Genomic DNA, 57,671 nt, shown 5'->3' on the forward strand with positions numbered 1-57,671 from the left:
CCCCCTCTTTGGTCTTGCGACGTTATGCGGTATTAGCTACCGTTTCCAGTAGTTATCCCCCTCCATCAGGCAGTTTCCCAGACATTACTCACCCGTCCGCCACTCGTCAGCAAATCAGCAAGCTGATTCCTGTTACCGTTCGACTTGCATGTGTTAGGCCTGCCGCCAGCGTTCAATCTGAGCCATGATCAAACTCTTCAATTTAAAAGTTTGATGCTCAAAGAATTAAACTTCGTAATGAATTACGTGTTCACTCTTGAGACTTGGTATTCATTTTTCGTCTTGCGACGTTAAGAATCCGTATCTTCGAGTGCCCACACAGATTGTCTGATAAATTTTTAAAGAGCAGTGCCGCTTCGCTTTTTCTCAGCGGCGCGGGGTGTGCATAATACGCCTTCCCGCTACAGAGTCAAGCATTTTTTTGCTTTTCTCTGTTGAGATTCTCAGGAGAACCCCGCTGACCCGGCGACGTGTTTGCCGTTGTTCCGTGTCAGTGGTGGCGCATTATAGGGAGTTATTCCGGCCTGACAAGCGAAAAATATAAAAACTTTATCGTTCGCTCATTTTTCAGGCAAAACATCTTAAATATAGTCTTTTCCGTCTAACTTATAGACAAAAACGAGCCCCGAAGGGCTCGTTTTATCATTTACTGGACGGCGACAATCCGGTCTTCATTAACTTCCAGGCGAATCACTTTACCCGGAACCAATTCACCAGACAGTATTTGCTGTGCCAGCGGGTTTTCAATCTGCTGCTGAATTGCACGTTTCAGAGGACGTGCGCCATAGACCGGATCGTAACCGTTCTCGCTCAGCAGTTTCAGCGCCTCGTCAGAAATGTGGATTTCATAACCACGTTCTTCCAGACGTTTATACAGACGTTTCAACTGAATCTGCGCAATCGACGCAATGTGCTGTTCACCCAGCGGATGGAAGACCACCACTTCATCGATACGGTTAATGAATTCCGGACGGAAGTTATGGCTAACCACACCGAGCACCAGCTCTTTCATGTGCGCATAATCCAGTTCACCGAAGCGTTCCTGAATCAGATCGGAACCGAGGTTAGAGGTCATAATGACGACCGTATTACGGAAGTCGACCGTTCTCCCCTGCCCGTCAGTCAGACGCCCATCATCCAGTACCTGCAACAGAATGTTGAAGACATCCGGATGCGCTTTTTCCACTTCATCCAGCAGGATAACGGAATACGGACGACGACGCACAGCTTCGGTCAGGTAGCCACCTTCTTCATAACCAACATATCCCGGAGGCGCACCAACCAGACGAGACACCGAATGTTTCTCCATAAACTCGGACATATCGATACGGACCATCGCCTCGTCGCTATCAAACATAAAGTTCGCCAGCGCCTTACAAAGCTCAGTTTTCCCCACACCCGTTGGGCCGAGGAACAGGAATGAACCAATCGGGCGATTTGGATCCGCCAGCCCCGCACGGCTACGACGAATAGCGTTAGATACCGCATCAACCGCTTCGTTCTGACCAATAACGCGATGGTGCAGCTCTTGCTCCATACGCAGCAGTTTTTCGCGCTCGCTTTCCATCATGCGAGAAACCGGAATCCCCGTCCAACGCGCCAGCACTTCAGCAATTTCGGCGTCGGTCACTTTATTACGCAACAGACGCATAGTTTTGCCTTCGAGCTGCGTTGCGGCTTCCAGTTGCTTTTCCAGTTCCGGGATTTTGCCGTATTGCAGTTCAGACATCCGCGCCAGGTCACCCACACGGCGAGCCTGTTCAATAGCGATTTTCGCCTGTTCCAGTTCCGCTTTAATGGTCTGTGTACCAGAAAGCGATGCTTTCTCTGCTTTCCACTCTTCTTCTAACTCGGAGTACTGACGTTCTTTGTCGCTCAGTTCTTCGTTGAGCATATCCAGGCGTTTTTTACTGGCTTCATCAGACTCTTTCATTAACGCCTGTTGTTCCAGTTTGAGCTGGATAATACGACGATCGAGTCGGTCGAGTTCTTCTGGTTTTGAGTCAATCTGCATACGAATGCTGGATGCTGCTTCATCGATCAGGTCGATGGCTTTATCCGGCAGCTGACGGTCAGCAATGTAGCGATGAGACAACGTCGCCGCTGCAACAATTGCCGGGTCAGTAATTTGCACATGGTGGTGCAGTTCGTAACGTTCTTTTAAGCCACGCAGAATAGCAATGGTGTCTTCAACAGAAGGCTCGGCAACAAACACTTTCTGGAAACGACGTTCCAGCGCAGCATCTTTTTCGATGTACTGGCGATATTCGTCAAGCGTCGTGGCACCTACGCAGTGCAATTCACCACGCGCCAGCGCCGGTTTCAGCATGTTTCCGGCGTCCATTGCGCCATCGGCTTTACCCGCGCCGACCATGGTATGTAATTCGTCGATAAACAGGATGACGTTGCCTTCCTGTTTGGCAAGATCGTTAAGCACGCCTTTTAAACGTTCTTCAAACTCACCGCGATATTTCGCCCCAGCCACCAGCGCGCCCATATCCAGCGCCAGTACGCGGCGGCCTTTCAACCCTTCCGGCACTTCGCCGTTGATAATACGCTGCGCCAGACCTTCAACGATGGCAGTTTTACCGACGCCGGGTTCACCAATCAGTACTGGGTTATTTTTAGTACGACGTTGCAGCACCTGAATGGTACGGCGAATTTCTTCATCACGACCAATCACCGGATCGAGTTTGCCCTGTTCGGCTCGTTCGGTAAGGTCGATGGTATATTTTTTCAAAGCCTGACGTTGGTCTTCAGCACCTTGATCGTTCACGCTTTCACCTCCACGCATTTGTTCAATCGCTTGAGTAATGTTGGCGGTGGTCGCCCCTGCTGCTTTCAGGATGTCGGCCAGCGTGCCGCGAGACTCAAGTGCCGCCAGAACGAACAGTTCTGACGAGATAAAGTTATCACCACGTTTTTGCGCCAGCTTGTCGCAAAGATTAAGAACGCGCACCAGATCCTGTGATGGCTGGACATCACCACCAGTACCTTCAACCTGCGGTAAACGATTTAATGCCTGATTGATATCTGTGCGCAACTGGCCAGCATTTATGCCAGCGGATGTTAATAAAGGACTAACCGAACCCCCTTCCTGATTCAGCAGGGCGCTCATTAAATGAAGTGGTTCGATAAATTGGTTGTCGTGCCCGAGTGCAAGTGATTGGGCATCGGCAAGAGCAAGCTGGAATTTATTAGTAAGACGATCCAGACGCATAACTCCTCCCATAACGGATCAAAGTTGCTACTGGAGATTAAATGAGGTCATCCCTCAATTATTCAAGGTTATTGACCAGATTAATGTGAAAAGAAAATCACGCGTACCGGATCGTCTTGATTCTTTAGGTTATATCAGCCAAATGAAACTTGCCATACGACCAGTGGTCTTGTCGCGACGATAAGAGAAGAAAGTCTCATTTTCCGTATATGTACAACGGTTGCCGCCGAAAATTTGTTCGACACCGACGTTCGCCAGACGCTGCCGGGCAAGGAGATAAATATCCGCCAGATACTTATCACCATGCTGAATGAAAGCTGTACTCGCTTTGGCGTCTACTGCCATAAACGCCTCGCGAACCTCCGCCCCCACTTCAAACGCGCGTGGACCAATTGCCGGCCCTAACCAGGCGAGAATATTTTCCGGATTATCAGCAAAACAGGAAACCGTCTCTTCCAGCACGCCTGCGCACAGTCCACGCCAGCCAGCATGAGCGGCGGCGACTTCCGTTCCCGCTCGATTGCAAAACAGCACGGGGAGGCAGTCGGCAGTCATCACTGCGCAAACCGTGCCCGGCGTGTTGCTATAAGAGGCATCTGCTCGTTTTGAGGCATAAGGTTCGCCAGTAAGCTTAAGCACATCTTTGCCGTGTACCTGCTCAAGCCAGACCGGTTTTGAAGGCAAATGGCCCGCAGCAAAAAGTCGCTTGCGATTCTCCTCAACGTGATCCGGGTTATCGCCACAATGGGCACCGAGGTTGAGCGAGTCATACGGGGGCAAGCTCACGCCGCCGATACGAGTGGAGCTACAGGCCGCAACACCTTTTGGCAGCGGCCACTGCGGGACAATCAGCTTACTCATAACCAGTCCACTTCATCCTTATGCTCTTCGAAATCGGCGCGCATCACCTCAATCAGCTCCACCATATCTTGTGGAATAGGCGCATGCCATTCCATTTCGATGCCGGAGATCGGGTGATAAAGACGCAGCATGGTTGCATGAAGCGCCTGGCGGTCAAACTTACGCAGCGTGGAGATAAACGCTTCCGAAGCACCTTTTGGCGGACGCGGACGGCCACCATAAACCGGATCGCCCACCAGCGGATGAGTGATATGGGCCATATGCACGCGGATCTGGTGCGTACGTCCGGTTTCCAGACGCAACCGCAGACGCGTGTGCACACGGAAGTGTTCCATGATGCGATAGTGAGTGACCGCCGGTTTACCCATCGGATGCACCGCCATGTGAGTACGTTTGGTCGGGTGGCGGCTGATTGGTTCATCTACTGTACCGCCAGCGGTCATATGACCAATTGCCACCGCTTCATACTCACGAGTAATTTCACGCCGTTGCAAAGATTCGACTAAACGCGTCTGAGCCGGAACGGTTTTTGCCACAACCATCAGGCCGGTGGTGTCTTTATCCAGACGATGGACGATGCCCGCACGCGGTACATCGGCAATGGGCGGATAGTAATGAAGCAACGCATTCAATACCGTACCATCCGGGTTACCCGCGCCAGGATGTACCACCAGGTCGCGTGGTTTATTAATGACGATGATATCTTCATCTTCATAGACGATATCCAGCGGGATATCCTGCGGTTCAAAACGCGCTTCTTCTTCAATCTCAGCGTTGATGGCCACCTGCTCGCCACCCAATACTTTTTCTTTCGGCTTATCACAAACTTTGCCGTTAACCAGCACGCGCTGGTCGAGGATCCATTCTTTTATTCGCGAACGTGAATAATCCGGGAACATTTCGGCCAAAGCCTGATCTAAGCGTTGACCGAGTTGGTTTTCGGACACCGTTGCAGTGAGCTGTACTCGTTGTGCCATATATACTGCTTCTTCGTTTATCGTTGGGGTTTTACGGCTTTGCCGTTTAATATAGTGTGCTATTGTAGCTGGTCTTAACCGGGAGCAGGAACAGAGAATCTCCCGTATTACATTTTGAGGAAAGTCAAAACGTCATGACGCGCATGAAATATCTGGTGGCAGCCGCCACACTAAGCCTGTTTTTGGCGGGTTGCTCGGGGTCAAAGGAAGAAGTACCTGATAATCCGCCAAATGAAATTTACGCGACTGCACAACAAAAGCTGCAGGACGGTAACTGGAGACAGGCAATAACGCAACTGGAAGCGTTAGATAATCGCTATCCGTTTGGTCCATATTCGCAGCAGGTGCAGCTGGATCTCATCTACGCCTACTATAAAAACGCCGATTTGCCGTTAGCGCAGGCTGCCATCGATCGTTTTATTCGCCTTAACCCGACCCATCCGAATATCGATTATGTCATGTACATGCGTGGCCTGACCAATATGGCGCTGGATGACAGTGCGCTGCAAGGGTTCTTTGGCGTTGACCGTAGCGATCGCGATCCTCAACATGCTCGAGCTGCGTTTAGTGACTTTTCCAAACTGGTGCGCGGCTATCCGAACAGTCAGTACACCACCGATGCCACCAAACGTCTGGTATTCCTGAAAGATCGTCTGGCGAAATATGAATACTCCGTGGCCAAGTACTATACAGAACGTGGCGCATGGGTTGCCGTCGTTAACCGCGTAGAAGGCATGTTGCGCGACTACCCGGATACCCAGGCTACGCGTGATGCGCTGCCGCTAATGGAAAATGCATACCGTCAGATGCAGATGAATGCGCAAGCTGAAAAAGTAGCGAAAATCATCGCCGCAAACAGCAGCAATACATAACAGAAATCTGAAACACAAAACGGCAGCCCTTGAGCTGCCGTTTTTTTATTCTGTTAGTTGTGAAACTGAAGCGATTTAGTCACTATCGATCTCATCAAATATGGCTCGCTTTGAGATATTCCTCAAGTAAAAAAACACCTCTTCCTGCGATTTCTCACAAAAAAACTTCGTTGACAAAAAGTGACAAAATTATGAGATTTCCATCACACATTTTGACATCAGGAACGGTATGCTGAATTCACCAAGACGGGAAGACAAGAGGTAAAATTTATGACAATGAACATTACCAGCAAACAAATGGAAATTACTCCGGCCATCCGCCAACATGTCGCAGACCGTCTCGCCAAACTGGAAAAATGGCAAACACATCTGATTAATCCACATATCATTCTGTCCAAAGAGCCACAAGGGTTTGTTGCTGACGCCACAATCAATACACCTAACGGCGTTCTGGTTGCCAGTGGTAAACATGAAGATATGTACACCGCAATTAACGAATTGATCAACAAGCTGGAACGGCAGCTCAATAAACTGCAGCACAAAGGCGAAGCACGTCGTGCCGCAACATCGGTGAAAGACGCCAACTTCGTCGAAGAAGTTGAAGAAGAGTAGTCCTTTATATTGAGTGTATCGCCAACGCGCCTTCGGGCGCGTTTTTTGTTGACAGCGTGAAAACAGTACGGGTACTGTACTGAAGTCACTTAAGGAAACAAACATGAAACACACACCGTTTTTCTTCGCATTCTTTTTTACCTTCCCCTGAATGGGAGGCGTTTCGTCGTGTGAAACAGAATGCGAAGACGAACAATAAGGCCTCCCAAATCGGGGGGCCTTTTTTATTGATAACAAAAAGGCAACACTATGACATCGGAAAATCCATTACTGGCGCTGCGAGAGAAAATCAGCGCGCTGGATGAAAAATTATTAGCATTACTGGCAGAGCGGCGCGAACTGGCCGTCGAGGTGGGAAAAGCCAAACTGCTCTCGCATCGCCAGGTACGTGATATTGATCGTGAACGCGATTTACTGGAAAGATTAATTACGCTCGGTAAAGCGCACCATCTGGACGCCCATTACATTACTCGCCTGTTCCAGCTCATCATTGAAGATTCCGTATTAACTCAGCAGGCTTTGCTCCAGCAACATCTCAATAAAATTAATCCGCACTCAGCACGCATCGCTTTTCTCGGCCCCAAAGGTTCTTATTCCCATCTTGCGGCGCGCCAGTATGCTGCCCGTCACTTTGAGCAATTCATTGAAAGTGGCTGCGCCAAATTTGCCGATATTTTTAATCAGGTGGAAACCGGCCAGGCCGACTATGCCGTCGTACCGATTGAAAATACCAGCTCCGGTGCCATAAATGACGTTTACGATCTGCTGCAACATACCAGTTTGTCGATTGTTGGCGAGATGACGTTAACTATCGACCATTGTTTGTTGGTCTCCGGCACTACTGATTTATCCACCATCAATACGGTCTACAGCCATCCGCAGCCATTCCAGCAATGCAGCAAATTCCTTAATCGTTATCCGCACTGGAAGATTGAATATACCGAAAGTACGTCTGCGGCAATGGAAAAGGTTGCACAGGCAAAATCACCGCATGTTGCTGCGTTGGGAAGCGAAGCTGGCGGCACTTTGTACGGTTTGCAGGTACTGGAGCGTATTGAAGCGAATCAGCGACAAAACTTCACCCGATTTGTGGTGTTGGCACGTAAAGCCATTAACGTGTCTGACCAGGTTCCAGCGAAAACGACGTTGTTAATGGCGACCGGGCAACAAGCTGGTGCGCTGGTTGAAGCGTTGCTGGTACTGCGCAACCACAATCTGATTATGACCCGTCTGGAGTCACGCCCGATTCACGGTAATCCATGGGAAGAGATGTTTTATCTGGATATTCAGGCCAATCTTGAATCAGCGGAAATGCAAAAAGCATTGAAAGAGTTAGGGGACATCACCCGTTCGATGAAGGTATTGGGCTGTTACCCAAGTGAGAACGTAGTGCCTGTTGATCCAACCTGATGAAAAGGTGCCGGATGATGTGAATCACCCGGCACTGGATTATTAGTGGCGGTTGTCATTCGCCTGACGCAATAACACGCGGCTTTCACTCTGAAAACGCTGTGCGTAATCGCCGAACCAGTGCTCCACCTTGCGGAAACTGTCAATAAACGCCTGCTTATCGCCCTGCTCCAGCAACTCAATCGCCTCGCCGAAACGCTTATAGTAACGTTTGATTAACGCCAGATTACGCTCTGACGACATAATAATGTCGGCATAAAGCTGCGGATCCTGAGCAAACAGTCGCCCAACCATCGCCAGTTCAAGGCGGTAAATCGGCGAAGAGAGCGCCAGAAGTTGCTCAAGCTGAACATTTTCTTCTGCCAGGTGCAGCCCATAAGCAAAAGTAGCAAAGTGGCGCAGAGCCTGAATAAACGCCATATTCTGATCGTGCTCGACAGCGCTAATACGATGCAGCCGAGCGCCCCAGACCTGAATTTGCTCCAGAAACCATTGGTATGCTTCCGGCTTACGTCCATCACACCAGACCACAACTTGCTTTGCCAGGCTACCGCTGTCCGGACCGAACATCGGGTGTAGCCCCAGCACCGGACCATCATGCGCCGCCAGCATGGCCTGTAATGGCCCATTTTTCACTGATGCCAGATCGACCAGAATACAATCTTTCGGTAAAGGCGGTAATTTGCCGATAACTTGCTCAGTAACGTGGATTGGCACACTAACAATCACCATTCCGGCATCGGCAACAATATCAGCCGCTCGATCCCAGTCATGTTGCTCCAGAATCCGCACCTGATAACCCGATAGTGTCAGCATCTTCTCGAACAGGCGTCCCATCTGACCGCCACCGCCGACGATAACCACCGGACGCAGTGACGGACAAAGTGTTTTAAATCCTTTGTCATTTTCACTGGAGTAAGATTCACGCATCACCCGACGCAAAACATCCTCAATCAGATCTGGCGGTACACCCAGAGCTTCCGCCTCTGCACGACGCGAGGCCAACATAGATGCCTCGCGCTCCGGCACATAAATAGGCAGTCCAAAGCGGCTTTTCACCTCGCCCACTTCAGCAACCAGTTCCAGACGCTTCGCTAATAAATTCAGCAGCGCTTTATCGACTTCATCAATTTGATCGCGTAATGCGGTCAACTCAGCAACCATAATAAACCTCTTAAGCCACGCGAGCCGTCAGCTGCCCGTTCAGATCCTGATGAATTTCACGCAGCAAGGCATCGGTCATTTCCCAACTAATGCAGGCATCGGTTACGGATACACCGTATTTCATTTCACTGCGCGGTTGCTCGGAAGACTGATTGCCCTCGTGGATATTACTTTCGATCATCAGACCAATAATTGAGCGATTGCCATCTTTGATTTGAGCAACCACGGATTCTGCCACCGCAGGCTGACGGCGATAATCTTTATTGGAATTACCGTGGCTGCAATCTACCATCAGAGACGGGCGCAGTCCCGCCTGTTCCATCTCTTTTTCACATTGCGCAACATCCGCAGGGCTATAGTTCGGCGCTTTACCACCGCGCAGGATCACATGCCCGTCCGGATTCCCCTGAGTTTGTAGCAACGCCACCTGCCCTGCCTGGTTAATGCCAACAAAACGGTGCGGCTGGGCGGCGGCGCGCATAGCGTTAATTGCTGTTGCCAGACTGCCGTCGGTGCCGTTTTTAAAACCAACCGGCATGGAAAGCCCGGAGGCCATTTCACGGTGAGTTTGCGATTCCGTTGTACGAGCACCAATTGCTGACCAGCTAAACAGATCGCCCAGGTATTGCGGGCTATTTGGATCTAACGCTTCCGTCGCCAGTGGCAGTCCCATATTCACCAGCTCAAGCAGCAATTTACGCGCGATCTGCAGCCCGGCTTCTACATCAAAAGAGCCATCCATATGGGGATCGTTAATCAACCCTTTCCAACCGACAGTGGTACGGGGTTTTTCAAAATAGACGCGCATTACCAGATAGAGGCTATCGCTGACCTCTGCGGCAAGGGCTTTAAATCGACGAGCATATTCCAGAGCAGTTTCCGGATCATGAATGGAACAAGGACCACATACTACCAACAGACGAGGATCGCGCCCGGCGATAATATCTGAAATGGTTTTACGCGAGTCAGCAATCTGGGCTTCTTGTTGCAGGCTTAATGGAAAAGCGGCCTTCAGTTGTTCCGGAGTCATTAAAACCTGTTCGTCGGTAATATGTACGTTATTCAGCGCGTCTTTTTGCATGATGGCGATCCTGTTTATGCTCGTTTGCGATAGTTGATCCTCAGCGAGGATGACGTAACGATAACACATAAAGTAAAGTTTTCAATCCATATTTCGTACATTTTTATTTACACAAGCAATTTATTCGCGCTTTTGACGCTTATTTTCGTACAAATAAATTTACACCTCCTTTAAAAACAATCCGCTATGCTTTGAAAAAGGAGAAAGAAATGATGAAAAAGTTTATTGCCCCCTTGTTGGCTTTACTGGTTAGCGGATGTCAGATTGATCCTTATACTCACGCGCCAACCTTGACCAGCACCGACTGGTATGATGTCGGTATGGAAGATGCGATATCGGGCAGCACCATAAAAGATGACGATGCATTTAGCGATTCACAGGCGGATCGCGGTCTATACCTTAAAGGATATGCCGAAGGACAAAAGAAAACTTGTCAGACCGATTTTACTTATGCCCGAGGACTTTCCGGTAAAAGCTTTCCTGCCAGCTGCAACAATGTTGAAAATGCCAGCCAACTGCATGAAGTATGGCAAAAAGGGGCTGATGAAAATGCCAGCACAATACGATTAAATTAATTAAACCCCCGCAAATAAATTAAGCATGAGATTTTGCTCATTGTGTTTTATTTCTCACATTGATGACGACCGCATGAAAGAATGATATTTTAATGAGCATTCTGAAAAAATATCGATGCATTTCGAGCGAAGATGGTGAGGATCCCTGAATGCGTTTTTCTCACCGACTGTTCTTACTGCTGATTCTCCTGCTGACGGGAGCACCAATACTCGCTCAGGAACCTTCTGACGTTGCGAAAAACGTGCGTATGATGGTTTCCGGTATTGTCAGTTACACCCGCTGGCCTGCGCTATCAGGGCCACCAAAGTTATGTATCTTTTCATCTTCACGTTTTAGTACCGCCCTACAAGAGAATGCCGCGACATCTTTGCCTTATCTGCCTGTCATCATTCACACTCAACAAGAGGCGATGATTTCAGGCTGCAATGGTTTTTATTTTGGCAACGAGTCACCGACATTCCAGATGGAATTAACCGAACAATATCCGTCAAGGGCGTTATTATTAATTGCCGAACAAAATACCGAGTGCATTATTGGTAGCGCCTTTTGTCTGATCATCCACAATAATGACGTCAGATTTGCCGTAAACCTGGATGCCTTATCGCGTAGCGGAGTAAAGGTCAACCCGGATGTCTTAATGCTCGCACGGAAGAAAAATGATGGATAACGATAATTCTCTTAATAAGCGCCCCACGTTTAAAAGAGCATTACGCAACATCAGTATGACCAGCATATTTATCACTATGATGCTGATCTGGTTGCTGCTTTCCGTGACCTCGGTGCTGACCCTGAAACAGTACGCGCAAAAAAACCTGGCACTGACAGCAGCAACAATGACTTACAGTCTGGAAGCAGCGGTCGTTTTTGCCGATGGCTCTGCAGCAACTGAAACACTGGCAGCGCTGGGGCAGCAAGGCCAATTTTCAACTGCAGAAGTGCGTGATAAGCAGCAAAATATTCTGGCATCCTGGCATTACACCCGTAAGGATCCAGGCGATACTTTCAGTAATTTCATAAGCCACTGGCTCTTCCCTGCCCCCATCGTTCAGCCGATTCGTCACAATGGTGAAACCATTGGCGAAGTTCGCTTAACCGCTCGCGACAGTTCAATCAGCCATTTCATCTGGTTTTCGCTCGCTGTCCTGACCGCCTGCATTCTGCTGGCATCAGGCATCGCAATTACCCTCACCCGCCATTTGCACAATGGTCTGGTTGAAGCGTTAAAAAACATCACCGATGTCGTACATGATGTGCGTTCCAACCGCAATTTTTCCCGACGAGTTTCGGAAGAACGTATCGCAGAGTTTCACCGCTTCGCTCTCGACTTCAACAGTCTGCTGGATGAAATGGAAGAGTGGCAGCTTCGTTTACAGGCCAAAAATGCGCAGCTTCTACGTACCGCACTACATGACCCATTAACCGGGCTGGCTAACCGCGCAGCGTTTCGTAGCGGTATCAACACGTTGATGAACAGTTCCGATGCCCGAAAAACGTCGGCGTTACTATTTCTTGATGGCGATAATTTCAAATATATCAATGATACCTGGGGTCATGCGACGGGCGATAGAGTCTTGATTGAAATCGCAAAACGGTTAGCTGAATTTGGCGGGCTGCAACATAAAGCATACCGCCTGGGCGGCGATGAATTCGCGATGGTGCTCTATGATGTACAGTCGGAATCTGAAGTGCAGCAGATATGCTCAGCACTGACACAAATCTTTAATCGCCCGTTTGATCTTCATAATGGCCATCAGACCACCATGACATTAAGCATTGGTTACGCAATGACCATTGCGCACGCTTCTGCGGAAAAATTACAAGAGCTGGCCGATCACAATATGTATCAGGCCAAACACCAGCGTGCCGAAAAGCTGGTGAGATAACAAGGATATATCGATATGATAAAGCACCTGGTAGCACCCCTGATTTTCACCTCGCTAGTACTGACTGGCTGCCAGTCCCCTCAGGGAAAGTTTACTCCTGAGCAAGTCGTCGCTATGCAATCTTATGGATTTACTGAATCCGCCGGCGACTGGTCGCTGGGCTTATCAGATGCCATTCTGTTCGCAAAAAATGACTACAAATTGCTCCCGGAAAGCCAGCAACAGATCCAAACCATGGCAGCCAAATTGGCCTCGACAGGGCTAACACATGCCCGTATGGATGGACACACCGATAACTATGGTGAAGACAGTTACAACGAAGGCTTATCATTGAAACGGGCGAATGTCGTGGCCGATGCATGGGCTATGGGTGGAAAAATTCCACGCAGCAATCTCACCACACAGGGTTTAGGAAAAAAATATCCCATAGCCAGTAACAAGACCGCCCAGGGGCGCGCCGAGAACCGCCGCGTCGCAGTGGTGATTACAACCCCTTAAAACACGAGCAAACAGACAAAAAAAGGGCCAGCCAATTGGCCAGCCCTTCTTAACAGGATGTCGCTTAAGCGAAATCTTAGTTAAGACGCTCTTTGATACGAGCAGCCTTACCAGTACGCTCACGCAGGTAGTACAGTTTAGCTTTACGAACAGCACCACGACGTTTGACAGAAATGCTGTCAACTACCGGAGAGTGAGTCTGGAAGACACGCTCAACGCCTTCGCCGTTGGAAATTTTACGAACAGTGAATGCAGAGTGCAGACCGCGGTTACGAATAGCGATAACCACGCCCTCGAATGCCTGCAGACGTTTTTTGGAACCTTCAACAACCCATACTTTCACTTCCACGGTATCACCCGGACGGAAGGAAGGTACGTCCTGCTTCATCTGCTCTTGTTCAAGTTGCTTAATAATGTTGCTCATAATTTAATCTCTTATCCTGGGTAAACTGATATCTCGGGGGCTTACGCCATCCCATCATGTTTATGTTGCTGTTGTGCGTGTTCCGTTTTGAACTCCGCCAGCAACCTTGCTTGCTCTTCAGTCAGAGCCAGGTTTTCCAGAAGTTCAGGTCTTCTAAGCCAGGTACGGCCCAGCGACTGTTTCAAACGCCAGCGACGTATCTCGGCATGGTTGCCCGACAGTAACACTGACGGAACTTCCATCCCTTCTAACACCTCAGGCCGCGTATAGTGCGGGCAATCCAGCAATCCTTCAGCAAAGGAATCTTCCGTTGCCGAGGCTTCATGTCCCAGTACTCCCGGAATAAACCGGGAAACGGAGTCAATCAGCGTCATTGCTGGTAACTCACCACCACTGAGAACGTAATCGCCGATTGACCATTCTTCGTCAATTTCGGTTTGGATCACGCGCTCATCTATACCTTCGTAGCGACCGCACACCAGAATCAATTTTTGATTCGTTGCCAGTTCGCTGACGCCCGCTTGATCAAGCTTGCGTCCCTGTGGTGACAGATAAATCACCTTTGCGCCTTCACCCGCCGCGGCTTTTGCTGCATGAATGGCGTCCCGCAAAGGTTGCACCATCATTAACATCCCCGGTCCGCCGCCGTAAGGACGATCGTCCACGGTACGGTGCCGGTCATGCGTGAAGTCGCGAGGACTCCAGCTCTGGATGCTCAGCAGGCCATTTTTAACTGCCCGGCCAGTTACCCCGTAATCGGTAATTGCGCGGAACATTTCAGGAAACAGGCTAATTATGCCAATCCACATAGCGCCGTCTTTTACCGTTTATCCGGTGGTTTAAAAACCAGGATCCCAATCTACTTCGATTGAACGAGTAGTGAGATCGACTTTCTTGATAACCTGCCCATCGAGGAACGGTACGAGACGTTCCTTGATACCAAACGCATCTTTCAGGTTTGCCTTAATGACGAGAACATCATTAGATCCGGTTTCCATCATATCGACGACTTTACCGAGATCGTAGCCTTCAGTGGTTACTACCTGGCAGCCCATCAGGTCTTTCCAGTAGTAGTCACCCTCTTCAAGCTGAGGCAGCTGCGATGAATCCACGACAATTTCACAATTCGTCAGTAGGTTCGCCGCATCACGATCGTCAACGCCTTTCAGCTTGATGATCATGTCCTGATTGTGGTGCTTCCAGCTTTCCAGCTGGACTTGCTGCCACTGACCCGCCTTCTGGATAAACCAGGGCTGATAGTCAAAAATGCTTTCGGCGTCTTCGGTGGAAGAAAACACTCTGAGCCACCCACGAATACCGTAAGACGAACCCATTTTTCCCAAAACGATGGGATCAACAGGTGCTTGCGCGGTGAGTTGTTTGCTCATCATGACCACCGTGACAGATTAAGCTGCTTTGTTTACTTCTTTGATCAGCGCAGCAACGCGATCAGAAATAGTTGCGCCCTGGCCAACCCAGTGAGCGATGCGATCCAGATCCAGGCGAGTGCCTTCTTCTTTTTCGCTAGCGATTGGGTTGAAGAAACCAACGCGCTCGATGAAGCGACCGTTGCGTGCATTACGGCTGTCAGCGACAACAACCTGGTAGAACGGACGCTTTTTAGCGCCGTGACGTGCTAAACGAATAGTTACCATAACATCCTCTTGTGTGAATAAAACAACCGGACCCCATCGAGGAACGGAGTCCGGTGTCATATTAAAAGCCCGAAAATTTTACTCATTTTTGCGGAAATTGCAATCAACAGTTGCTAACTCTGCTGTAAAAGGCCGTCGGCGGTGCAGCCAGTTTGGTGCCGGAGTGCGCGCAGTCACCGGAGCGTACACGCAGTACGTGAGGATGACGAGCACACCCCGGTGCCAAAATGGCAAACAAGCCAGGCCGATTAGCGACCAGGAAATCCCGGCGGCATCATCCCTTTCATGCTTCTCATCATCTTCGCCATTCCGCCCTTCTTCATTTTCTTCATCATGCGCTGCATGTCGTCGAACTGCTTCAGAAGGCGGTTAACGTCCTGTACCTGCATCCCGCAACCGGCGGCGATACGACGCTTACGTGAACCTTTGATGATTTCTGGCTTAGCGCGCTCTTTCATCGTCATTGAGTTGATGATGGCTTCCATACGCACCAGCACTTTATCGTCCATCTGCGACTTGACGTTATCCGGGATCTGCCCCATGCCCGGCAGTTTGCCCATCAAGCTGGCCATGCCGCCCATATTTTTCATCTGCCGCAGCTGCTCAAGGAAGTCGTTGAGATCGAAGCCGTCGCCTTTTTTCAGCTTGCTGGCTAATTTCTCTGCCTGCGCGCGGTCAACTTTGCTTTCGATATCTTCGATCAGCGACAGTACGTCGCCCATGCCGAGAATACGCGACGCGATGCGGTCCGGATGGAACGGCTCCAGCGCCTCAGTTTTCTCGCCAACACCGAGGAACTTGATCGGTTTGCCAGTGATGTGACGAATAGAGAGCGCCGCACCGCCGCGGGCATCGCCGTCCACTTTGGTCAACACTACGCCGGTAAGCGGTAACGCTTCATTAAATGCTTTTGCCGTATTGGCCGCATCCTGACCGGTCATGGCGTCAACCACAAACAGGGTTTCAACCGGGTTAATCGACGCATGGACTTGTTTGATCTCGTCCATCATCGCTTCGTCAACGTGCAGACGACCAGCGGTATCCACCAGCAGCACGTCGTAGAATTTCAGTTTGGCTTCTTTCAACGCCGCGTTAACAATATCAACCGGCTTCTGACCAACATCAGAAGGGAAGAAATCAACGCCCACCTGCTCAGCCAGCGTCTCAAGCTGTTTGATTGCCGCCGGGCGATAGACGTCGGCAGAAACCACCAGCACTTTCTTCTTGTGCTTCTCGCGCAGGAACTTACCGAGTTTACCAACGCTGGTTGTTTTACCGGCACCTTGCAGGCCTGCCATCAGCACGACCGCAGGCGGTTGCGCAGCCAGGTTCAGGGTCTGGTTCTCTTCGCCCATCGCCGCAACCAGTTCGTTACGGACGATTTTGACGAACTCCTGCCCCGGCGTCAGGCTCTTATTAACTTCATGACCAACCGCTTTCTCTTTTACGCGATTGATAAACTCACGCACTACCGGCAGAGCGACGTCCGCCTCCAGCAGCGCCATGCGCACTTCGCGCAGCGTATCTTTTACGTTGTCTTCAGTGAGGCGTCCACGGCCACTGATATTGCGCAGCGTGCGCGACAAACGATCGGTTAAATTATCAAACATTGTCTCTCGCCTGGGGTGGAAACGGTTGGCCGCAATCGCGACACATCATCAGTATTTTGCCGCAGTATAACATGAAGGCGTCTTTGTTGTTATGCAACGGTTGGAGCAGCGTTCACCTGACGCTATACTGCTTCTCTTTCTTATTGCTCAAACTGTCGACATCACTATGCCCGTTTTTGCTCTGCTCGCGCTTGTCGCCTACTCCGTCAGTCTTGCGCTGATTGTTCCCGGTCTGCTGCAAAAAAACGGCGGCTGGCGGCGCATGGCTATTATTTCTGCGGTCATTGCGCTGGTCTGCCACGCAATCGCTCTGGAAGCCCGCATCCTGCCCGACGGTGATAGCGGACAAAACCTCAGCCTGCTGAACGTTGGTTCATTGGTCAGTTTGATGATCTGTACGGTAATGACCATTGTGGCTTCTCGCAATCGTGGCTGGTTGCTGCTACCCATTGTCTATGCCTTTGCGCTTATCAACCTGGCGCTGGCGACCTTCATGCCCAATGAATACATCACTCATCTGGAAGCAACGCCTGGGATGCTGGTGCACATTGGCTTATCGCTCTTTTCCTATGCCACGCTGATTATCGCCGCCCTGTACGCGCTGCAACTGGCGTGGATTGATTACCAACTGAAGAACAAGAAGCTGGCGTTTAACCAGGAAATGCCGCCATTAATGAGTATCGAGCGTAAAATGTTCCACATCACGCAGATTGGCGTGGTGCTGCTAACGCTCACGCTTTGCACTGGCCTGTTCTACATGCACAACTTATTTAGCATGGAAAATATCGACAAGGCCGTGCTCTCTATCGTGGCGTGGTTTGTCTATATTGTGCTGCTGTGGGGACATTATCATGAAGGATGGCGTGGACGTCGCGTCGTCTGGTTTAACGTTGCGGGTGCAGTCATTCTGACACTGGCCTACTTCGGCAGCCGAATTGTCCAGCAGTTAATCAGCTAAACCCAGAAAAGGAGTTTCCCCTGGAACACATTTCTACTACTACGTTGATCATTATTCTGATCATCATGGTGGTCATTTCAGCCTATTTTTCCGGGTCCGAAACCGGAATGATGACCCTCAACCGCTATCGTCTGCGACATATGGCGAAACAGGGTAATCGCTCGGCCAAGCGCGTCGAAAAATTGCTGCGTAAGCCAGACCGCCTGATAAGCCTGGTATTAATCGGCAATAACCTGGTCAATATTCTTGCCTCCGCGCTCGGCACTATTGTTGGGATGCGTTTGTACGGCGATGCGGGCGTGGCAATTGCGACTGGTGTGCTGACTTTTGTCGTACTGGTTTTTGCTGAGGTATTGCCGAAAACCATTGCCGCGCTGTACCCGGAAAAAGTCGCTTATCCGAGTAGTTTTCTGCTGGCTCCGCTGCAAATTTTGATGATGCCGCTGGTCTGGTTGCTGAATGCTATCACCCGTATGCTGATGCGCATGATGGGTATCAAAACCGATATCGTGGTTAGCGGCTCTTTGAGCAAAGAAGAGTTGCGCACTATCGTGCATGAGTCGCGCTCACAAATTTCCCGTCGCAATCAGGATATGCTGCTGTCTGTGCTCGATCTGGAAAAGATGACCGTTGATGACATCATGGTGCCGCGCAGTGAAATTATCGGTATTGATATCAACGATGACTGGAAATCGATTCTGCGCCAACTATCCCACTCACCTCACGGGCGCATCGTGCTCTACCGTGATTCGCTGGACGACGCCATCAGTATGCTGCGAGTACGTGAAGCCTGGCGGTTGATGTCGGAGAAAAAAGAGTTCACCAAAGAAACCATGCTGCGCGCCGCGGACGAGATCTATTTTGTCCCGGAAGGTACGCCCCTCAGCACGCAGTTGGTGAAGTTTCAGCGCAACAAAAAGAAAGTCGGCCTGGTCGTCAACGAATATGGAGACATTCAGGGGCTGGTGACGGTTGAAGATATTCTGGAAGAGATAGTTGGTGATTTCACCACGTCGATGTCGCCAACACTTGCCGAAGAAGTCACTCCGCAAAACGACGGTTCGGTGATTATTGATGGCACTGCCAACGTGCGGGAAATCAACAAAGCCTTTAACTGGCATCTACCGGAAGATGATGCCCGCACGGTTAATGGCGTCATTCTTGAGGCACTGGAAGAGATCCCTGTCGCAGGCACCCGCGTGCGTATTGGCGAGTACGATATTGATATTCTCGACGTACAGGACAATATGATTAAGCAGGTAAAAGTTTTTCCTGTGAAACCGCTGCGCGAGAGTGTGGCGGAGTAACGAAAACGGCCCTGCATTCGCATGCAGGGCCGTGAATTATTACGAAAACAGAAATTACGCTTTTGCTTTCGCTACAGTTACCATCGCCGCACGAATCGTACGACCATTCAGCGTATAACCCTTCTGCATAATGCCCAGTACGTTACCTGGCGCAACGTCATCAGATTCCACCATTGCGATAGCCTGATGCACATTCGGGTCCAGCGGCACGTTAGTTTCGGCGATCACTTCGACACCAAACTTACGCACAACATCCAGCATCGACTTCAGCGTCAGCTCAATGCCTTCAACCATCGCAGACATATCCGGGTTAGCTTTATCAGCCACTTCCAGCGCACGATCCAGGCTATCAATCACCGGCAGCAATTCGTTGATGAATTTCTCCAGCGCGAATTTGTGGGCTTTTTCAATATCCAGTTCAGTACGACGACGCAGGTTTTCCATTTCGGCTTTTACACGCAAAATGCCGTCACGTTCACGGGTCTGGGCTTCAGCCAGCTGAGCTTCGAGATTCGCAATTTTTTCATCGCGCGGATCCACCTGCTCAGCAGAAGCTTCTGGCTCAACTGCCTCAATCTCTTCGTGCTGATCCATGATAATTTCTTCCGGGGCTTGCCCCTCAGGCGTTTTCTGTTCTTTACTACTCATGAATTTCTCCGCGTTTTTTTCGCATTCATCTCGCTAACTTCGCTTATTATGGGGATCAGTTTCAGGGTTTCAAGGGAAGCACTCACATTGTCATCAATCTTCGCAACAAGGACCTCGGAAAAATGAATAATCATTTCAAGTGTATTGGCATTGTGGGACACCCACGGCACCCCACTGCACTGACAACACATGAAATGCTCTACCGCTGGCTGTACACAAAAGGTTACGAGGTCATCGTTGAGCAGCAAATCGCTCACGAACTGCAACTGAAGAATGTGAAAACTGGCACGCTCGCGGAGATTGGGCAACTGGCTGATCTCGCGGTAGTCGTTGGTGGCGACGGTAATATGCTGGGCGCGGCACGCACACTCGCCCGTTACGATATTAAAGTTATTGGAATCAACCGTGGCAACCTGGGTTTCCTGACCGACCTTGATCCCGATAACGCCCAGCAACAATTAGCCGATGTGCTGGAAGGCCACTACATCAGCGAGAAACGTTTTTTGCTGGAAGCGCAAGTTTGTCAGCAAGATTGCCAGAAACGCATCAGCACGGCGATTAACGAAGTGGTACTTCATCCTGGCAAAGTGGCGCATATGATTGAGTTCGAAGTGTATATCGACGAGATCTTTGCGTTTTCTCAGCGTTCTGATGGCCTGATTATTTCGACGCCAACAGGCTCCACCGCCTATTCCCTCTCTGCGGGCGGTCCTATTCTGACACCCTCTCTGGATGCGATTACCCTGGTGCCCATGTTCCCGCATACGTTGTCAGCGCGACCGCTGGTGATAAACAGCAGCAGCACGATCCGTCTGCGTTTTTCGCATCGCCGTAACGACCTGGAAATCAGTTGCGACAGCCAGATAGCACTGCCGATTCAGGAAGGTGAAGATGTCCTGATTCGTCGCTGTGATTACCATCTGAATCTGATTCATCCGAAAGATTACAGTTATTTCAATACATTAAGCACCAAGCTCGGCTGGTCAAAAAAATTATTCTAATTTTACGCCAGCCTCTTTACTGTATATAAAACCAGTTTATACTGTACACAATAACAGTAATGGTTTTTCATACAGGAAAACAACTATGTTGGCACAACTGACCATCAGCAACTTTGCTATCGTTCGTGAGCTTGAGATTGATTTTCATAGCGGCATGACCGTAATAACTGGCGAGACCGGCGCGGGTAAATCTATTGCAATAGATGCCCTCGGCCTTTGTCTCGGTGGTCGCGCTGAAGCCGACATGGTGCGTACCGGCGCTGCTCGTGCCGACCTGTGCGCCCGTTTTTCTCTGAAAGATACGCCAGCGGCCCTGCGCTGGCTGGAAGAAAACCAGCTTGAAGACGGTCATGAATGTTTGCTTCGTCGCGTAATCAGTAGCGATGGTCGCTCACGAGGTTTTATCAACGGTACAGCTGTTCCTCTGTCACAACTTCGCGAACTGGGCCAGTTGTTGATTCAGATCCATGGTCAGCACGCCCATCAGTTACTCACCAAACCCGAGCACCAAAAATTCCTGCTTGATGGCTATGCCAATGAAACCTCTCTGCTCCAGGAAATGACCGCACGTTATCAGTTGTGGCATCAAAGCTGCCGTGACCTCGCGCATCATCAACAGTTAAGTCAGGAACGCGCCGCCCGTGCGGAACTGCTGCAATACCAATTAAAAGAACTTAACGAATTTAATCCGCAGCCCGGAGAGTTTGAGCAAATCGACGAAGAGTACAAACGTCTGGCGAACAGCGGTCAATTGCTGACTACCAGCCAGAATGCATTGGCAGTAATGGCCGACGGTGAAGACGCAAACCTGCAAAGTCAGCTTTACACGGCTAAACAACTGGTGAGCGAATTGATTGGCATGGACAGCAAACTGTCCGGCGTACTTGATATGCTGGAAGAAGCTACCATCCAGATTGCTGAAGCCAGCGATGAACTGCGCCACTACTGCGATCGTCTGGATCTCGATCCCAACCGACTGTTTGAACTTGAACAGCGCATCTCAAAACAGATTTCGCTGGCACGTAAACATCACGTCAGCCCTGAGGCATTGCCACAGTATTACCAGTCGCTACTGGAAGAACAGCAGCAACTGGACGATCAGGCCGACTCACAAGAAACGCTCGCGCTGGCGGTAACGAAACATCATCAGCAGGCACTGGAAACCGCGCACGCATTACACCTGCAACGCCAGCATTATGCAAATGAGTTGGCACAGCTGATCACCGACAGTATGCATGCGCTCTCAATGCCGCATGGGCAGTTTACGATCGATGTTAAATTTGACGAGCATCACCTGGGCGCTGACGGTGCCGATCGTATTGAGTTTCGGGTAACCACCAACCCAGGTCAGCCAATGCAGCCTATTGCCAAAGTCGCATCCGGTGGTGAATTGTCACGCATCGCATTGGCAATTCAGGTCATCACGGCGCGTAAAATGGAAACCCCGGCACTGATTTTTGATGAAGTGGATGTAGGGATTAGCGGTCCAACAGCGGCAGTTGTCGGCAAACTGCTGCGTCAACTTGGCGAATCAACTCAGGTGATGTGTGTTACCCACCTGCCACAAGTCGCGGGATGTGGTCATCAACACTATTTTGTCAGCAAAGAAACCGATGGTGCGATGACAGAAACACACATGCAATCCCTGGATAAAAAAGCGCGGTTACAAGAGCTGGCGCGCCTGCTTGGTGGCAGTGAAGTCACACGTAACACACTGGCGAATGCGAAAGAACTGCTTGCGGCGTAAACTTTTTTCCTGCTTCACGGTCAGAGTAAACAGCAAAACGCCGTAGGACCGGAAAGCAAAAGGTTTTAAAGTGATGAAAGGTCTATTATCATCGGCATATTACAGATGAGCCACGTACTGCTCGGGCCCGAAAAGGAATCAAATCACTATGCGCTGTAAAACGCTGACTGCTGCAGCAGCAGTACTATTGATGTTGACCGCAGGCTGTTCCACTCTGGAGCGAGTGGTTTACCGTCCTGACATCAACCAGGGGAATTATCTGACCGCTAACGACGTATCCAAAATACGCGTTGGCATGACGCAACAACAAGTTGCGTACGCATTGGGTACACCGTTGATGTCCGATCCATTTGGTACGAATACCTGGTTCTATGTCTTCCGCCAGCAACCAGGTCATGAAGGTGTAACGCAGCAAACGCTGACGCTGACCTTTAACAGTAGCGGTGTGTTGACCAACATTGATAACAAACCTGCGCTGAGTGGTAACTAATAATAAAGTTGCTCTCAAAGACGTTAAAAAAGGTGCTCAATGAGCACCTTTTTTCTGTCTGTTATTTATTCGCTGATTTTTCTGCTCGTTGCCTGCGCAGCTCTTTCGGATCGGCAATGAGAGGGCGATAAATCTCCACCCGATCGCCATCATGCACACTATCGCTCAGTTTTGCCGGACGGCTATAAATGCCGACTTTGTTTTTAGTTAAATCGATATCGGTACGCAATTCCAGCAAGCCACTGGCGCGAATAGCTTCTTCAACCGTCGCTCCCTCCTGCAGCGTCACGCGCTGCAGGTACTGCTTCTCAGGTAGCGCATAAGCCACCTCAACGGCAATTTTACCTGGCACTGTAAACCTCTTTCGCACGAACCGTAAAAGCCTGGACCATATTAGCCGCCAGCTCTTTAAACACGCGACCAAAGGCGAGTTCAATCAACTTATTGGTAAACTCAAAATCGAGATGAAACTCGATACGACACGCCTCCTGGCTCAGCGGCGTAAACTTCCATCCACCGATCAATTTCTTGAACGGCCCATCCACCAGATTCATAAGAATACTTTGGTTACTGGTCAACTGGTTGCGGGTAGTAAACGTTTTGCTGATCCCAGCCTTAGAGACATCTACCGCCGCAGTCATCTGCCCAGGAGTGGACTCCAGAATCCGACTTCCGGTACAACCCGGCAAAAACTGAGGATAAGACTGAACGTCATTCACTAACTGATACATTTGCTCCGCGCTGTAGGGTACCAGTGCGGTCCGGCTAATCTGAGGCATAACAATTTCCATCAACAAAAATCCAACAAATAATATCATTTATCCTGCTGTAAAAAAAACGCTATCCCGGCGCTGGGTAACATCGGGTTCATGCTAAGATAGAGCCTTGTCCCCCGCAGGATTGATATGGGGTGTTTTCGATTTCAGATTACCGATGATTCACGACGCTTATGACGAAGAAAAAAGCACATAAACCTGGTTCAGCGACCATCGCGCTTAACAAGCGCGCCCGGCACGAATACTTTATCGAAGAAGAGTTCGAGGCGGGACTTGCCCTGCAAGGCTGGGAGGTTAAATCCCTGCGCGCAGGAAAAGCCAATATCAGCGACAGCTACGTCCTTCTGCGTGACGGAGAGGCATTTCTGTTTGGCGCTAACATCACGCCAATGGCTGTGGCCTCCACGCATGTGGTGTGCGATCCTACCCGTACCCGCAAGTTACTTCTCAACCAGCGCGAACTGGACTCATTGTACGGTCGCGTCAATCGAGAAGGCTATACCGTAGTGGCGCTCGCCCTGTACTGGAAAAATGCCTGGTGCAAAGTGAAAATCGGCGTCGCCAAAGGTAAGAAACAGCACGATAAACGTTCAGATATCAAAGAGCGCGAATGGCAGGTGGATAAAGCGCGTATCATGAAAAACGTCCACCGTTAAACCTGCACTCCAATTATTGACCAGTTCCTCACCGCGCCTCCCTCTCCGGCGGCGCGAATGAACATCTTATTGGCTATCACATCCGACACAAATGTTGCCATCCCATTGCTTAATCGAATAAAAATCAGGCTACATGGGTGCTAAATCTTTAACGATAACGCCATTGAGGCTGGTCATGGCACTCATGAATCTGGTATACTTACCGTTACACATTGGGGCTGATTCTGGATTCGACGGGATTTGCGAAACCCAAGGTGCATGCCGAGGGGCGGTTGGCCTCGTAAAAAGCCGCAAAAAATAGTCGCAAACGACGAAAACTACGCTTTAGCAGCTTAATAACCTGCTTAGAGCCCTCTCTCCCTAGCCTCCGCTCTTAGGACGGGGATCAAGAGAGGTCAAACCCAAAAGAGATCGCGTGGAAGCCCTGCCTGGGGTTGAAGCGTTAAAACTTAATCAGGCTAGTTTGTTAGTGGCGTGTCCGTCCGCAGCTGGCAAGCGAATGTAAAGACTGACTAAGCATGTAGTACCGAGGACGTAGGAATTTCGGACGCGGGTTCAACTCCCGCCAGCTCCACCAATCATGATTGGACGGTGCAAGGACAACACCAACAAAAACAGGAAGTTAGAAGTCTCAGCAAGACACCGACCAGACGGTGAGGAGACATAAAAGGATACGCAAAGGAGCCGCGGCTCTTGGTGATATGAAAGCCCACAGATGTGGGCTTTTTCGTTGATGGTCAGAACGACCAGTTCGCACCAGCCACCGCGTTCCACGGGGATTCCACACCGGCACCATGGCTATACCCCACCCCGAGATGTCCGCTTAACGTACTGCTGAATGAGGCTTTAATACCTGCCTGGTATATTCCACGTCTGCCCGACAAATCATTGACGAAATTACCGTCATTATTCACCTTCACCCGGTTATCATCGACAAATTCTTTGCGCACAGCCGCCTTCAGCCACGGCTCAATTTCCATACCGTTCCCCAGACGCATGTTGTAACTCAGCGTTGCGCCCAGTTCACGATATATACTGCGGGTATCGACTGATTTCGATTCCATGCCATTGGATAAATGATATTCGGGGTTATCAGCGGTGAACCCCGTTAACGATGCATACGGCGTCAGGTTCCAGTTACCATCCGTAAATCGCATCCCGGTTTCAATGTGACCGCCCAGCCCGTTGCTGCGATAACTGCCGTTGGCGGCTCCACCGCTGCTCATTTTACCGGCTACGTTACTTTCAAAGCGGTTCAGCTTCACGATACCGTCCAGATAGAAACCACTTTCATGTTCCCAGCTGGCATAGCCCCCCAGAGAATAACTGCCCACACTGCCATGTCCTCCACGATCAAAACCAATATGTGAATGGGAATAACCCATAAAAGCGCCCAGCGTCGCAATCCCCTCAGGAATATCATTACGGCTATCGATCCCCACCGTCATTCCGGTCAGCGTCTGCTCAAACCCGGCACCCGCATCGGTGGTGACATTATTACGGGTGTTATACGTCGTCCCCCAGACATTATTGTTGTGTGGACTCGCTTTCATTATGTTCAACCGCTCGCGAATACTGTTTAGCTCAGCATCAAAGACCAACGGTAATGTTGCTGCCATATTGAGTACGGCTGCTGTAGAAGGCGTGATGCGTTTCTCCGGGACGGGTGTCGGCGTTGGAGCGGGAGTCGGGTCTGGTTTCGGATCCGGTTTTGGGTCTGGTTTTGGATCCGGTTTCGGATTTGGGTTGGGGTCCGGGTTGGGTTTGACATCATTGGTCAGGTTCCAGTTGCTGTTGCCGTCGCTTTTCAGGACATACTCATAGGTCCCAAGATCAACGAAACCGCCGGTATTACCCAGCGTAAACGAAGCATCCCCTCCCCCTGTTTTCACCAGCGTCATCGCGTCGTCAGACTGAGGGCTGACGCCGGTATCCTGAACAAAGATTTTAAAATTGCCAGTGGCGTTGTTGTTGACGACCAGTTGATCGCCCCGGGAGCCTGCAACGTTGGTATGCAGGTAGAAATTACCGCTGCCGGAAAGTTCACTGGTGGTCAGCGTATTGTAGATACCGTTAGTTGTGGCAGGCGCTGCTGTTTGTGCTGATAAATAAACATCACCGTCGTTGAGGAGTAAACTGTTTACTCTATATTCGCAGTTGCTGGTGCCTGCACAGGAATTATTGCTGTTAAGCCAGACACTGCCCCGACTGGCAGCCGTCAGGTCGGCAAGCGTCGTATCGACGCCATTTCCGATAGTTAATGTCGCGCTATCGGTAATCCGGACCACCCCTTCAAGTTTAACTGGCGTAACATTATCCCGTGGCGTCATTAACGACAGGCTTCCTGCCGCGCCACTGACCGATGCATCCGCCAGCGTACCTGCGTAGACGATTGCCGTCCCGCCAGCGATCAGTAGATCTTCTGCCCGGGCCAGAGCCTGAAACTCATCTTTTGACCGACCAAGGGTATATTGCCCACCGGAATTAACCTTTGTGGCGAAGTCCTGACCCAGGTTTTGCATTGCCCCACCGTTGCCAACCGTGGAATCGCGAGCTTCGGTACCTGCTAATACCAATAAATTACCGCCATTTTCCAGCAGCACATTGGTCGCTAAATTTCCGGCAATGGAAAAGGTGCCGTACTGGTGAGTACCGCTGATTTCAATACCGTTAGCCGTGCTCGTCTGGAGAGCGGCACCGCTGTTCTGGATGATATCTGTCGCTTTGCCATTATCGTTGACTGTCAGCGTACCGCCTTCATTAATCGTTGTTTTTACTGCCTCACCGTTAGCCGAAACTGTTTGTATTCCGCCGTCGTTAATCGTTGTCTCATTCGCCACCCCCTCGACGATTTGTTCGCCGCCGGTGAGCGTCGTGCCTGTCGCAGTGGCTTTTGTTTTGACGATCTCCCGCCCGCCCGCATTGACCTGTGTTTTGGCGGAAGTGGTGTCTGACTCCACGGTTAACACGCCGCCATCTGCCAGCAGGATATTGTTCGCCGCATCCTGCTCAATGCTGAACGCGACGCCATCAGCGCGTGTCCCTGTGACCCGCGTCGCTCTGGTGGTTGCAACCAACGCGCCCTGGCTACTTTGCTGTATCCCCGTTGCGCTGCCTTTCTCCCGCACATCGAGAGTGCCGCCTTCATTAAGCACCGAGTTTTCAGCCAGACCGCCCTCATTAACTACCTGTGAACCGCCATTAATAATGGAACCTTCCGCTGTCCCGTTTACCATAATTTGTTGTAGGCCAGAGACGATATCGGTATTGATCGCCTTACCATAATTCTGAACGGTTTGCGTACCGCCATTGATGTGCGTTTTGTCTGTTGACCCACCATCAACAATTTGTTCACCACTTTCGATATTTGCCTCAGTGGCTAAACCATATACCGTTTGCTTGCCACCTTTGATATTTGCTTTTTCAGAAGTGGCACTGACATATATTGTTTGGGTACCAGCACTATTAAGTACAGTACCAACATCTTTTCCATAAACATCCATTTTGCCGTTGGCATTAATAATCGTGTCAACTGCCCGGGAACCAGTGACGACTGTTAATGAGCCAGCGTTTTCCAGCACTACATTTTTAGCTTCTGAATTCCTGATGTAGAAAGCATCACCATAACTGTTGGTTCCTTCGATAAGTGTTCCGGAGGTCGTGGAAGCAATTAATGCGCCGCCGGATTGTTGCTCAACATGCTTAGCCTCACCACCGTCCTGAACCTCCAGAACGCCACCATTATTAAGTCTGGTGCTATCTGTTTTAGCCTCCTTCTGGACAATCAGCTTACCGCCAGCATCAATGGTAGTATTTTTCGCCGAGGTTTTAGCCATTACCGTCAGTTCGCCGGTATTTTCCAGCACAACATAATTAGCCTCTCCTCCGGTAATAGTGAAGTGAGAGAGCTTGTTGTATCCTTCGATATCAGTCCCTGCGCCCGTGTTGGCAACTAAAGCACTGCCCGTCTCCTGGTTAACCCCATGTGCAATACCGCCGGTATAGACAATCAGCGAGCCTCCGGCGCTAATATTGCTGCCAGTTGCCGTACCATCTTTCTCAACAACCTGCCGGCTCCCAGAGGATATATTTGTCGTGTCAGCTTTCCCGCCGCTCTTGATATTTTGCGTTCCACTGTTGATATTGGTGCCCGTGGCAATACCATGATTATTAATATTCTGTGTGCCACCATTAATTATGGTATTTGTCGCGTTTCCGGCAACATCCATAACGCCGCCATTATCTATTCGGGTCGCATCAGCTTTAGCATTCGTTAAAACTGACATTGTTCCTTTATCTTTAATAATCGTCTTATTTGCCGAACCATATGCGTTTATGTCTAAATGACCACCGTTTTCCAGCAACACATTCTCTGCCACGTTATTGTGGATGGAGAATGCCCCTTCACTATTCGTACCGCTCACCGTCAAATCGTAAGTCGTTACTTTTAAAGCGGCTCCATCGTGCTGAGTAATATTAGTTGCCGTACCACCTCTAACATCAAGCACGCCGCCGGAATAAACTTCAATAACATCCGAGGAGCTCGTGTTATCAACAATTTGCGTACCACCAGAATAGATCTGCGTATTTTTTGCCGTTGACTTACTATTCAGAGACTGAGTTCCGCCTTCAATCGTCGTGTCCAGCGCACGGCTCTCATATACTCTTTGCTCACCGCCATTTTTAATGGCGGTTGTTTCTACTGTGCTCTGTTCAACATACTGTCGCCCACCATTTATGGTTGTGTTCGTCGCCAGACTTCCTTGCGTGATGTCCTGATAACCAGACTTATTTATCGTCGTACCGTCAACATGCCCCTGAGTTGATACTGACTGGCCTCCACCATCAATGATTGTTCCATTTGCAGTCCCCCCCTCTATGCGTGAAGTACCGCCCTTAATTGTCGTGTCATTGCTGGTACCACCTTTATAAACATATTGATTGCCACTTTCGATTATCGTGCCAGTAGAAATTCCTCCGTACTCAATTGACTGTCTGCCTCCATTAATGGTTGTATTATTAGCTTGCCCGTTAATATCGGCATGGATTGATACTAGTTGCTCGCCACCAGTTTCAATAATACTACTATTAGATATCCCACCATAGACCTCCTGCCGGCCATGGTTGATAATATGAGTGTTATTTGTTGTACCTCGTTCATCTACTCGTTGGTTGCCATCTACAGTCTCATCGTTTACCACACCAATAACATTAGTAGTGAAGGCCGCCATCCCGGGCTGGGCATATATTAAGGCAGATATCAATAAGGAAAGTACTGAGCGGCGAAAATAATAGGGACTGGTCCTGTTCATAAATTTCATCCTCTGAAAAGTGAATACTGAGTAGCGTTTAAGCGACCTTAGCTTTGCTGCAACATCAGCCCACAGGCACCAGACCAGGGGATTCATCCTGAAGAGACAGCGCAAGTGTATTGTGTTCACCGCTCATCAAAGACATCATGATGAAATGATGATATTCCGCATAAGAATGAGGCATTTTTTTAAGACATTGTGCTGAAGGATGATTGGATAAAAAAGTCAATCTTTTCAGGAAATACGGCGTATTCTTTTCTTTCGACATTGAAGCCGTCGGAAAAATAAAATGATTTACATAATCGTTTCTGATGAATATCTTCTGCTCACATAAAAATCACACAATAACTTTGAGATCGCAGATTGTTTTACTTTTACAGCATTCGTCCCCCCATTGTTGGGGAAATATAGATTGGGCCAGAGCACGAAAGTTAATACCACGTTTGCACAGCTCCTCCAACAGCACGACAAGATGCCACATACTGCGCCCCAGTCGGTTCAGTTTACAGACTAGCAGTGCGTACCCTGCCGATAATGTCCTGAGCAGTTTTTCAGTCCGGGTCTGCTGCCACGGTTATGCGCTGAAGTGGTAACTCTGAGCACGCAGTTCATCAGTCAGGCGTGGTACACCGTAACGCTGTTATTGCTGGGTAATATCAAAAAAACTTTCAGGCAGCTAAGGAAAGTTGAACCAGACATTAGATGAAATATTTCAACCAATTACAGCACCAATTCAGTCACTGCTAGCCCACCAAATAAATCAAGGGGTTACATGAAAACGTAGCCCCTTTTTCTTTGGTAGTGACACTAAAATGGATGTAGTGTGAAGAATAACCCCATTTACTTAATCAATAATACATATTGTTTCAATCTACGTTATTATCTCTTCGTAAAAATAGCCATTTATTTATCATTGAAAACTACTTTTAGAACTTCATACAAGGGGACTATTCACAACAGGACTATTCTCAACGGGACCATCATCAGGGGAGTTATCATCAAAGTCATCATCCATAAATAAAATATCATCGAATGGTGCCACACCCGTGATTAGTTTTATTTTTTTATTACGATCAGACAAGACTCCACTTAAACCGTTTTCGCTGACGCGTTCTAATGATTTTTTATTACTCTTGTTGTAAGCAGGCGCATTAAAAATACATGGAGTATCAAGATCAAACAATGACGTTCCCCAGTTCACATATTGAATATCATAGTTACTGAAGTTCTGTCCAGAAAAGAAGCATCCCTTAAAATCCAATCCACGTAAATTATATAAACCACCCTCTTCTTTTGGGAGAGTAATTTTAATTCTGGCTATCTCCCAGACAAAATTACCATTTTTGTATTTGAATACCGTTTCAAGCTCTCCTCCAGACAGCTTGACTTCTGGAAATAATTTGAAATTAAACCCTACATTATTATGTGTCAACGTAGATGAACAAAAGATGGAAAAAGCTTGCAGTGCTGAATTATAGCTATCGATTTTATCTTGAGGCTGCGCTCTTGGTAAAAACTTATAGCAACACTCATAAAAATTAAGTAGAAACTCTGATGACCTTCCATTTTTATCAAATAATACCCGCTGAAAATGCTGCACAAACTTATTCGTTTTTTCTTGAATATCTATGGTGTGTTCCTTTGACTCTAACAAAGATGAATCCTGTTGAAGTGCATTGCTCATCTGGTTGAGGAACAACTGCATTTCTTTCAACTTATCTCCATAGTGACCTTTAACTTGCTGAGAATTTTTAGTTACAGTTGAAACCGTATCTGTGTGGTTTTCATATAAATTATGTGATTCCATACAGTCATTTGGCGGCGTTTCTGAAATAACACTACGCGTTCTACCTGGCTGAAGTGAAGCAACATGAAAATCACTTTTTCTTATATTGCCGAATAGGGTCTGTTCATTTCTCTTAGCGCATTCAATAAACTGATCAACATTATTTTTATTAGATGACAGGTTAATTTCAGAAACCGCATTTTCTTTGTTCTCCAGCTTTAGTTTAACGAGAAGGTCTTCCCACACCGTTTTTTTTAAAAATACTACGTCAGGCTCACCATCAGCAACTAACTCTTGATTATTATCAAAGTGTACGTTGTATACTTTTAATTTATTTTCATTAGCATCATATTTAATACGTTTTAATTGTTCTCCGGCTCCCATAATGACAAAAGCATTGCCTTCATGATATTTACATTCAGACATCATTTTTTGTAAAATTTCAAGAGCACCGTTATACGTCCCTGAGGCAGCTTCTTTACAAATTAATTTTATAATACTATAAGCTAGTAACTCCATGGATTTAGAAGATTTTCTTTCATTACAACTTCCACTATTTATAAATGTGCTAGTGTTAATTTCGTTGCTTTTACTAACTAACATTGTCTATTCCTCAGTTAATGTCTACATGGCTATTTTTAATGTTATTATTGTTTGTCACTATAAAAAATCGCTCATTTGAGACAATTGCTGGCATTAACAGCTTCATATGCTATACATGGCACTTTTAATTAATTTAGCACAGGAATGTTAAATTTAATAAACAAAAGGTTATTTCACTGTATGATAAAAACAACCCGTTATAATTTATTCGTGAGAATCGTTTTTTGAGTGTTAGAAATTTATATCTAAATAGCGTTGATTAATGACCAAAGCCAGACTCCTGTAATGCTCACAAGACTCTTCTGCATTCGACGGCGGTTCTAGTCAGTAGTAGATGTTTAAGGCGTGGCAGAGACATTTCATCCTTACTCTACGGCATTGGTCCACATACAAATCGTGGTTGTGACACTTCACTTATCATCAGTGAGCGAACAGAGAATAGTTCAGTGATTTGAGTAATTAACCTGATTAAATGAAGAGGCATGATAAATGATAATACTCTGGCTTTATCGTTAATTACTTAATTCCACATGTAAGCAATTTGCCCGCTTGGCATAGCGGGCATTTTTTCCAGGTACTTTTGAATGAGTACTGATGGATAAATACATTGCAGTGGCGTGCCACGTACCAAAACACCAGCCCTCATTCGAAACTACCTACCGCACTGCTTCTTTAAAATGGCGTTAGTCGTGAAATATTGACCGCCATCGAGTCCCCCTTGTAACCTTAACTCTTCCTGATACGTGAATAATGATTTGGTGGCCCTTGCTGGACTTGAACCAGCGACCAGGCGATTATGAGTCGTCTGCTCTAACCACTGAGCTAAAGGGCCTTGAGTATGCAATAACAATACTTATATACCACGCAATAAACATGATGATCTTATGATGTAAATAACAGATTTTTATGCGTTCTCATTCATCCTGGGTCGTCATTACCTGCGACATAAAACCCGACACCACTTCCATTCACAAAGTCGATACTCTCAGTCAACAAGCAAATGCTAATACTTAGCACTATTTATAGTTACCATCGATTCAATGATAGTTTGTAATGATTTTGTATCTAATAATATAACTTTATTACATTAACTGAAGAGTTTTCGCATCATTATGATATCTGTTACTTTTCACGCCATAAAAATAAACTTCATATAGCAATATATTCTTTCATAGATCTTATTCTGCTAATCATTAGTTTCGTATGAGCGATTTTTGACAGTTGCCTCTCCAGACCACATCGATAATTAAAAAAACAGATTTAAGCATTATCCTTTTCCATATAAATATTGGATAAAAGTAGGACATCTGTTTGCAATTACTTTCACAACAATTAAACATTTTTATGTTTCCGTATACACCATATTACTCTACCATTAGAGGAACTTTATTATGTTTTCTATAAAACCAGGACCAAGAAATTTACCTATCGGCAACCCCACATTGTTATCATGGAACATTACTGACGGGGATCTAAATTCCAAATTAAATACATTAGAATATCTAAACTGTATAACAAATATTATTAATTCTTGTGGAGTTTATCCTCAGGATTTAAAAGACAGAGAAATTATATCAACTTTTCACGCAGAAAAAGTTATTAATGATCTGTTAAAAAACGATTATAAAATTTCCCTTTTTCCAGATACAACTTACCGAGAGTTGAATAAAGCAGCACAGCGTAGCATTACAGCGCCAGACAGGATAGGAGAAGGAAAAACATGGGTTTATCAACGAGATACAATGGTTGAAAGAGGTGATAACAGCGGTGTTCATCAGTATGGTCCAGCTGAACATTTTACTCACATTATATCTGACAAACCGTCCCCAAAAGATAAGTATGTTGCATATGCTATTAACATTCCTGACTATGAACTGGCAGCTGATGTATATAATATTAACGTAACGTCACCTACCGGCCAGCAAGAAACATTTAAAATATTAATCAATCCAGAACATCTACGGCAAACACTTGAGCGTAAATCTCTTACTGCTGTTCAGAAATCACAATGTGAAATCATCACCCCCAAAAAACCTGGCGAAGCGATTCTTCATGCTTTTAATGCCACCTATCAACAAATCAGGAAAAATATATCTGAGTTTGCACGTTGTCATTATGGGTATATACAAATCCCTCCCGTAACCACTTTCCGCGCCGACGGACCAGAAACTCCCGAAGAAGAAAAAGGTTACTGGTTTCACGCTTATCAACCCGAAGATCTTTGTACTATTCATAATCCAATGGGAGATTTGCAGGATTTTATCGCATTGGTTAAAGATGCCAAAAAATTTGGTATCGATATCATCCCTGATTATACATTTAACTTTATGGGAATCGGGGGTAGTGGTAAAAATGATCTGGATTATCCCTCTGCCGATATACGAGCGAAGATCAGTAAAGATATAGAAAGTGGTATCCCTGGCTATTGGCAAGGTCAGGTCTTGATTCCCTTTATTATAGATCCAGTAACAAAAGAACGTGACCAAATCCATCCAGAAGATATACATCTCACTGCAAAAGACTTCGAAGCAAGTAAAGATAATATTTCTAAGGATGAATGGGAAAACCTCCATGCATTAAAAGAAAAGCGTTTAAATGGAATGCCTAAAACAACACCCAAAAGTGACCAGGTTATTATGTTGCAAAATCAATACGTTCGTGAAATGCGAAAATATGGCGTACGAGGTTTACGTTATGATGCAGCAAAACACTCAAAACATGAACAAATAGAGAGGTCGATAACCCCACCGCTTAAAAATTATAATGAGCGGTTGCACAATACAAATTTATTTAATCCAAAATATCAAAAAAAAGCTGTTATGAATTACATGGAATACCTGGTAACTTGTCCGTTAGATGAACAACAAATGTCATCGCTGCTTTATGAAAGAGATGATTTAAGCGCCATTGATTTTTCATTGCTCATGAAGACGATAAAAGCCTTTTCATTCGGTGGCGATCTCCAAACTCTTGCATCAAAACCGGGCTCCACAATCTCAAGCATCCCATCAGAAAGACGGATATTGATTAACATCAACCACGATTTCCCTAACAATGGTAATCTTTTCAATGACTTTTTATTTAACCATCAGCAAGATGAACAATTAGCAATGGCATATATGGCCGCTCTCCCGTTCAGCAGGCCTTTAGTTTACTGGGATGGTCAGGTATTAAAATCAACGACTGAGATTAAAAATGATGATGGGTCCACTCGTGTCGGCGGTGAGGCGTGGCTTAATAAAGGTTGCTCTACCTATCAGCAGCTCTACAATGAATTCCACGCATTATATATAGATAAAGCAGGAATATGGAGCGCATTTGAGGGGGTATTTGCAACTAAAAACGTTCTGGCCTTTAGTCGTGGGGATTCTGTGAACATTAATCACTCTCCTCATGATGGACTAGTTATAATAAATAAAGGAAACGAAGAAGTTGAAGGTACCTGGCCTAACAAATTGCAACCTGGAATATATAAAAACATGGGGAGTAATAGCGTTAACATTATTATTAATAATACCCGAAAAATTATCCCCCCTGGTAAAGCATTTACGCTTAGAGGCGGAACTCTAAATATCAATATTCCTGGGCGTAGCGCTCTTCTTTTAGGGAAAACTGGAGAACCGCCGAACTATCTCTATTTGTAATTTAATGTTATATCTGCCCCGCTAAAACGGGGCAGATAATATGTTTAGTTTACTAACGGTCATTTTGCAGTGAAGCCATTTACCGTTTTTTATCGACCAGATAATCTGTTCTCTGATGGTAATCCCCCCCTAACCTGTTGCTTTAGTTATTCATTTCCTGTCTCACTTTGCCTTAATACCCTACGTTAAATGTTACCAATTTGTTGCTTTTGATCACAATAAGAAACAATATGGCGCATTTGTGCGCATTTTTCAGAAATGTAGATATTTTTAGATTATGGCTACGAAATGAGCATCGCCATGTCACCCTACATCTCATAAGAGGATCGCTTCTGATGAATGCACTGACCGCCGTACAAAACAACGCTGTCGATTCAGGCCAGGACTATAGCGGATTCACCCTCACCCCGTCGGCGCAATCCCCGCGCCTGCTGGAACTCACCTTCACCGAACAGACGACCAAACAGTTTCTCGAACAGGTTGCCGAATGGCCCGTGCAGGCGCTGGAGTACAAATCTTTTCTGCGTTTTCGGGTAGGCAAAATTCTTGACGATTTGTGTGCGAACCAGCTGCAACCATTGCTGTTGAAGACCCTGCTAAACCGTGCTGAAGGTGCGCTGTTGATCAATGCGGTGGGTGTCGATGATGTGAAGCAAGCGGATGAGATGGTGAAGCTGGCAACGGCGGTAGCGCATCTGATTGGTCGCTCAAATTTCGATGCGATGAGCGGTCAGTATTACGCGCGATTCGTGGTGAAAAATGTCGATAACTCAGACAGCTATCTGCGTCAGCCGCACCGCGTAATGGAGCTGCACAACGACGGCACCTACGTCGAAGAGATCACCGACTATGTGCTGATGATGAAAATCGACGAGCAGAACATGCAGGGTGGAAATTCGTTGCTGCTGCATCTCGATGACTGGGAACATCTGGACCACTATTTCCGCCACCCGCTGGCGCGTCGCCCGATGCGCTTTGCCGCGCCGCCGAGCAAAAACGTCAGCAAAGATGTTTTCCATCCAGTGTTCGACGTTGATCAACAGGGTCGCCCGGTGATGCGTTATATCGACCAGTTCGTCCAGCCAAAAGATTTTGAAGAAGGCGTGTGGTTGAGCGAGCTTTCCGATGCCATTGAAACCAGCCAAGGCATTCTTTCTGTACCCGTTCCCGTTGGCAAATTCCTGTTGATAAACAACCTGTTCTGGCTGCACGGTCGCGACCGCTTTACTCCGCACCCGGATCTGCGCCGTGAACTGATGCGTCAGCGTGGCTATTTCGCTTACGCCACTAACCACTACCAGACGCATCAGTAAGCGCAAAGGAATTGAGCGGATGTATGATTTTGTGATTATTGGCGGCGGCATCATCGGCATGTCGACCGCCATGCAACTGATTGATGTCTATCCGGATGCCCGCATTGCGTTGCTGGAAAAAGAGTCCGGCCCGGCCTGTCACCAGACGGGTCACAACAGCGGCGTGATCCATGCCGGGGTCTATTACACGCCCGGCAGCCTAAAGGCGCAGTTTTGCCTGGCGGGGAACCGCGCCACCAAAGCCTTTTGCGATCAAAACGGCATTCGCTATGACAACTGCGGCAAGATGCTGGTCGCCACCTCTGAACTCGAAATGGAACGGATGCGCGCGTTGTGGGAACGCACGGCGGCGAACGGTATCGAGCGCGAGTGGTTAAACGCCGAGGAGCTGCGCGAGCGCGAACCGAATATCACCGGGCTCGGCGGCATTTTTGTGCCGTCCAGCGGCATTGTCAGCTATCGCGAAGTGACGGCGGCGATGGCAAAAATCTTCCAGGCCAGAGGCGGCGAGATTATTCATAACGCCGAAGTCAGCGCCCTCAGTGAGCATAAAAACGGCGTGGTGATACGTACCCGTCAGGGCGGTGAATATGAAGCATCGACGCTGATTAGCTGTTCCGGGCTGATGGCTGACCGGCTGGTGAAAATGCTCGGCCTCGAACCGGGCTTTATTATCTGCCCGTTCCGTGGCGAGTATTTCCGCCTTGCGCCGGAGCATAACCAGATTGTTAACCACCTGATTTACCCCATTCCCGACCCCGCGATGCCATTTTTGGGCGTGCATCTCACCCGCATGATCGATGGCAGCGTGACCGTCGGGCCAAACGCGGTGCTGGCTTTTAAACGCGAAGGCTATCGCAAGCGCGATTTCTCGTTTAGTGACACGCTGGAGATTTTAGGCTCGTCGGGGATTCGCCGGGTGCTGCAAAACCATCTACGCTCAGGACTGGGCGAGATGAAAAACTCGCTGTGCAAAAGCGGCTATTTGCGGCTGGTGCAAAAGTATTGTCCCCGGCTTTCGTTAAGCGATCTCCAGCCCTGGCCCGCCGGTGTGCGGGCGCAGGCGGTATCGCCGGACGGCAAGCTGATTGACGATTTTCTGTTTGTCACCACCCCGCGCACGATCCACACCTGCAATGCGCCCTCCCCGGCAGCGACATCAGCAATTCCTATTGGTGCGCATATTGTCAGCAAGGTACAAACGCTGTTGGCAAGCCAGAGTAACCCCGGACGCACGCTGCGAGCGGCACGTAGTGTGGATGCCTTACACGCCGCATTTAATCAATAACCTTTGAAAACAGGACGTAACAATGAAACTTAACGACAGTAACTTATTCCGCCAGCAGGCGTTGATTAACGGGGAATGGCTGGACGCCAACAATGGCGAGGTCATCGACGTCACCAATCCGGCGAACGGCGACAAGCTGGGTAGCGTGCCCAAAATGGGCGCTGATGAAACCCGCGCCGCTATCGACGCCGCCAACCGCGCTCTGCCCGCCTGGCGTGCGCTCACCGCCAAAGAACGCGCCACCATTCTGCGCAACTGGTTCAATTTGATGATGGAGCATCAGGACGATTTAGCGCGCCTGATGACCCTAGAACAGGGCAAACCGCTGGCTGAAGCGAAAGGCGAAATTAGCTACGCCGCCTCCTTTATTGAGTGGTTTGCCGAAGAAGGCAAACGCATTTATGGCGACACCATTCCTGGTCATCAGGCCGATAAACGCCTGATTGTTATCAAGCAGCCGATTGGCGTCACCGCGGCTATCACGCCGTGGAACTTCCCGGCGGCGATGATTACCCGCAAAGCCGGTCCGGCGCTGGCGGCAGGCTGCACCATGGTGCTGAAGCCCGCCAGTCAGACGCCGTTCTCTGCGCTGGCGCTGGCGGAGCTGGCGATTCGCGCAGGCGTTCCGGCTGGCGTATTTAACGTGGTCACCGGTTCGGCGGGCGCGGTCGGTAACGAACTGACCAGCAATCCGCTGGTGCGCAAGCTGTCGTTTACCGGCTCGACCGAAATTGGCCGCCAGTTAATGGAACAGTGCGCGAAAGACATCAAGAAAGTGTCGCTGGAGCTGGGCGGCAACGCGCCGTTTATCGTCTTTGACGATGCCGACCTCGACAAAGCCGTGGAAGGCGCACTGGCCTCGAAATTCCGCAACGCCGGGCAAACCTGCGTCTGCGCCAACCGTTTATACGTGCAGGACGGCGTGTATGACCGCTTTGCCGAAAAATTACAGCAGGCGGTGAGCAAACTGCACATCGGCGACGGGCTGGAGAATGGCGTCACCATCGGGCCGCTGATTGATGAAAAAGCGGTAGCAAAAGTGGAAGAGCATATTGCCGATGCGCTGGAGAAAGGTGCGCGTGTGGTTTGCGGCGGTAAAGCGGATGAACGCGGCGGCAACTTCTTCCAGCCGACCATTCTGGTGGACGTTCCAGCCAACGCCAAAGTGTCGAAAGAAGAGACGTTCGGCCCCCTCGCCCCACTGTTCCGTTTTAAAGATGAAGCCGATGTGATTGCGCAAGCCAATGACACCGAGTTTGGTCTTGCCGCCTATTTCTACGCCCGTGATTTAAGCCGCGTCTTCCGCGTGGGCGAAGCGCTGGAGTACGGCATCGTCGGCATCAATACCGGCATTATTTCCAATGAAGTGGCCCCGTTCGGCGGCATTAAAGCCTCGGGTCTGGGTCGTGAAGGTTCGAAGTATGGCATCGAAGATTACTTAGAAATCAAATATATGTGCATCGGTCTTTAACTGGAGAACGCGAATGAGCAGCAATAAAGAGTTAATGCAGCGCCGCAGTCAGGCGATTCCCCGTGGCGTTGGGCAAATTCACCCGATTTTCGCTGACCGCGCGGAAAACTGCCGGGTGTGGGACGTTGAAGGCCGTGAGTATCTTGATTTCGCGGGCGGGATTGCGGTGCTCAATACCGGGCACCTGCATCCGAAAGTGGTTGCGGCAGTGGAAGCGCAGTTGAAAAAACTGTCGCACACCTGCTTCCAGGTGCTGGCCTACGAGCCGTATCTGGAGCTGTGCGAGATTATGAATCAGAAGGTGCCGGGCGATTTTGCCAAGAAAACGCTGCTGGTTACGACCGGTTCCGAAGCGGTGGAAAACGCGGTGAAAATCGCCCGTGCCGCCACCAAACGTAGCGGTACCATCGCCTTTAGCGGCGCGTATCACGGGCGCACGCATTACACGCTGGCGCTGACCGGCAAGGTGAATCCGTACTCTGCGGGCATGGGACTGATGCCTGGGCACGTTTATCGCGCGCTTTATCCTTGCCCGCTGCACGGCATCAGTGAAGATGACGCTATCGCCAGCATCCACCGGATCTTTAAAAATGACGCTGCGCCGGAAGATATCGCCGCCATCGTGATTGAGCCGGTTCAGGGCGAAGGCGGTTTCTACGCCGCGACGCCAGCCTTTATGCAGCGTTTACGCGCGCTGTGTGACGAGCACGGGATCATGCTGATTGCCGATGAAGTGCAGAGCGGCGCGGGGCGTACCGGCACGCTGTTTGCGATGGAGCAGATGGGCGTTGCGCCGGATCTTACCACCTTTGCGAAATCGATCGCGGGCGGCTTCCCGCTGGCGGGCGTCACCGGGCGCGCGGAAGTGATGGATGCCGTCGCTCCAGGCGGTCTGGGCGGCACCTATGCGGGTAACCCGATTGCCTGCGTGGCTGCGCTGGAAGTGTTGAAGGTGTTTGAGCAGGAAAATCTGCTACAAAAAGCCAACGATCTGGGGCAGAAACTGAAAGACGGATTGCTGGCGATAGCCGAAAAACATACTGAGATCGGCGACGTACGCGGGCTGGGAGCGATGATCGCCATCGAGCTGTTTGAAGATGGCGATCACAGCAAACCGGACGCAAAACTCACCGCCGAGATCGTGGCGCGCGCCCGCGATAAGGGCCTGATTCTTCTCTCCTGCGGCCCGTATTACAACGTGCTGCGCATCCTTGTACCGCTCACCATTGAAGACGCTCAGATCCGTCAGGGTCTGGAGATCATCAGCCAGTGTTTTGCAGAGGCGAAGCAGTAGATCCGTACCCATGCCGGAGGCGACGCTGCGCGTCTTGTCCGGCCTACGCGAATCCAGGTCGGATAAAGCGTTTACGCTGCATCCGACAATCTGTACGTGAACAGGAATAAATCTATGTCGGCCGGATAAGGCGGAGCCGCTCTCCGGTAAAAAGAACCAATAACAATTACACGCGTGACCCGACGCGGGAAATGTCGGGGCGCTCTCCCAAGTGACACACTTTCGAGAGGATTCAGGATGGGGCAATCATCGCAACCACATGAGTTAGGCGGCGGGCTGAAGTCACGCCACGTCACCATGTTGTCTATTGCCGGTGTTATCGGCGCAAGTCTGTTTGTCGGTTCCAGCGTCGCCATCGCCGAAGCGGGCCCGGCGGTATTACTGGCCTATCTGTTCGCCGGATTACTGGTGGTTATGATTATGCGGATGTTGGCGGAAATGGCGGTTGCCACGCCCGACACGGGTTCGTTTTCCACCTATGCAGATAAAGCTATTGGTCGTTGGGCGGGCTATACCATCGGCTGGTTGTACTGGTGGTTTTGGGTACTGGTTATCCCGCTGGAAGCCAACATCGCCGCCATGATCCTGCACTCGTGGGTTCCAGGCATTCCCATCTGGTTATTTTCCCTCGTCATTACCCTCGCCTTAACTGGCAGTAATTTATTAAGCGTTAAAAACTACGGCGAATTTGAGTTCTGGCTGGCGCTGTGCAAAGTCATCGCTATCCTGGCCTTTATTTTCCTTGGTGCAGTCGCAATTAGCGGTTTTTACCCTTATGCCGAAGTGAGCGGGATCTCAAGATTGTGGGATAGCGGCGGCTTTATGCCCAACGGCTTCGGCGCGGTATTAAGCGCGATGTTGATCACCATGTTCTCGTTTATGGGCGCAGAAATTGTCACCATTGCCGCCGCGGAATCCGACACGCCGGAAAAACATATTGTCCGCGCTACCAACTCGGTTATCTGGCGTATTTCTATCTTCTATTTGTGCTCTATTTTTGTCGTCGTGGCATTAATACCGTGGAATATGCCGGGGCTGAAAGCCGTTGGATCTTATCGCTCGGTTCTGGAATTACTCAATATTCCCCATGCGAAATTAATCATGGACTGCGTGATATTACTTTCCGTAACCAGCTGTCTGAACTCGGCGCTGTATACCGCTTCCAGAATGCTCTACTCCTTAAGCCGTCGCGGTGATGCTCCCGCGGTAATGGGTAAAATCAACCGCAGTAAAACCCCGTATGTGGCGGTATTACTCTCGACCGGTGCGGCATTTTTAACGGTGGTGGTGAATTATTACGCGCCTGCGAAAGTGTTTAAATTTCTGATCGACAGCTCCGGCGCTATCGCCCTGCTGGTTTATTTAGTCATCGCCGTTTCACAATTGCGGATGCGCAAAATTCTGCGAGCAGAAGGAAGCGAAATTCGCCTGCGGATGTGGCTTTATCCGTGGCTCACCTGGCTGGTCATCGGCTTTATTACCTTTGTGTTGGTAGTGATGCTATTCCGCCCGGCGCAACAGTTAGAAGTGATCTCCACCGGCTTATTAGCGATAGGGATTATCTGTACCGTGCCAATTATGGCTCGCTGGAAAAAGCTGGTATTGTGGCAAAAAACACCCGTTCATAATACGCGCTAATAATGATCAGGAGTCACACCATGACCATTACGTCTCTGGATGGCTATCGCTGGCTGAAGAACGATATTATTCGCGGAAACTTTCAACCGGATGAAAAATTACGGATGAGTTTGCTGACATCGCGTTATGCACTTGGCGTTGGGCCGTTGCGGGAAGCGCTTTCGCAACTGGTAGCAGAACGACTGGTCACGGTGGTGAATCAAAAAGGGTATCGGGTGGCGTCTATGTCAGAGCAGGAGCTGCTCGATATTTTCGACGCCCGCGCCAATATGGAAGCGATGCTGGTCAGTCTGGCGATTGCCCGCGGTGGCGATGAATGGGAGGCAGACGTTCTCGCAAAAGCGCATCTGCTCAGTAAGCTGGAGGCCTGTGACGCCAGTGAGAAAATGCTTGATGAGTGGGATCTGCGTCATCAGGCATTTCATACTGCAATTGTGGCAGGCTGTGGTTCTCACTATTTGCTGCAAATGCGTGAACGGTTGTTTGATCTGGCGGCGCGCTATCGATTTATCTGGCTGCGGCGAACAGTGCTTTCGGTGGAAATGCTGGAAGATAAACGCGATCAGCACCAGACCCTGACTGCGGCGGTACTGGCGCGAGATACCGCGCGCGCCAGTGAGTTAATGCGCCAGCATTTACTGACGCCAATTCCCATTATCCAGCAGGCAATGGCTGGCAATTAACTACTCTTCAGGAATACGCAACACTTGCCCCGGGTAAATTTTATCCGGGCTTTTGAGCATCGGTTTATTCGCTTCGAAGATTTTATTGTACAGATTGGCGTTACCGTAGACCTGTTTGGAAATGGCACTCAAAGTGTCGCCAGACTTAACGGTATAAAACTGGCTGGCAGTGGCTGGTGTCACCGTTTTCACCTGATCATCGACACTGGCAATACCGGAAATATTTCCCACCGCAACAAGGATTTTCTCCTTTGCCTCCTGACTCAGGCCATCACCCGTGACCGTCGCTTTGCCGTCGGCGATTTGAATGTTCACTTTATCGGCATCAGGTATACCGGTTTTGTTCAGATGCTCCTGCACCTTCTTCGCCTGATCGTCTTTATCGTGCTGACCTGTAACCGCGTCCCAGAGTTTTTCTCCGGCATCTTTCACAAAATTGAACAGACCCATAGCTACCTCATTCGTTAACGGAAACACTCAGAAAGTGTAGCAGAGGAACGCGGCGCGTTAACGCCGCGGGGGTGAACACAGGTTTAATCGCGGGTTTGCACCCAGAACGCGTGAATCAAACCGGGGATATACCCAAGCAGTGTCAGCAGAATATTAATAATGAACGCCCAACCGAACCCTTTACCGAGCAGCACGCCGAGCGGCGGCAGAATGATGGTGATGACGATTCTCCAGAAACCCATATGTACTCCCTATAAGAAAATTACTCATTGTTTAAAAAGAGATTTTATCTCTTAAGCGTAGTAATTTTAGCGGAGCCTGCCAGTTTCAGCTTACGCTTTTACTCTCATTTACGCTGCTGATGCTGGTATATGTTGCATTTTTAGTTTAGAGTTTACTTAATTTAGAAAACACTTAAATAACTATGACTGAACTCGCGCAATTACAGGCCAGTGCCGAACAGGCAGCGGCCTTATTGAAAGCAATGAGCCACCCTAAACGGTTGCTGATTCTGTGCATGCTTAGCGGTTCCCCCGGCACGAGCGCGGGAGAGCTGACGCGCATTACCGGACTGAGTGCCTCTGCAACATCACAGCATCTCGCTCGTATGCGGGACGAAGGGCTTATCGACAGCCAACGGGATGCCCAACGCATTCTATATTCCATTAAAAATGAGGCGGTAAATGCCATTATCGCCACCCTTAAAAATGTCTATTGTCCGTAAGGAGTCACTATGGCTTTGACAACCATTTCGCCGCATGATGCACAAGAATTAATCGCACGCGGCGCAAAGTTAATCGATATTCGTGACGCTGATGAATATCTTCGTGAACATATTCCTGAAGCAGATCTGGCTCCATTATCCGTGCTCGAACAGTCAGGTCTTCCGGCTAAATTACGTCGCGAGCAAATTATATTCCACTGCCAGGCAGGTAAACGCACCAGTAATAACGCCGATAAATTAGCAGCGATTGCCGCCCCCGCAGAAATCTTTTTACTCGAAGATGGGATTGATGGCTGGAAAAAAGCAGGATTGCCAGTAGCGGTAAATAAATCTCAACCCTTGCCGTTAATGCGCCAGGTGCAGATCGCCGCAGGTGGTTTAATATTAATCGGCGTTGTACTGGGTTATACCGTAAATAGCGGTTTCTTCTTATTAAGCGGCTTTGTTGGTGCCGGGTTACTGTTTGCAGGAATTAGCGGTTTTTGTGGGATGGCAAGGTTGTTAGATAAGATGCCTTGGAACCAACGAGCTTGAGAAGCGACGCCGGACGCGCCATAGCAGCGACATCCGGCCTCAGTAATTAGATCAGGAAATCGTCGAGAGATTTACCTTCTGCCAGCGCCTGAGCGATTGGCTTCGGTGTACGGCCCTGACCGGTCCAGGTTTTAGTTTCACCGTTAACATCGGTGAATTTATATTTTGCCGGACGCGGCTGGCGTTTTTTACCAGCGCGTGGTGCAGCAGCAGAGCTATTACCCAATAACTCTTCCGGGTTAATTCCGTCAGCTTTCATCAGCTCCAGCCAGGTACTAATTTTTTCCTGGCGCTCTGCCAGTTCACGCTGCTGCTGTTCTTCTTCTTCACGTCTTTCTTTAGTGACAACCCTGAATTTTTCGAGCATTTCTTCAAGAACGTCAATGGAGAATTCGCGAGCCATCGCACGGAGAGTGCGAATGTTATTTAAACTTTGTAACATTACGGACATAATAAAGAAAACCTTTTAACGCCAAAACAAAAAAGTATTTCGTCGCGTAGTGTAAGCGATCACTTATTATATTTCCACAAAATTTAATCTATTTACAGTCCTGCGCGAGATTATTTCAGCTGTTATTTTCTGAAACTCTCAGAATAATTTCAAGATTATATATTAGCCATTTTGATGAGTAATTTAGGTTATTTGTGAGCAGAGCGGCGCTCTCTGCTCGCTAATTCCGCAAGCCTGACAAAACCAAAGTGAATAAAAATGCAACTCAACAGAATAAAAGAAAACATCTATCACTGGTGCTTTCTGCTGTCAATGTACATTATCTGGCATAAAAAATGCTGAAAATGACCCGGTCACGACATACACCGAATTCTCTACGCTTATAGCGTTACCTCCCCCCAAACCTTCATGAGTGAAAATAAAGGTAAACACATATCCAATTGATTTAATTAAAAATAAATCATATTGGCATGTAAAAATCCACAATGTACAAAAAACGCGCCGTTACGGAATATTTTATCTACAAAAACAGATTAAATAAAAATTTTTCACTAATTGATTAGTCATAGCCAGCGATATACGCTATGCGAAAATGCAGATGGCAATGAGATCCACTGCTTTCATCTCCATTCACATCCCATTACGCTTTTATTAAGGAGCATTAGCATGTTCTCACCGCAGTCACGCTTGCGTCATGCAGTTGCAGATACGTTCGCGATGGTTGTTTACTGTTCTGTCGTGAACATGTGTATTGAAGTTTTCCTCTCCGGAATGAGCTTCGAACAGTCTTTTTATTCCAGATTGGTAGCGATTCCGGTGAACATCTTAATTGCATGGCCATACGGTATGTACCGCGATCTGTTTATGCGCGCAGCACGCAAAGTTAGCCCGTCGGGCTGGATAAAAAATCTGGCGGATATCATGGCTTATGTGACGTTCCAGTCACCGGTGTATGTGGCGATCTTGTTAGTGGTGGGCGCAGACTGGCATCAGATTATGGCGGCGGTCAGTTCAAACATCGTTGTTTCGATGTTGATGGGGGCGGTTTATGGCTACTTCCTCGATTATTGCCGCCGACTGTTTAAAGTCAGCCGTTACCAGCAGGTAAAAGCCTGAGCCTTCTTTTCGCGACTGGCATCGCCAGTCGCGTCTTTAACTGGCTTCGCCAAATAAACCATTCAAATAACGTTCAAGCGCAACACGCGAACTAAAGCCATGCGGGATACCGTAATGCTCATGACGTTCACCCGCTAAATAGAGCGGAAATTGTTGATAATGATCGCAAGTTTTAATATCGGAAGCGGGTTCAGCCAGTGTTGAACTACGTTCTTTTAATGTTGGATGAATCACCAGGGCGGTACGTCCCATTCGCGCTTCGCGATTAACATAGACATAATTTTCCCCACGGCGGTAACCATAAGCTTTCTGGGTTACCACATCGACAGTAAAACCGACTTTTTCAAGTACGCGCGCCACCTCGTCTGGTCGTAAATACATATTTGATCCTCGTTATTATCAACCGCGGGCCTACCTTACCTGATTGCGCATTCACAACGCTTTCAGAAAAGTCCATAAAGCCGCGATGAACCTCAGTTAAGAAAATTATGGTCTACACTGAAAATTACATCGAATTCTAATGGGGGATCATATGTTTAACCGACCGAACCGCAACGACGTTGATGATGGCGTGCAGGATATCCAGAATGATGTCAATCAATTAGCTGACAGTCTCGAATCTGTATTGAAGTCCTGGGGCAGCGACGCCAAAGGGGAAGCCGAAGCCGCTCGTGGTAAAGCGCAGGCTCTACTGAAAGAAACCAGGGCGCGAATGCATGGTCGTACTCGCGTCCAGCAAGCCGCGCGCGATGCCGTTGGCTGCGCGGATTCTTTTGTTCGTGAAAGACCCTGGTGTAGCGTGGGTACAGCAGCTGCGGTAGGTATTTTTATCGGCGCACTGTTAAGCATGCGCAAATCGTAGTGCAATAATGATAATAAATACGCGTCTTTGACCCCGAAGCCTGGCTTCGGGGTTTCTTTTTGCCTGGTGAATCACAAAAATCCCCCTACCCCGTCACGCTCATACCCAGGGTAATTTCGACCACTATTTGCTATATATTGTGTGGTTGAATCTTTTTTCAACTACATCTAGTATCTCTGTATCAACAGAGAGACAACCCGACGCGTATCATCGCGCCGTATCTTCATTTTAAACGGAAATACGAATCATGCGCATTACTATTTACACTCGTAACGATTGCGTTCAGTGCCACGCCACCAAACGGGCGATGGAAAACCGGGGCTTTGATTTTGAAATGATTAATGTCGATCGCGTTCCTGAAGCGGCAGAAGCGCTGCGTGCTCAGGGCTTTCGTCAGTTGCCGGTTGTGATTGCAGGCGATCTTAGCTGGTCTGGCTTCCGCCCGGACATGATCAACCGTCTGCATCCAGCACCACACGCGGCCAGTGCATGAGCCAGCTCGTCTACTTCTCCAGTAGCTCCGAAAATACGCAGCGTTTTATCGAACGTTTAGGACTGCCCGCGGTGCGCATCCCGCTCAATGAGCGGGAACGGATTCAGGTAGACGAGCCTTACATCCTGATCGTGCCCTCTTACGGCGGCGGCGGTACGGCTGGCGCAGTGCCACGACAGGTCATTCGCTTTTTAAACAACGAGCACAACCGGGTGTTGCTGCGCGGCGTTATTGCTTCGGGTAATCGCAACTTTGGTGAGGCGTATGGCCGCGCCGGAGATGTGATTGCCCGGAAATGCGGCGTGCCGTGGCTGTACCGCTTTGAACTCATGGGTACGCAAAGCGATATCGAAAACGTTCGTAAAGGAGTAACCGAATTTTGGCAACGACAACCGTAGAACGCCTGACGCAGGAAACGATGGATTATCACGCTCTGAATGCGATGCTTAACCTTTACGATAGCGCAGGTCGCATTCAGTTCGATAAAGATCGCCAGGCAGTAGACGCCTTTATAACGACGCATGTGCGTCCGAACAGTGTGGCCTTCAGTAGCCAGCAGCAGCGCCTGAACTGGCTGGTTAACGAAGGTTACTATGATGAAAGCGTCCTTAATCGCTACTCTCGCGATTTTGTCATTACGCTGTTTGCCCACGCGCACGCCAGCGGGTTTCGTTTCCAGACATTCCTCGGAGCATGGAAGTTTTACACCAGCTATACGTTGAAGACATTCGACGGTAAGCGTTATCTGGAAGATTTTACCGATCGCGTCACGATGGTGGCGCTGACGCTGGCACAAGGCGATGAAACACTGGCGGCGCAGCTCACTGATGAGATGCTGTCAGGACGCTTTCAGCCAGCCACGCCGACATTCCTCAACTGCGGTAAGCAGCAGCGCGGCGAACTGGTTTCCTGTTTTCTACTGCGTATTGAAGACAATATGGAGTCGATTGGCCGGGCGGTAAATTCCGCACTGCAACTGTCGAAACGCGGCGGCGGCGTGGCATTTTTGCTGTCGAATCTGCGGGAAGCGGGCGCGCCAATTAAACGTATTGAAAATCAATCTTCTGGCGTGATTCCGGTGATGAAAATGCTGGAAGACGCATTTTCCTATGCCAACCAGCTCGGCGCGCGTCAGGGTGCTGGCGCAGTCTATTTACATGCCCATCATCCCGATATTCTGCGTTTTCTCGATACGAAACGGGAAAATGCCGACGAGAAAATCCGCATTAAAACACTGTCGCTGGGCGTGGTGATCCCGGATATCACTTTCCATCTGGCAAAAGAGAATGCGCAGATGGCACTGTTTTCGCCTTATGACGTTGAGCGGGTTTATGGCAAGCCGTTTGCTGATATCGCCATCAGTGAACACTATGCCGAACTGGTTGCCAATGAACGCATCCGCAAAAAATACCTCAACGCCCGTGATTTCTTCCAGCGACTGGCAGAAATCCAGTTTGAGTCCGGCTATCCCTACATCATGTATGAAGACACGGTTAACCGTGCTAACCCTATCGCCGGGCGCATAAATATGAGCAATCTCTGCTCAGAAATTTTGCAGGTTAACAGCGCCTCAGAGTATGACGAGAATCTCGACTATGCCCGCACAGGCCATGATATTTCCTGCAATTTAGGTTCGTTGAATATTGCCCACACCATGGATTCCCCCGACTTTGCCCGCACGGTAGAGACTGCCGTGCGCGGTTTAACGGCAGTATCAGATATGAGTCATATCCGCAGCGTGCCGTCCATCGAAGCCGGAAATGCCGCCTCGCACGCCATCGGACTGGGGCAGATGAATTTACACGGTTATCTGGCGCGAGAAGGCATCGCTTATGGATCGCCGGAAGCACTGGATTTCACCAATCTCTATTTCTATACCATCACCTGGCACGCACTGCGTACCTCGATGTTGCTGGCGCGCGAACGCAGTGAAACCTTCGCCGGGTTCAAACAGTCACGCTATGCCAATGGTGAATATTTCAGCCAATATCTGCAAGGGAACTGGCAGCCGAAAACGGCGAAAGTTGGCGAACTGTTTGCCCGTAGCGGTATTACGTTACCTACCCGTGAGATGTGGGCGCAGCTGCGCGACGACGTGATGCGCTATGGCATATACAACCAGAATCTCCAGGCGGTGCCGCCAACAGGTTCCATCTCTTATATCAACCATGCCACGTCGAGTATTCATCCGATTGTGGCGAAAGTAGAGATACGCAAAGAGGGCAAAACAGGACGCGTTTACTACCCTGCCCCGTTTATGACTAACGAAAATCTGGCGCTGTATCAGGACGCTTACGAAATCGGCGCAGAAAAGATCATCGACACCTACGCGGAAGCGACTCGCCATGTCGATCAGGGGCTGTCGCTGACGCTATTTTTCCCCGATACCGCCACCACTCGCGATATCAACAAAGCGCAGATTTACGCCTGGCGCAAGGGTATCAAAACGCTCTATTACATCCGCCTGCGTCAGATGGCGCTGGAAGGCACTGAAATTGAAGGCTGCGTCTCGTGTGCACTTTAAGGAATATCTATGAAACTCTCTCGTATCAGCGCCATCAACTGGAACAAGATATCTGACGATAAAGATCTGGAGGTGTGGAATCGCCTGACCAGCAATTTCTGGCTACCAGAAAAGGTGCCGCTGTCGAACGATATTCCTGCATGGCAGACATTAAGTGTCGTAGAACAACAACTGACGATGCGCGTTTTTACTGGCCTGACGCTGCTCGACACGCTGCAAAATGTTATCGGCGCGCCTTCGCTGTTGCCCGATGCACTCACGCCTCATGAAGAAGCGGTATTATCGAATATCAGCTTTATGGAAGCGGTTCATGCCCGCTCTTACAGTTCGATTTTCTCGACGCTGTGCCAGACCAAAGATGTCGATGCCGCCTACGCCTGGAGTGAAGAAAACGCACCGTTGCAGCGAAAAGCTCAGATTATTCAGCAACATTATCGCGGGGATGATCCGCTGAAAAAGAAAATCGCCAGTGTGTTTCTTGAATCTTTTTTGTTCTATTCCGGTTTCTGGCTGCCGATGTATTTTTCCAGCCGCGGAAAGCTAACCAATACCGCAGACCTGATCCGTCTGATTATCCGCGATGAAGCAGTCCACGGTTATTACATCGGCTATAAATATCAGAAAAACATGGAAAAGATCTCCCAGGCACAACGTGAAGAGTTGAAGAGTTTCGCCTTCGATTTGTTGCTGGAACTTTATGACAACGAGTTGCAATACACCGATGAGCTGTACGCCGAAACCCCGTGGGCTGACGATGTGAAAGCGTTTCTCTGTTACAACGCCAATAAGGCGTTGATGAATCTGGGCTACGAACCGTTATTTCCCGCAGAAATGGCGGAAGTGAATCCGGCAATCCTCGCCGCGCTTTCGCCGAATGCCGATGAAAATCACGATTTCTTTTCCGGTTCAGGCTCTTCATATGTGATGGGAAAAGCGGTCGAAACAGAAGATGAAGACTGGAATTTCTGAGGGTGTTATTTTTCAAAAATATCACTACCCGCAGCAGGGAAATAATTCCCGCCAAATAGCTTTTTATCACGCAAATAATTTGTGGTGATCTACACTGACACTCTGTTGCATTATTCGCCTGAAACCACAATATTCAGGCGTTTTTTCGCTATCTTTGACAAAAAATATCAACTTTTCTCGATTTGCTCTCAGCCCTTATATCATGGGAAATTCCGGCGATTTGCTCACATCAATATTCATGCCACATTTGCCATCAGGGGTTGCCTCAGATTCTCAGTATGTTAGGGTAGAAAAAAGTGACTATTTCCATTGGGTAATGTATCGACATAAACAAATAACAGGAATCTTTCTATTGCATGGCAATTAAATTAGAAATTAAAAATCTTTATAAAATATTTGGTGAGCATCCACAGCGAGCTTTCAAATATATCGAACAAGGACTTTCAAAAGAACAAATTCTGGAAAAAACTGGGCTATCGCTTGGCGTAAAAGACGCCAGTCTGGCCATTGAAGAAGGCGAGATATTTGTCATCATGGGATTATCCGGTTCGGGTAAATCCACAATGGTACGCCTTCTCAATCGCCTGATTGAACCCACCCGCGGGCAAGTGCTGATTGATGGTGTGGATATTGCCAAAATATCCGACGCCGAACTCCGTGAGGTGCGCAGAAAAAAGATTGCGATGGTCTTCCAGTCCTTTGCCTTAATGCCGCATATGACCGTGCTGGACAATACTGCATTCGGTATGGAATTGGCCGGAATTAATGCCGAAGAACGCCGGGAAAAAGCCCTTGATGCACTGCGTCAGGTCGGGCTGGAAAATTATGCCCACAGCTACCCGGATGAACTCTCTGGCGGGATGCGTCAACGTGTGGGATTAGCCCGCGCGTTAGCGATTAATCCGGATATATTATTAATGGACGAAGCCTTCTCAGCACTCGATCCATTAATTCGCACCGAGATGCAGGATGAGCTGGTAAAATTACAGGCGAAACATCAGCGCACCATTGTCTTTATTTCCCACGATCTCGATGAAGCTATGCGTATTGGCGACCGAATTGCCATTATGCAAAATGGTGAAGTGGTACAGGTCGGCACACCGGATGAAATTCTCAATAATCCGGCGAATGATTATGTCCGTACCTTCTTCCGTGGCGTCGATATTAGTCAGGTATTCAGTGCGAAAGATATTGCTCGCCGGACACCGAACGGCTTAATCCGTAAAACCCCCGGCTTCGGCCCGCGTTCGGCACTGAAATTATTGCAGGATGAAGATCGCGAATATGGCTACGTCATCGAACGCGGTAATAAGTTTGTCGGCGCAGTGTCTATCGATTCGCTTAAAACCGCGTTAACGCAGCAGCAAGGTCTTGATGCGGCGCTGATTGATGCGCCATTAGCGGTCGATGCGCAAACGCCTCTTAGCGAGTTGCTCTCTCATGTCGGACAGGCTCCCTGTGCGGTGCCCGTGGTCGACGAGGACCAACAGTATGTCGGCATCATTTCGAAAGGAATGCTGCTGCGCGCTTTAGATCGTGAGGGGGTAAATAATGGCTGATCAAAATAATCCGTGGGATACCACGCCAGCGGCGGACAGTGCCGCACAGTCCGCAGACGCCTGGGGTACACCGGCTGCTGCACCGACTGACGGCGGTGGTGCTGACTGGCTGACCAGTACGCCTGCGCCAAACGTCGAGCATTTTAATATTCTCGATCCGTTCCATAAAACGCTGATCCCGCTCGACAGTTGGGTCACTGAAGGGATCGACTGGGTCGTTACCCATTTCCGTCCCGTCTTCCAGGGCGTGCGCGTTCCGGTTGATTATATCCTCAACGGTTTCCAGCAATTGCTGCTGGGTATGCCCGCTCCGGTGGCGATTATCGTTTTCGCTCTCATCGCCTGGCAAATTTCCGGTGTCGGAATGGGCGTGGCGACGCTGGTTTCGCTGATTGCCATCGGCGCAATCGGTGCCTGGTCACAGGCAATGGTTACTCTGGCGCTGGTGCTAACCGCCCTGCTGTTCTGTATCGTCATCGGTTTGCCGTTGGGGATCTGGCTGGCGAGAAGTCCACGAGCGGCGAAAATTATTCGTCCACTGCTTGATGCCATGCAGACCACGCCAGCGTTTGTTTATCTGGTACCAATCGTCATGCTGTTTGGTATCGGTAACGTGCCGGGCGTAGTGGTGACGATCATCTTTGCTCTGCCGCCGATTATCCGTCTGACAATTCTGGGGATTAACCAGGTTCCGGCGGATCTGATTGAAGCCTCGCGCTCATTCGGTGCCAGCCCGCGCCAGATGCTGTTCAAAGTTCAGTTACCGCTGGCGATGCCGACCATTATGGCGGGCGTTAACCAGACGCTGATGCTGGCCCTTTCTATGGTGGTCATCGCCTCGATGATTGCAGTCGGCGGGCTGGGTCAGATGGTACTTCGCGGTATCGGTCGTCTGGATATGGGGCTTGCCACCGTTGGCGGCGTCGGGATTGTGATCCTCGCCATTATCCTCGACCGCCTGACGCAGGCCGTTGGGCGCGACTCACGCAGTCGCGGCAACCGTCGCTGGTACACCACTGGCCCTATTGGTTTGCTGACCCGCCCATTCATTAAGTAACTCTGCACTTGCCCGGTGACGCCGGGCATTATCACCCTGCCAAAAAAAGGAATAACAATGCGACATAGCGTACTTTTTGCGACAGCGTTTGCCACGCTTATCTCTACACAAACTTTTGCTGCCGATCTGCCGGGCAAAGGCATTACTGTTAATCCAGTTCAGAGCACCATCACTGAAGAAACCTTCCAGACGCTGCTGGTCAGTCGTGCACTGGAGAAATTAGGTTATACCGTCAATAAACCCAGCGAAGTGGATTACAACGTTGGCTACACCTCGCTTGCTTCCGGCGATGCAACCTTCACCGCCGTGAACTGGACGCCGCTGCATGACAACATGTACGAAGCTGCCGGTGGCGATAAGAAATTTTATCGTGAAGGAGTATTTGTTAACGGCGCGGCACAGGGTTACCTGATCGATAAGAAAACTGCCGACCAGTACAAAATCACCAACATCGCGCAACTGAAAGATCCGAAGATCGCCAAACTGTTCGATACCAACGGCGACGGTAAAGCGGATTTGACTGGCTGTAACCCTGGCTGGGGCTGCGAAGGTGCGATCAACCACCAGCTTGCCGCGTATGGACTGACCAATACCGTGACGCATAATCAGGGGAACTACGCAGCGATGATGGCTGACACCATCAGTCGTTACAAAGAGGGTAAGCCGGTGTTTTACTACACCTGGACGCCGTACTGGGTGAGTAACGAACTGAAACCGGGGAAAGATGTGGTCTGGTTGCAGGTGCCGTTCTCCGCACTGCCGGGCGATAAAAATGCCGATACCAAACTGCCGAATGGCGCGAATTACGGCTTCCCGGTCAGTACCATGCATATCGTTGCCAACAAAGCCTGGGCCGAGAAAAACCCGGCAGCAGCGAAACTGTTTGCCATTATGCAGTTACCAGTGGCAGATATTAACGCCCAGAACGCCATTATGCATGACGGCAAAGCCTCAGAAGGCGATATTCAGGGCCACGTTGATGGCTGGATCAAAGCCCACCAGCAGCAGTTCGATGGCTGGGTGAATGAGGCGCTGGCAGCGCAGAAGTAAATATTGATAACCGCGCAGATAATGCTCATGTGAGTAAAACAATTGCAGCGATGGTTTTAATCCGGCTGAAAATCGATGAGACGTTTTCTGAAGGCCGGGGCGACGCGCAGGGATGCGCGGCGAGGGCGCGTCTTACAGGGATGTTACCTCGCGCCCGTACCCGATAGCCGTAAGAAATAAGTCGAATGTACCGCGTAGCGGCGATTTTGTGCCAAAAGTTTGGGTCGCCAGGGTGGTGGCGACTGAGCCACCCTGGCACGTTCACCAGCAAAATAGTGACAAAGTAGCTATAATCTGGAAGTGAACGTAACATTTGCCTTAGTGGCATATTTCACCTTCAAATACCCTCTCCCCATTACCCGCACATTTTAACAATCTATCTTTCGCCCCATATTCATCAACATCCGCTATTATTGATTTCCAGCTTAATCATCACCTGATGAACAAAAATAATGACTAAACCTAATCATGAGCTTAGCCCGGCACTGATCGTACTGATGTCTATCGCCACCGGTCTGGCGGTCGCCAGCAACTATTACGCCCAGCCATTGCTCGACACCATTGCGCGTAACTTTTCCCTTTCCGCCAGTTCGGCGGGCTTTATTGTTACCGCCGCGCAGTTGGGCTATGCCGCAGGTCTGCTGTTTCTTGTTCCCCTCGGTGATATGTTTGAACGCCGCCGCCTGATTGTCTCGATGACCTTACTGGCAGCGGGCGGTATGTTAATCACTGCCAGCAGTCAGTCACTGGCGATGATGATCCTCGGTACGGCATTAACCGGTTTATTCTCAGTCGTGGCACAAATTCTGGTTCCGCTGGCAGCGACGCTGGCTTCACCGGATAAACGCGGCAAAGTGGTCGGCACCATTATGAGCGGGCTGCTGTTGGGGATCTTGCTGGCACGAACCGTTGCCGGGTTGCTGGCAAACCTCGGCGGCTGGCGCACCGTCTTTTGGGTTGCCTCGGTGTTAATGGCACTGATGGCGCTGGCATTATGGCGTGGTCTGCCACAAATGAAATCAGAAACCCACCTCAACTACCCACAGTTGTTGGGTTCCGTTTTCAGCATGTTTATCAGCGATAAGATCCTGCGCACCCGTGCGTTGCTGGGCTGCCTGACCTTTGCCAACTTCAGCATTCTCTGGACCTCAATGGCCTTTTTGCTTGCCGCTCCACCTTTTAACTACAGCGATGGTGTAATTGGTCTGTTTGGACTTGCGGGAGCTGCCGGAGCGTTGGGTGCTCGTCCGGCGGGCGGTTTTGCCGATAAGGGTAAATCGCACCACACCACTACTTTCGGTCTGCTGCTGCTATTACTTTCATGGCTGGCGATCTGGTTTGGCCACACTTCCGTACTGGCCTTGATTATCGGCATCCTGGTGCTGGATCTCACCGTGCAGGGCGTGCATATCACTAACCAGACGGTAATTTATCGAATACACCCTGATGCGCGTAATCGCCTGACCGCAGGTTACATGACCAGCTACTTTATTGGCGGTGCCGCCGGTTCGCTAATTTCAGCCTCAGCCTGGCAACATGGCGGTTGGGCTGGCGTTTGTCTGGCTGGCGCGACGATTGCCCTGGTTAACTTACTGGTCTGGTGGCGAGGTTTTCATCGTCAGGAAGCCGCAAATTAAGCAATCAGCAACCGTTTTCGTGGCTTTACACTTATAAGGGTGTTAAGAAGCCCATCAGTCTGATAAGGTTAAGATATTCATTCAGTCTATTTATAATATTAACAATCGTTAAGCGTACACTCTATGGAAAGCCCTACTCCACAGCCTGCTCCTGGTTCGGCGACCTTCATGGAAGGATGCAAAGACAGTTTACCGATTGTTATTAGTTATATTCCGGTGGCCTTTGCGTTCGGTCTGAATGCGACCCGTCTGGGATTCTCTCCTCTCGAAAGCGTTTTTTTCTCCTGCATCATTTATGCAGGCGCGAGCCAGTTCGTCATTACCGCGATGCTGGCAGCCGGGAGTAGTTTGTGGGTTGCTGCACTGACCGTCATGGCAATGGATGTTCGCCATGTTTTGTATGGCCCGTCACTGCGTAGCCGTATTATTCAGCGTCTGCAAAAATCGAAAACCGCCCTGTGGGCATTTGGCCTGACGGATGAGGTTTTTGCCGCCGCAACCGCAAAACTGGTACGCAATAATCGCCGCTGGAGCGAGAACTGGATGATCGGCATTGCCTTCAGTTCATGGTCATCGTGGGTATTTGGTACGGTAATAGGGGCATTCTCCGGCAGCGGCTTGCTGCAAGGATATCCCGCCGTTGAAGCAGCATTAGGTTTTATGCTTCCGGCACTCTTTATGAGTTTCCTGCTCGCCTCTTTCCAGCGCAAACAATCTCTTTGCGTTACCGCAGCGTTAGTTGGTGCCCTTGCAGGCGTAACGCTATTTTCTATTCCCGTCGCCATTC

Annotated in this window: 54 protein-coding genes, 1 tRNA gene, 1 rRNA gene, 1 other RNA gene, 1 pseudogene and 1 other annotated feature (1 of these 59 running past the window's edge); of the genes and pseudogenes, 35 read left to right on the plus strand and 23 right to left on the minus strand. The window is 49.2% G+C overall.

Translation table 11 applies throughout. The features are described 5' to 3' along the window. The 4 genes from ACJHWK_RS14225 to rluD all read right to left on the minus strand — a co-directional run. Positions 1–204 (minus strand): 16S ribosomal RNA (locus ACJHWK_RS14225); the annotation flags it as partial. A gap of 442 nt (positions 205–646) precedes the next feature. Then, positions 647–3,220: an ATP-dependent chaperone ClpB gene (gene clpB / locus ACJHWK_RS14230; protein ID WP_001235102.1), complete on the minus strand. Its 2,574-nt coding sequence runs from the start codon at positions 3,218–3,220 to the stop codon at positions 647–649. A 129-nt stretch (positions 3,221–3,349) separates the two neighbouring features. After that, the gene (yfiH, locus tag ACJHWK_RS14235) at positions 3,350–4,081 is read right to left on the minus strand and encodes a purine nucleoside phosphorylase YfiH (RefSeq protein WP_001520329.1); all 732 of its coding nucleotides are present in this window, start codon (positions 4,079–4,081) and stop codon (positions 3,350–3,352) included. Next, the gene (gene rluD, locus ACJHWK_RS14240) at positions 4,078–5,058 is read right to left on the minus strand and encodes a 23S rRNA pseudouridine(1911/1915/1917) synthase RluD (RefSeq protein WP_000079112.1); all 981 of its coding nucleotides are present in this window, start codon (positions 5,056–5,058) and stop codon (positions 4,078–4,080) included. The genes yfiH and rluD overlap by 4 nt, the downstream gene beginning before the upstream one ends. 134 nt (positions 5,059–5,192) lie before the next feature. Between rluD and bamD the strand changes: the two genes are divergently transcribed. From bamD to pheA, 4 genes are all read left to right on the plus strand, one after another. Continuing rightward, positions 5,193–5,930 (plus strand): outer membrane protein assembly factor BamD, encoded by a 738-nt coding sequence (gene bamD / locus ACJHWK_RS14245; protein ID WP_000197689.1) that lies wholly within the window; start codon positions 5,193–5,195, stop codon positions 5,928–5,930. 270 nt (positions 5,931–6,200) lie between these two features. Further along, positions 6,201–6,542 carry a ribosome-associated translation inhibitor RaiA gene (gene raiA, locus ACJHWK_RS14250; RefSeq protein WP_000178456.1) on the plus strand — a complete coding sequence of 114 codons (342 nt, stop codon included), beginning with the start codon at positions 6,201–6,203 and terminating at the stop codon, positions 6,540–6,542. Positions 6,543–6,644: 102 nt separating this feature from the next. After that, positions 6,645–6,770, plus strand: a sequence feature (Phe leader region). Beyond that, positions 6,646–6,693, plus strand: a complete 48-nt coding sequence (pheL, locus tag ACJHWK_RS14255; RefSeq protein WP_001386991.1) for a pheA operon leader peptide PheL — start codon at positions 6,646–6,648, stop codon at positions 6,691–6,693. Its footprint overlaps the feature before it by 48 nt. 21 nt (positions 6,771–6,791) lie before the next feature. Beyond that, the gene (gene pheA / locus ACJHWK_RS14260) at positions 6,792–7,952 is read left to right on the plus strand and encodes a bifunctional chorismate mutase/prephenate dehydratase (RefSeq protein ID WP_000200137.1); all 1,161 of its coding nucleotides are present in this window, start codon (positions 6,792–6,794) and stop codon (positions 7,950–7,952) included. 42 nt (positions 7,953–7,994) lie between these two features. Here pheA and tyrA read toward each other — a convergent pair whose 3' ends face one another. Both tyrA and aroF read right to left on the minus strand, forming a co-directional pair. Next, positions 7,995–9,116, minus strand: coding sequence for a bifunctional chorismate mutase/prephenate dehydrogenase (gene tyrA, locus ACJHWK_RS14265; RefSeq protein ID WP_000225220.1), 1,122 nt, complete (start codon positions 9,114–9,116; stop codon positions 7,995–7,997). A gap of 10 nt (positions 9,117–9,126) precedes the next feature. Beyond that, on the minus strand, positions 9,127–10,197 hold the full coding sequence (aroF, locus tag ACJHWK_RS14270) for a 3-deoxy-7-phosphoheptulonate synthase AroF (protein WP_001168045.1): 1,071 nt from the start codon (positions 10,195–10,197) through the stop codon (positions 9,127–9,129). Between the two features lie 209 nt (positions 10,198–10,406). Here aroF and ACJHWK_RS14275 point away from each other — a divergent pair, with 209 nt between their 5' ends. From ACJHWK_RS14275 to ACJHWK_RS14290, 4 genes are all read left to right on the plus strand, one after another. Next, a complete protein-coding gene (locus ACJHWK_RS14275; RefSeq protein ID WP_001314943.1) occupies positions 10,407–10,772 on the plus strand; it encodes a DUF2799 domain-containing protein in 366 nt (121 codons plus the stop codon). Positions 10,773–10,921: 149 nt separating this feature from the next. After that, on the plus strand, positions 10,922–11,440 hold the full coding sequence (locus tag ACJHWK_RS14280; RefSeq protein ID WP_001520332.1) for a YfiR family protein: 519 nt from the start codon (positions 10,922–10,924) through the stop codon (positions 11,438–11,440). Beyond that, complete coding sequence (gene dgcN / locus ACJHWK_RS14285; protein ID WP_001520333.1) at positions 11,430–12,656, plus strand: diguanylate cyclase DgcN; 1,227 nt, start codon at positions 11,430–11,432, stop codon at positions 12,654–12,656. The genes ACJHWK_RS14280 and dgcN overlap by 11 nt, the downstream gene beginning before the upstream one ends. Before the next feature lie 15 nt (positions 12,657–12,671). Next, positions 12,672–13,154 (plus strand): OmpA family protein, encoded by a 483-nt coding sequence (locus tag ACJHWK_RS14290; protein WP_001520334.1) that lies wholly within the window; start codon positions 12,672–12,674, stop codon positions 13,152–13,154. A gap of 76 nt (positions 13,155–13,230) precedes the next feature. On the opposite strand, the gene rplS is transcribed toward ACJHWK_RS14290, so the two are convergent. The 5 genes from rplS to ffh form a co-directional block, all read right to left on the minus strand. Next, positions 13,231–13,578, minus strand: coding sequence for a 50S ribosomal protein L19 (rplS, locus tag ACJHWK_RS14295; RefSeq protein WP_000065253.1), 348 nt, complete (start codon positions 13,576–13,578; stop codon positions 13,231–13,233). 41 nt (positions 13,579–13,619) lie between these two features. Continuing rightward, complete coding sequence (trmD, locus tag ACJHWK_RS14300; RefSeq protein ID WP_000264781.1) at positions 13,620–14,387, minus strand: tRNA (guanosine(37)-N1)-methyltransferase TrmD; 768 nt, start codon at positions 14,385–14,387, stop codon at positions 13,620–13,622. Between the two features lie 30 nt (positions 14,388–14,417). Further along, on the minus strand, positions 14,418–14,966 hold the full coding sequence (gene rimM / locus ACJHWK_RS14305) for a ribosome maturation factor RimM (protein ID WP_000043335.1): 549 nt from the start codon (positions 14,964–14,966) through the stop codon (positions 14,418–14,420). A gap of 18 nt (positions 14,967–14,984) precedes the next feature. Further along, entirely contained in the window at positions 14,985–15,233 is a 249-nt protein-coding gene (gene rpsP / locus ACJHWK_RS14310; protein WP_000256450.1) for a 30S ribosomal protein S16, read from the minus strand. A gap of 248 nt (positions 15,234–15,481) precedes the next feature. Beyond that, positions 15,482–16,843, minus strand: a complete 1,362-nt coding sequence (ffh, locus tag ACJHWK_RS14315; protein ID WP_000460035.1) for a signal recognition particle protein — start codon at positions 16,841–16,843, stop codon at positions 15,482–15,484. Positions 16,844–17,009: 166 nt separating this feature from the next. Here ffh and ACJHWK_RS14320 point away from each other — a divergent pair, with 166 nt between their 5' ends. Continuing rightward, positions 17,010–17,801, plus strand: coding sequence for an inner membrane protein YpjD (locus ACJHWK_RS14320; RefSeq protein WP_001338897.1), 792 nt, complete (start codon positions 17,010–17,012; stop codon positions 17,799–17,801). A gap of 20 nt (positions 17,802–17,821) precedes the next feature. Next, complete coding sequence (locus ACJHWK_RS14325) at positions 17,822–19,108, plus strand: HlyC/CorC family transporter (protein ID WP_010723175.1); 1,287 nt, start codon at positions 17,822–17,824, stop codon at positions 19,106–19,108. 54 nt (positions 19,109–19,162) lie between these two features. On the opposite strand, the gene grpE is transcribed toward ACJHWK_RS14325, so the two are convergent. Further along, positions 19,163–19,756, minus strand: coding sequence for a nucleotide exchange factor GrpE (gene grpE / locus ACJHWK_RS14330; protein ID WP_001296310.1), 594 nt, complete (start codon positions 19,754–19,756; stop codon positions 19,163–19,165). A gap of 122 nt (positions 19,757–19,878) precedes the next feature. On the opposite strand from grpE, the gene nadK reads away from it, so the two are divergent. From nadK to bamE, 3 genes are all read left to right on the plus strand, one after another. Further along, complete coding sequence (gene nadK / locus ACJHWK_RS14335) at positions 19,879–20,757, plus strand: NAD(+) kinase (RefSeq protein WP_001520335.1); 879 nt, start codon at positions 19,879–19,881, stop codon at positions 20,755–20,757. 85 nt (positions 20,758–20,842) lie between these two features. Beyond that, positions 20,843–22,504, plus strand: a complete 1,662-nt coding sequence (gene recN / locus ACJHWK_RS14340) for a DNA repair protein RecN (protein WP_001520336.1) — start codon at positions 20,843–20,845, stop codon at positions 22,502–22,504. Between the two features lie 148 nt (positions 22,505–22,652). Further along, positions 22,653–22,994 (plus strand): outer membrane protein assembly factor BamE, encoded by a 342-nt coding sequence (gene bamE / locus ACJHWK_RS14345; RefSeq protein WP_001203437.1) that lies wholly within the window; start codon positions 22,653–22,655, stop codon positions 22,992–22,994. 61 nt (positions 22,995–23,055) lie between these two features. Here the strand turns inward: bamE and ACJHWK_RS14350 are convergent, their stop codons facing one another. Together ACJHWK_RS14350 and ratA are read right to left on the minus strand one after the other, a co-directional pair. Further along, the gene (locus tag ACJHWK_RS14350) at positions 23,056–23,346 is read right to left on the minus strand and encodes an RnfH family protein (protein WP_001117838.1); all 291 of its coding nucleotides are present in this window, start codon (positions 23,344–23,346) and stop codon (positions 23,056–23,058) included. Then, complete coding sequence (gene ratA / locus ACJHWK_RS14355) at positions 23,336–23,773, minus strand: type II toxin-antitoxin system toxin RatA (protein ID WP_001300750.1); 438 nt, start codon at positions 23,771–23,773, stop codon at positions 23,336–23,338. The genes ACJHWK_RS14350 and ratA overlap by 11 nt, the downstream gene beginning before the upstream one ends. A 170-nt stretch (positions 23,774–23,943) precedes the next feature. Between ratA and smpB the strand changes: the two genes are divergently transcribed. Both smpB and ssrA read left to right on the plus strand, forming a co-directional pair. After that, positions 23,944–24,426 (plus strand): SsrA-binding protein SmpB, encoded by a 483-nt coding sequence (gene smpB / locus ACJHWK_RS14360; protein WP_410234861.1) that lies wholly within the window; start codon positions 23,944–23,946, stop codon positions 24,424–24,426. A gap of 214 nt (positions 24,427–24,640) precedes the next feature. After that, positions 24,641–25,003: a transfer-messenger RNA gene (gene ssrA / locus ACJHWK_RS14365) on the plus strand. Positions 25,004–25,163: 160 nt separating this feature from the next. On the opposite strand, the gene ypjA is transcribed toward ssrA, so the two are convergent. The 5 genes and pseudogenes from ypjA to ACJHWK_RS14390 all read right to left on the minus strand — a co-directional run bounded on the left by ypjA (position 25,164) and on the right by ACJHWK_RS14390 (position 32,959). Further along, positions 25,164–29,738, minus strand: coding sequence for an adhesin-like autotransporter YpjA/EhaD (gene ypjA / locus ACJHWK_RS14370; protein WP_410234862.1), 4,575 nt, complete (start codon positions 29,736–29,738; stop codon positions 25,164–25,166). A gap of 64 nt (positions 29,739–29,802) precedes the next feature. After that, positions 29,803–29,922, minus strand: coding sequence for a hypothetical protein (locus ACJHWK_RS14375; RefSeq protein WP_001120794.1), 120 nt, complete (start codon positions 29,920–29,922; stop codon positions 29,803–29,805). Between the two features lie 222 nt (positions 29,923–30,144). After that, positions 30,145–30,291: pseudogene (locus tag ACJHWK_RS14380) on the minus strand (recombinase family protein); the annotation flags it as partial. Positions 30,292–30,672: 381 nt separating this feature from the next. Then, a complete protein-coding gene (locus ACJHWK_RS14385) occupies positions 30,673–32,127 on the minus strand; it encodes a DUF5507 domain-containing protein (protein WP_410234863.1) in 1,455 nt (484 codons plus the stop codon). 756 nt (positions 32,128–32,883) lie between these two features. After that, positions 32,884–32,959, minus strand: a tRNA-Ile gene (locus ACJHWK_RS14390). Between the two features lie 559 nt (positions 32,960–33,518). Here ACJHWK_RS14390 and ACJHWK_RS14395 point away from each other — a divergent pair. The 7 genes from ACJHWK_RS14395 to csiR all read left to right on the plus strand — a co-directional run bounded on the left by ACJHWK_RS14395 (position 33,519) and on the right by csiR (position 43,458). After that, positions 33,519–35,771, plus strand: coding sequence for an alpha-amylase family glycosyl hydrolase (locus ACJHWK_RS14395; RefSeq protein ID WP_001521106.1), 2,253 nt, complete (start codon positions 33,519–33,521; stop codon positions 35,769–35,771). A gap of 335 nt (positions 35,772–36,106) precedes the next feature. Beyond that, positions 36,107–37,084 (plus strand): glutarate dioxygenase GlaH, encoded by a 978-nt coding sequence (gene glaH, locus ACJHWK_RS14400; protein ID WP_001521107.1) that lies wholly within the window; start codon positions 36,107–36,109, stop codon positions 37,082–37,084. Between the two features lie 19 nt (positions 37,085–37,103). After that, positions 37,104–38,372, plus strand: a complete 1,269-nt coding sequence (lhgO, locus tag ACJHWK_RS14405) for an L-2-hydroxyglutarate oxidase (RefSeq protein WP_001521108.1) — start codon at positions 37,104–37,106, stop codon at positions 38,370–38,372. Between the two features lie 22 nt (positions 38,373–38,394). Beyond that, positions 38,395–39,843 carry an NADP-dependent succinate-semialdehyde dehydrogenase gene (gabD, locus tag ACJHWK_RS14410; protein ID WP_000772878.1) on the plus strand — a complete coding sequence of 483 codons (1,449 nt, stop codon included), beginning with the start codon at positions 38,395–38,397 and terminating at the stop codon, positions 39,841–39,843. A gap of 13 nt (positions 39,844–39,856) precedes the next feature. Beyond that, positions 39,857–41,137 carry a 4-aminobutyrate--2-oxoglutarate transaminase gene (gene gabT / locus ACJHWK_RS14415; RefSeq protein WP_000097652.1) on the plus strand — a complete coding sequence of 427 codons (1,281 nt, stop codon included), beginning with the start codon at positions 39,857–39,859 and terminating at the stop codon, positions 41,135–41,137. A gap of 237 nt (positions 41,138–41,374) precedes the next feature. After that, positions 41,375–42,775, plus strand: a complete 1,401-nt coding sequence (gabP, locus tag ACJHWK_RS14420; RefSeq protein ID WP_001295173.1) for a GABA permease — start codon at positions 41,375–41,377, stop codon at positions 42,773–42,775. 20 nt (positions 42,776–42,795) lie between these two features. Beyond that, on the plus strand, positions 42,796–43,458 hold the full coding sequence (gene csiR, locus ACJHWK_RS14425) for a DNA-binding transcriptional regulator CsiR (protein WP_000156814.1): 663 nt from the start codon (positions 42,796–42,798) through the stop codon (positions 43,456–43,458). Here csiR and kbp read toward each other — a convergent pair whose 3' ends face one another. Both kbp and ACJHWK_RS14435 read right to left on the minus strand, forming a co-directional pair. Further along, positions 43,459–43,908 (minus strand): potassium binding protein Kbp, encoded by a 450-nt coding sequence (kbp, locus tag ACJHWK_RS14430; RefSeq protein ID WP_000522417.1) that lies wholly within the window; start codon positions 43,906–43,908, stop codon positions 43,459–43,461. 83 nt (positions 43,909–43,991) lie between these two features. Continuing rightward, positions 43,992–44,150, minus strand: a complete 159-nt coding sequence (locus tag ACJHWK_RS14435; protein ID WP_000508177.1) for a YqaE/Pmp3 family membrane protein — start codon at positions 44,148–44,150, stop codon at positions 43,992–43,994. Between the two features lie 182 nt (positions 44,151–44,332). On the opposite strand from ACJHWK_RS14435, the gene ACJHWK_RS14440 reads away from it, so the two are divergent. Together ACJHWK_RS14440 and ygaP are read left to right on the plus strand one after the other, a co-directional pair. Further along, positions 44,333–44,632 carry an ArsR/SmtB family transcription factor gene (locus ACJHWK_RS14440; RefSeq protein ID WP_000137280.1) on the plus strand — a complete coding sequence of 100 codons (300 nt, stop codon included), beginning with the start codon at positions 44,333–44,335 and terminating at the stop codon, positions 44,630–44,632. A 9-nt stretch (positions 44,633–44,641) separates the two neighbouring features. Further along, a complete protein-coding gene (gene ygaP / locus ACJHWK_RS14445; RefSeq protein ID WP_001229454.1) occupies positions 44,642–45,166 on the plus strand; it encodes a thiosulfate sulfurtransferase YgaP in 525 nt (174 codons plus the stop codon). Between the two features lie 46 nt (positions 45,167–45,212). Here ygaP and stpA read toward each other — a convergent pair whose 3' ends face one another. Beyond that, positions 45,213–45,617, minus strand: coding sequence for a DNA-binding protein StpA (stpA, locus tag ACJHWK_RS14450; protein ID WP_000115383.1), 405 nt, complete (start codon positions 45,615–45,617; stop codon positions 45,213–45,215). Between the two features lie 666 nt (positions 45,618–46,283). Here stpA and alaE point away from each other — a divergent pair. Next, on the plus strand, positions 46,284–46,733 hold the full coding sequence (gene alaE, locus ACJHWK_RS14455; protein ID WP_000492658.1) for an L-alanine exporter AlaE: 450 nt from the start codon (positions 46,284–46,286) through the stop codon (positions 46,731–46,733). A gap of 36 nt (positions 46,734–46,769) precedes the next feature. Here the strand turns inward: alaE and ACJHWK_RS14460 are convergent, their stop codons facing one another. Continuing rightward, a complete protein-coding gene (locus tag ACJHWK_RS14460) occupies positions 46,770–47,114 on the minus strand; it encodes a DUF2002 family protein (RefSeq protein ID WP_000281320.1) in 345 nt (114 codons plus the stop codon). A 151-nt stretch (positions 47,115–47,265) separates the two neighbouring features. On the opposite strand from ACJHWK_RS14460, the gene ACJHWK_RS14465 reads away from it, so the two are divergent. From ACJHWK_RS14465 to ygaZ, 10 genes are all read left to right on the plus strand, one after another. Beyond that, on the plus strand, positions 47,266–47,595 hold the full coding sequence (locus ACJHWK_RS14465) for a DUF883 domain-containing protein (RefSeq protein ID WP_001316582.1): 330 nt from the start codon (positions 47,266–47,268) through the stop codon (positions 47,593–47,595). Between the two features lie 247 nt (positions 47,596–47,842). Continuing rightward, positions 47,843–48,088 (plus strand): glutaredoxin-like protein NrdH, encoded by a 246-nt coding sequence (gene nrdH, locus ACJHWK_RS14470; RefSeq protein WP_001223227.1) that lies wholly within the window; start codon positions 47,843–47,845, stop codon positions 48,086–48,088. Continuing rightward, complete coding sequence (gene nrdI / locus ACJHWK_RS14475; RefSeq protein WP_001521113.1) at positions 48,085–48,486, plus strand: class Ib ribonucleoside-diphosphate reductase assembly flavoprotein NrdI; 402 nt, start codon at positions 48,085–48,087, stop codon at positions 48,484–48,486. The genes nrdH and nrdI overlap by 4 nt, the downstream gene beginning before the upstream one ends. Then, positions 48,468–50,612, plus strand: a complete 2,145-nt coding sequence (nrdE, locus tag ACJHWK_RS14480) for a class 1b ribonucleoside-diphosphate reductase subunit alpha (protein ID WP_020233016.1) — start codon at positions 48,468–48,470, stop codon at positions 50,610–50,612. The genes nrdI and nrdE overlap by 19 nt, the downstream gene beginning before the upstream one ends. Before the next feature lie 9 nt (positions 50,613–50,621). Continuing rightward, positions 50,622–51,581, plus strand: coding sequence for a class 1b ribonucleoside-diphosphate reductase subunit beta (gene nrdF, locus ACJHWK_RS14485; protein ID WP_001521117.1), 960 nt, complete (start codon positions 50,622–50,624; stop codon positions 51,579–51,581). 356 nt (positions 51,582–51,937) lie between these two features. Beyond that, positions 51,938–53,140 carry a glycine betaine/L-proline ABC transporter ATP-binding protein ProV gene (gene proV, locus ACJHWK_RS14490; protein ID WP_000985494.1) on the plus strand — a complete coding sequence of 401 codons (1,203 nt, stop codon included), beginning with the start codon at positions 51,938–51,940 and terminating at the stop codon, positions 53,138–53,140. Further along, positions 53,133–54,197 (plus strand): glycine betaine/L-proline ABC transporter permease ProW, encoded by a 1,065-nt coding sequence (proW, locus tag ACJHWK_RS14495; RefSeq protein WP_410234864.1) that lies wholly within the window; start codon positions 53,133–53,135, stop codon positions 54,195–54,197. The genes proV and proW overlap by 8 nt, the downstream gene beginning before the upstream one ends. A gap of 57 nt (positions 54,198–54,254) precedes the next feature. Further along, the gene (proX, locus tag ACJHWK_RS14500) at positions 54,255–55,247 is read left to right on the plus strand and encodes a glycine betaine/L-proline ABC transporter substrate-binding protein ProX (RefSeq protein ID WP_001216531.1); all 993 of its coding nucleotides are present in this window, start codon (positions 54,255–54,257) and stop codon (positions 55,245–55,247) included. 452 nt (positions 55,248–55,699) lie between these two features. Beyond that, positions 55,700–56,884 (plus strand): MFS transporter, encoded by a 1,185-nt coding sequence (locus tag ACJHWK_RS14505; protein ID WP_000165699.1) that lies wholly within the window; start codon positions 55,700–55,702, stop codon positions 56,882–56,884. Positions 56,885–57,007: 123 nt separating this feature from the next. Beyond that, on the plus strand, positions 57,008–57,671 hold the 5' portion of the coding sequence (gene ygaZ, locus ACJHWK_RS14510) for an L-valine exporter subunit YgaZ (protein WP_000445658.1). Its footprint extends 74 nt past the window's final position; the window shows 664 of its 738 coding nt (coding positions 1–664); it begins with the start codon at positions 57,008–57,010; the stop codon falls past the right edge of the window.

Source organism: Escherichia sp. WS547 (genome assembly GCF_046486065.1).
GTDB lineage: Bacteria > Pseudomonadota > Gammaproteobacteria > Enterobacterales > Enterobacteriaceae > Escherichia > Escherichia coli.

Excerpts from the sequence above, each read along its gene's own strand:
- clpB (WP_001235102.1), bottom strand. The coding sequence starts at position 3,220 with ATGCGTCTGGATCGTCTTACTAATAAATTCCAGCTTGCTCTTGCCGAT.
- yfiH (WP_001520329.1), bottom strand. The coding sequence starts at position 4,081 with ATGAGTAAGCTGATTGTCCCGCAGTGGCCGCTGCCAAAAGGTGTTGCG.
- rluD (WP_000079112.1), bottom strand. The coding sequence starts at position 5,058 with ATGGCACAACGAGTACAGCTCACTGCAACGGTGTCCGAAAACCAACTC.
- bamD (WP_000197689.1), top strand. The coding sequence starts at position 5,193 with ATGACGCGCATGAAATATCTGGTGGCAGCCGCCACACTAAGCCTGTTT.
- raiA (WP_000178456.1), top strand. The coding sequence starts at position 6,201 with ATGACAATGAACATTACCAGCAAACAAATGGAAATTACTCCGGCCATC.
- pheA (WP_000200137.1), top strand. The coding sequence starts at position 6,792 with ATGACATCGGAAAATCCATTACTGGCGCTGCGAGAGAAAATCAGCGCG.
- tyrA (WP_000225220.1), bottom strand. The coding sequence starts at position 9,116 with ATGGTTGCTGAGTTGACCGCATTACGCGATCAAATTGATGAAGTCGAT.
- aroF (WP_001168045.1), bottom strand. The coding sequence starts at position 10,197 with ATGCAAAAAGACGCGCTGAATAACGTACATATTACCGACGAACAGGTT.
- ACJHWK_RS14275 (WP_001314943.1), top strand. The coding sequence starts at position 10,407 with ATGATGAAAAAGTTTATTGCCCCCTTGTTGGCTTTACTGGTTAGCGGA.
- ACJHWK_RS14280 (WP_001520332.1), top strand. The coding sequence starts at position 10,922 with ATGCGTTTTTCTCACCGACTGTTCTTACTGCTGATTCTCCTGCTGACG.
- dgcN (WP_001520333.1), top strand. The coding sequence starts at position 11,430 with ATGATGGATAACGATAATTCTCTTAATAAGCGCCCCACGTTTAAAAGA.
- ACJHWK_RS14290 (WP_001520334.1), top strand. The coding sequence starts at position 12,672 with ATGATAAAGCACCTGGTAGCACCCCTGATTTTCACCTCGCTAGTACTG.
- rplS (WP_000065253.1), bottom strand. The coding sequence starts at position 13,578 with ATGAGCAACATTATTAAGCAACTTGAACAAGAGCAGATGAAGCAGGAC.
- trmD (WP_000264781.1), bottom strand. The coding sequence starts at position 14,387 with ATGTGGATTGGCATAATTAGCCTGTTTCCTGAAATGTTCCGCGCAATT.
- rimM (WP_000043335.1), bottom strand. The coding sequence starts at position 14,966 with ATGAGCAAACAACTCACCGCGCAAGCACCTGTTGATCCCATCGTTTTG.
- rpsP (WP_000256450.1), bottom strand. The coding sequence starts at position 15,233 with ATGGTAACTATTCGTTTAGCACGTCACGGCGCTAAAAAGCGTCCGTTC.
- ffh (WP_000460035.1), bottom strand. The coding sequence starts at position 16,843 with ATGTTTGATAATTTAACCGATCGTTTGTCGCGCACGCTGCGCAATATC.
- ACJHWK_RS14320 (WP_001338897.1), top strand. The coding sequence starts at position 17,010 with ATGCCCGTTTTTGCTCTGCTCGCGCTTGTCGCCTACTCCGTCAGTCTT.
- grpE (WP_001296310.1), bottom strand. The coding sequence starts at position 19,756 with ATGAGTAGTAAAGAACAGAAAACGCCTGAGGGGCAAGCCCCGGAAGAA.
- nadK (WP_001520335.1), top strand. The coding sequence starts at position 19,879 with ATGAATAATCATTTCAAGTGTATTGGCATTGTGGGACACCCACGGCAC.
- recN (WP_001520336.1), top strand. The coding sequence starts at position 20,843 with ATGTTGGCACAACTGACCATCAGCAACTTTGCTATCGTTCGTGAGCTT.
- bamE (WP_001203437.1), top strand. The coding sequence starts at position 22,653 with ATGCGCTGTAAAACGCTGACTGCTGCAGCAGCAGTACTATTGATGTTG.
- ratA (WP_001300750.1), bottom strand. The coding sequence starts at position 23,773 with ATGCCTCAGATTAGCCGGACCGCACTGGTACCCTACAGCGCGGAGCAA.
- smpB (WP_410234861.1), top strand. The coding sequence starts at position 23,944 with ATGACGAAGAAAAAAGCACATAAACCTGGTTCAGCGACCATCGCGCTT.
- ypjA (WP_410234862.1), bottom strand. The coding sequence starts at position 29,738 with ATGAACAGGACCAGTCCCTATTATTTTCGCCGCTCAGTACTTTCCTTA.
- ACJHWK_RS14375 (WP_001120794.1), bottom strand. The coding sequence starts at position 29,922 with ATGCCTCATTCTTATGCGGAATATCATCATTTCATCATGATGTCTTTG.
- ACJHWK_RS14385 (WP_410234863.1), bottom strand. The coding sequence starts at position 32,127 with ATGTTAGTTAGTAAAAGCAACGAAATTAACACTAGCACATTTATAAAT.
- ACJHWK_RS14395 (WP_001521106.1), top strand. The coding sequence starts at position 33,519 with ATGTTTTCTATAAAACCAGGACCAAGAAATTTACCTATCGGCAACCCC.
- glaH (WP_001521107.1), top strand. The coding sequence starts at position 36,107 with ATGAATGCACTGACCGCCGTACAAAACAACGCTGTCGATTCAGGCCAG.
- lhgO (WP_001521108.1), top strand. The coding sequence starts at position 37,104 with ATGTATGATTTTGTGATTATTGGCGGCGGCATCATCGGCATGTCGACC.
- gabD (WP_000772878.1), top strand. The coding sequence starts at position 38,395 with ATGAAACTTAACGACAGTAACTTATTCCGCCAGCAGGCGTTGATTAAC.
- gabT (WP_000097652.1), top strand. The coding sequence starts at position 39,857 with ATGAGCAGCAATAAAGAGTTAATGCAGCGCCGCAGTCAGGCGATTCCC.
- gabP (WP_001295173.1), top strand. The coding sequence starts at position 41,375 with ATGGGGCAATCATCGCAACCACATGAGTTAGGCGGCGGGCTGAAGTCA.
- csiR (WP_000156814.1), top strand. The coding sequence starts at position 42,796 with ATGACCATTACGTCTCTGGATGGCTATCGCTGGCTGAAGAACGATATT.
- kbp (WP_000522417.1), bottom strand. The coding sequence starts at position 43,908 with ATGGGTCTGTTCAATTTTGTGAAAGATGCCGGAGAAAAACTCTGGGAC.
- ACJHWK_RS14435 (WP_000508177.1), bottom strand. The coding sequence starts at position 44,150 with ATGGGTTTCTGGAGAATCGTCATCACCATCATTCTGCCGCCGCTCGGC.
- ACJHWK_RS14440 (WP_000137280.1), top strand. The coding sequence starts at position 44,333 with ATGACTGAACTCGCGCAATTACAGGCCAGTGCCGAACAGGCAGCGGCC.
- ygaP (WP_001229454.1), top strand. The coding sequence starts at position 44,642 with ATGGCTTTGACAACCATTTCGCCGCATGATGCACAAGAATTAATCGCA.
- stpA (WP_000115383.1), bottom strand. The coding sequence starts at position 45,617 with ATGTCCGTAATGTTACAAAGTTTAAATAACATTCGCACTCTCCGTGCG.
- alaE (WP_000492658.1), top strand. The coding sequence starts at position 46,284 with ATGTTCTCACCGCAGTCACGCTTGCGTCATGCAGTTGCAGATACGTTC.
- ACJHWK_RS14460 (WP_000281320.1), bottom strand. The coding sequence starts at position 47,114 with ATGTATTTACGACCAGACGAGGTGGCGCGCGTACTTGAAAAAGTCGGT.
- ACJHWK_RS14465 (WP_001316582.1), top strand. The coding sequence starts at position 47,266 with ATGTTTAACCGACCGAACCGCAACGACGTTGATGATGGCGTGCAGGAT.
- nrdH (WP_001223227.1), top strand. The coding sequence starts at position 47,843 with ATGCGCATTACTATTTACACTCGTAACGATTGCGTTCAGTGCCACGCC.
- nrdI (WP_001521113.1), top strand. The coding sequence starts at position 48,085 with ATGAGCCAGCTCGTCTACTTCTCCAGTAGCTCCGAAAATACGCAGCGT.
- nrdF (WP_001521117.1), top strand. The coding sequence starts at position 50,622 with ATGAAACTCTCTCGTATCAGCGCCATCAACTGGAACAAGATATCTGAC.
- proV (WP_000985494.1), top strand. The coding sequence starts at position 51,938 with ATGGCAATTAAATTAGAAATTAAAAATCTTTATAAAATATTTGGTGAG.
- proW (WP_410234864.1), top strand. The coding sequence starts at position 53,133 with ATGGCTGATCAAAATAATCCGTGGGATACCACGCCAGCGGCGGACAGT.
- proX (WP_001216531.1), top strand. The coding sequence starts at position 54,255 with ATGCGACATAGCGTACTTTTTGCGACAGCGTTTGCCACGCTTATCTCT.
- ACJHWK_RS14505 (WP_000165699.1), top strand. The coding sequence starts at position 55,700 with ATGACTAAACCTAATCATGAGCTTAGCCCGGCACTGATCGTACTGATG.